Annotated in this window: 70 protein-coding genes and 1 rRNA gene (2 of these 71 cut by a window edge); 36 read left to right on the forward strand and 35 right to left on the reverse strand. The window is 33.8% G+C overall.

Annotated elements, in window-relative coordinates:
• Positions 1-2875 (forward strand): 23S ribosomal RNA (locus Nisw_RS08425); it begins 115 nt to the left of the window's first position.
• 198 nt (positions 2876-3073) lie between these two features.
• On the opposite strand, the gene Nisw_RS08430 is transcribed toward Nisw_RS08425, so the two are convergent.
• Positions 3074-4411: a glycosyltransferase family 39 protein gene (locus tag Nisw_RS08430; protein WP_141978212.1), complete on the reverse strand. Its 1338-nt coding sequence runs from the start codon at positions 4409-4411 to the stop codon at positions 3074-3076.
• 169 nt (positions 4412-4580) lie between these two features.
• Between Nisw_RS08430 and Nisw_RS09495 the strand changes: the two genes are divergently transcribed.
• Complete coding sequence (locus tag Nisw_RS09495) at positions 4581-5705, forward strand: nitrogen regulation protein NR(II) (protein ID WP_255430771.1); 1125 nt, start codon at positions 4581-4583, stop codon at positions 5703-5705.
• 168 nt (positions 5706-5873) lie between these two features.
• Here Nisw_RS09495 and Nisw_RS08445 read toward each other — a convergent pair whose 3' ends face one another.
• Positions 5874-6353, reverse strand: coding sequence for an RDD family protein (locus tag Nisw_RS08445; protein WP_141978213.1), 480 nt, complete (start codon positions 6351-6353; stop codon positions 5874-5876).
• 97 nt (positions 6354-6450) lie between these two features.
• Between Nisw_RS08445 and Nisw_RS09500 the strand changes: the two genes are divergently transcribed.
• Together Nisw_RS09500 and Nisw_RS08450 are read left to right on the forward strand one after the other, a co-directional pair.
• Positions 6451-6582 carry a hypothetical protein gene (locus tag Nisw_RS09500; protein ID WP_255430772.1) on the forward strand — a complete coding sequence of 44 codons (132 nt, stop codon included), beginning with the start codon at positions 6451-6453 and terminating at the stop codon, positions 6580-6582.
• Between the two features lie 133 nt (positions 6583-6715).
• Complete coding sequence (locus Nisw_RS08450) at positions 6716-7465, forward strand: class I SAM-dependent methyltransferase (protein ID WP_370510666.1); 750 nt, start codon at positions 6716-6718, stop codon at positions 7463-7465.
• Here Nisw_RS08450 and Nisw_RS08455 read toward each other — a convergent pair.
• A complete protein-coding gene (locus Nisw_RS08455) occupies positions 7455-8549 on the reverse strand; it encodes a hypothetical protein (protein WP_255430773.1) in 1095 nt (364 codons plus the stop codon). The genes Nisw_RS08450 and Nisw_RS08455 overlap by 11 nt on opposite strands.
• Positions 8550-8680: 131 nt before the next feature.
• Between Nisw_RS08455 and Nisw_RS08460 the strand changes: the two genes are divergently transcribed.
• The gene (locus Nisw_RS08460; RefSeq protein WP_141978217.1) at positions 8681-9082 is read left to right on the forward strand and encodes a DUF6659 family protein; all 402 of its coding nucleotides are present in this window, start codon (positions 8681-8683) and stop codon (positions 9080-9082) included.
• Between the two features lie 65 nt (positions 9083-9147).
• Positions 9148-9600, forward strand: a complete 453-nt coding sequence (gene msrA, locus Nisw_RS08465; protein WP_141978219.1) for a peptide-methionine (S)-S-oxide reductase MsrA — start codon at positions 9148-9150, stop codon at positions 9598-9600.
• A gap of 1 nt (position 9601) precedes the next feature.
• Here msrA and Nisw_RS08470 read toward each other — a convergent pair whose 3' ends face one another.
• On the reverse strand, positions 9602-10033 hold the full coding sequence (locus Nisw_RS08470; protein WP_141978221.1) for a universal stress protein: 432 nt from the start codon (positions 10031-10033) through the stop codon (positions 9602-9604).
• 77 nt (positions 10034-10110) lie between these two features.
• Between Nisw_RS08470 and Nisw_RS08475 the strand changes: the two genes are divergently transcribed.
• From Nisw_RS08475 to Nisw_RS08485, 3 genes are read left to right on the forward strand one after another with little or no spacing between them, the layout of a single operon-like run.
• A complete protein-coding gene (locus Nisw_RS08475; protein WP_141978223.1) occupies positions 10111-10956 on the forward strand; it encodes an alpha/beta fold hydrolase in 846 nt (281 codons plus the stop codon).
• Between the two features lie 36 nt (positions 10957-10992).
• Positions 10993-11418, forward strand: coding sequence for an AbrB/MazE/SpoVT family DNA-binding domain-containing protein (locus Nisw_RS08480; protein ID WP_141978224.1), 426 nt, complete (start codon positions 10993-10995; stop codon positions 11416-11418).
• Positions 11415-11843 carry a hypothetical protein gene (locus Nisw_RS08485; protein WP_141978226.1) on the forward strand — a complete coding sequence of 143 codons (429 nt, stop codon included), beginning with the start codon at positions 11415-11417 and terminating at the stop codon, positions 11841-11843. Before Nisw_RS08480 ends, Nisw_RS08485 begins: the two co-directional genes overlap by 4 nt.
• A gap of 37 nt (positions 11844-11880) precedes the next feature.
• Here Nisw_RS08485 and phaC read toward each other — a convergent pair whose 3' ends face one another.
• Positions 11881-12945 carry a class III poly(R)-hydroxyalkanoic acid synthase subunit PhaC gene (phaC, locus tag Nisw_RS08490; RefSeq protein WP_141978228.1) on the reverse strand — a complete coding sequence of 355 codons (1065 nt, stop codon included), beginning with the start codon at positions 12943-12945 and terminating at the stop codon, positions 11881-11883.
• Positions 12935-13513: a poly(R)-hydroxyalkanoic acid synthase subunit PhaE gene (locus tag Nisw_RS08495; protein WP_141978230.1), complete on the reverse strand. Its 579-nt coding sequence runs from the start codon at positions 13511-13513 to the stop codon at positions 12935-12937. The genes phaC and Nisw_RS08495 overlap by 11 nt, the downstream gene beginning before the upstream one ends.
• A 53-nt stretch (positions 13514-13566) precedes the next feature.
• Between Nisw_RS08495 and Nisw_RS08500 the strand changes: the two genes are divergently transcribed.
• Positions 13567-13959, forward strand: coding sequence for a DUF6659 family protein (locus tag Nisw_RS08500; protein WP_141978232.1), 393 nt, complete (start codon positions 13567-13569; stop codon positions 13957-13959).
• Positions 13960-13995: 36 nt separating this feature from the next.
• Positions 13996-14403 (forward strand): phosphoribosyltransferase, encoded by a 408-nt coding sequence (locus Nisw_RS08505; RefSeq protein WP_141978233.1) that lies wholly within the window; start codon positions 13996-13998, stop codon positions 14401-14403.
• Here the strand turns inward: Nisw_RS08505 and Nisw_RS08510 are convergent, their stop codons facing one another.
• Both Nisw_RS08510 and Nisw_RS08515 read right to left on the reverse strand, forming a co-directional pair.
• Complete coding sequence (locus Nisw_RS08510) at positions 14404-15318, reverse strand: transcription initiation factor IIB family protein (RefSeq protein ID WP_141978235.1); 915 nt, start codon at positions 15316-15318, stop codon at positions 14404-14406.
• Between the two features lie 104 nt (positions 15319-15422).
• Positions 15423-16862 (reverse strand): M57 family metalloprotease, encoded by a 1440-nt coding sequence (locus Nisw_RS08515; protein WP_141978237.1) that lies wholly within the window; start codon positions 16860-16862, stop codon positions 15423-15425.
• Between the two features lie 116 nt (positions 16863-16978).
• Between Nisw_RS08515 and Nisw_RS08520 the strand changes: the two genes are divergently transcribed.
• Complete coding sequence (locus Nisw_RS08520; protein WP_141978239.1) at positions 16979-17320, forward strand: hypothetical protein; 342 nt, start codon at positions 16979-16981, stop codon at positions 17318-17320.
• Here the strand turns inward: Nisw_RS08520 and Nisw_RS08525 are convergent, their stop codons facing one another.
• Genes Nisw_RS08525 through Nisw_RS08535 form a run of 3 tightly spaced genes read right to left on the reverse strand, consistent with a single transcriptional unit; the run spans position 17321 to position 19821 of the window.
• Positions 17321-18328: a biotin--[acetyl-CoA-carboxylase] ligase gene (locus tag Nisw_RS08525; RefSeq protein ID WP_141978241.1), complete on the reverse strand. Its 1008-nt coding sequence runs from the start codon at positions 18326-18328 to the stop codon at positions 17321-17323.
• A 36-nt stretch (positions 18329-18364) separates the two neighbouring features.
• Complete coding sequence (locus Nisw_RS08530; protein WP_141978243.1) at positions 18365-18877, reverse strand: hypothetical protein; 513 nt, start codon at positions 18875-18877, stop codon at positions 18365-18367.
• Between the two features lie 38 nt (positions 18878-18915).
• Positions 18916-19821, reverse strand: a complete 906-nt coding sequence (locus Nisw_RS08535; RefSeq protein ID WP_141978245.1) for an NAD(P)-dependent oxidoreductase — start codon at positions 19819-19821, stop codon at positions 18916-18918.
• A 96-nt stretch (positions 19822-19917) separates the two neighbouring features.
• On the opposite strand from Nisw_RS08535, the gene Nisw_RS08540 reads away from it, so the two are divergent.
• The 3 genes from Nisw_RS08540 to Nisw_RS08550 are packed head-to-tail and all read left to right on the forward strand — an operon-like array spanning position 19918 to position 21941.
• Entirely contained in the window at positions 19918-20328 is a 411-nt protein-coding gene (locus Nisw_RS08540) for a CoA-binding protein (RefSeq protein ID WP_141978247.1), read from the forward strand.
• Between the two features lies 1 nt (position 20329).
• Positions 20330-20695, forward strand: a complete 366-nt coding sequence (locus Nisw_RS08545) for a hypothetical protein (protein ID WP_141978249.1) — start codon at positions 20330-20332, stop codon at positions 20693-20695.
• A 34-nt stretch (positions 20696-20729) separates the two neighbouring features.
• Complete coding sequence (locus Nisw_RS08550; RefSeq protein ID WP_141978251.1) at positions 20730-21941, forward strand: redox-regulated ATPase YchF; 1212 nt, start codon at positions 20730-20732, stop codon at positions 21939-21941.
• On the opposite strand, the gene Nisw_RS08555 is transcribed toward Nisw_RS08550, so the two are convergent.
• Genes Nisw_RS08555 through Nisw_RS09295 form a run of 5 tightly spaced genes read right to left on the reverse strand, consistent with a single transcriptional unit; the run spans position 21942 to position 23615 of the window.
• Complete coding sequence (locus Nisw_RS08555; protein ID WP_141978253.1) at positions 21942-22124, reverse strand: hypothetical protein; 183 nt, start codon at positions 22122-22124, stop codon at positions 21942-21944.
• Positions 22117-23028, reverse strand: a complete 912-nt coding sequence (locus tag Nisw_RS08560; RefSeq protein ID WP_141978255.1) for a transcription initiation factor IIB family protein — start codon at positions 23026-23028, stop codon at positions 22117-22119. Before Nisw_RS08560 ends, Nisw_RS08555 begins: the two co-directional genes overlap by 8 nt.
• Positions 23028-23180: a hypothetical protein gene (locus tag Nisw_RS09290; protein WP_185736617.1), complete on the reverse strand. Its 153-nt coding sequence runs from the start codon at positions 23178-23180 to the stop codon at positions 23028-23030. The genes Nisw_RS08560 and Nisw_RS09290 overlap by 1 nt, the downstream gene beginning before the upstream one ends.
• Before the next feature lie 58 nt (positions 23181-23238).
• Entirely contained in the window at positions 23239-23469 is a 231-nt protein-coding gene (locus tag Nisw_RS08565) for a hypothetical protein (protein ID WP_141978256.1), read from the reverse strand.
• Between the two features lie 5 nt (positions 23470-23474).
• The gene (locus Nisw_RS09295) at positions 23475-23615 is read right to left on the reverse strand and encodes a hypothetical protein (protein ID WP_185736618.1); all 141 of its coding nucleotides are present in this window, start codon (positions 23613-23615) and stop codon (positions 23475-23477) included.
• A gap of 147 nt (positions 23616-23762) precedes the next feature.
• Here Nisw_RS09295 and Nisw_RS08570 point away from each other — a divergent pair, with 147 nt between their 5' ends.
• From Nisw_RS08570 to Nisw_RS08580, 3 genes are read left to right on the forward strand one after another with little or no spacing between them, the layout of a single operon-like run.
• Positions 23763-24125, forward strand: a complete 363-nt coding sequence (locus tag Nisw_RS08570) for a hypothetical protein (protein WP_141978258.1) — start codon at positions 23763-23765, stop codon at positions 24123-24125.
• Positions 24122-24571, forward strand: a complete 450-nt coding sequence (locus Nisw_RS08575; protein ID WP_141978259.1) for an SRPBCC family protein — start codon at positions 24122-24124, stop codon at positions 24569-24571. The genes Nisw_RS08570 and Nisw_RS08575 overlap by 4 nt, the downstream gene beginning before the upstream one ends.
• A gap of 53 nt (positions 24572-24624) precedes the next feature.
• Positions 24625-25965, forward strand: a complete 1341-nt coding sequence (locus Nisw_RS08580) for an NAD(P)/FAD-dependent oxidoreductase (RefSeq protein ID WP_141978261.1) — start codon at positions 24625-24627, stop codon at positions 25963-25965.
• Position 25966: 1 nt separating this feature from the next.
• Here the strand turns inward: Nisw_RS08580 and Nisw_RS08585 are convergent, their stop codons facing one another.
• The gene (locus Nisw_RS08585) at positions 25967-26809 is read right to left on the reverse strand and encodes a B12-binding domain-containing protein (protein WP_141978263.1); all 843 of its coding nucleotides are present in this window, start codon (positions 26807-26809) and stop codon (positions 25967-25969) included.
• A gap of 213 nt (positions 26810-27022) precedes the next feature.
• Here Nisw_RS08585 and Nisw_RS08590 point away from each other — a divergent pair, with 213 nt between their 5' ends.
• On the forward strand, positions 27023-27229 hold the full coding sequence (locus Nisw_RS08590; protein ID WP_141978265.1) for a hypothetical protein: 207 nt from the start codon (positions 27023-27025) through the stop codon (positions 27227-27229).
• The gene (locus tag Nisw_RS08595) at positions 27230-28609 is read left to right on the forward strand and encodes an NAD(P)H-binding protein (protein WP_141978267.1); all 1380 of its coding nucleotides are present in this window, start codon (positions 27230-27232) and stop codon (positions 28607-28609) included.
• 6 nt (positions 28610-28615) lie between these two features.
• Here the strand turns inward: Nisw_RS08595 and Nisw_RS08600 are convergent, their stop codons facing one another.
• Complete coding sequence (locus Nisw_RS08600; protein ID WP_141978269.1) at positions 28616-29542, reverse strand: cobalamin-binding protein; 927 nt, start codon at positions 29540-29542, stop codon at positions 28616-28618.
• 94 nt (positions 29543-29636) lie between these two features.
• On the opposite strand from Nisw_RS08600, the gene Nisw_RS08605 reads away from it, so the two are divergent.
• Positions 29637-30794 carry an Nre family DNA repair protein gene (locus tag Nisw_RS08605; RefSeq protein ID WP_141978271.1) on the forward strand — a complete coding sequence of 386 codons (1158 nt, stop codon included), beginning with the start codon at positions 29637-29639 and terminating at the stop codon, positions 30792-30794.
• Here the strand turns inward: Nisw_RS08605 and Nisw_RS08610 are convergent.
• The gene (locus Nisw_RS08610) at positions 30791-31321 is read right to left on the reverse strand and encodes a YbgA family protein (RefSeq protein WP_255430774.1); all 531 of its coding nucleotides are present in this window, start codon (positions 31319-31321) and stop codon (positions 30791-30793) included. The genes Nisw_RS08605 and Nisw_RS08610 overlap by 4 nt on opposite strands.
• Before the next feature lie 144 nt (positions 31322-31465).
• Here Nisw_RS08610 and Nisw_RS08615 point away from each other — a divergent pair, with 144 nt between their 5' ends.
• The 3 genes from Nisw_RS08615 to Nisw_RS08625 all read left to right on the forward strand — a co-directional run bounded on the left by Nisw_RS08615 (position 31466) and on the right by Nisw_RS08625 (position 34031).
• On the forward strand, positions 31466-32353 hold the full coding sequence (locus tag Nisw_RS08615; protein ID WP_141978275.1) for a peptidase: 888 nt from the start codon (positions 31466-31468) through the stop codon (positions 32351-32353).
• A gap of 98 nt (positions 32354-32451) precedes the next feature.
• Entirely contained in the window at positions 32452-33207 is a 756-nt protein-coding gene (locus Nisw_RS08620) for a DUF432 domain-containing protein (RefSeq protein WP_141978277.1), read from the forward strand.
• Positions 33207-34031 (forward strand): mechanosensitive ion channel family protein, encoded by an 825-nt coding sequence (locus Nisw_RS08625; protein ID WP_141978279.1) that lies wholly within the window; start codon positions 33207-33209, stop codon positions 34029-34031. Before Nisw_RS08620 ends, Nisw_RS08625 begins: the two co-directional genes overlap by 1 nt.
• On the opposite strand, the gene Nisw_RS08630 is transcribed toward Nisw_RS08625, so the two are convergent.
• From Nisw_RS08630 to Nisw_RS08660, 7 genes are all read right to left on the reverse strand, one after another.
• On the reverse strand, positions 34032-34310 hold the full coding sequence (locus tag Nisw_RS08630; protein ID WP_141978281.1) for a hypothetical protein: 279 nt from the start codon (positions 34308-34310) through the stop codon (positions 34032-34034).
• 95 nt (positions 34311-34405) lie between these two features.
• Complete coding sequence (locus Nisw_RS08635; RefSeq protein WP_141978283.1) at positions 34406-35065, reverse strand: hypothetical protein; 660 nt, start codon at positions 35063-35065, stop codon at positions 34406-34408.
• A gap of 31 nt (positions 35066-35096) precedes the next feature.
• Positions 35097-35408: a hypothetical protein gene (locus Nisw_RS08640; RefSeq protein WP_141978285.1), complete on the reverse strand. Its 312-nt coding sequence runs from the start codon at positions 35406-35408 to the stop codon at positions 35097-35099.
• A 65-nt stretch (positions 35409-35473) separates the two neighbouring features.
• Positions 35474-35659 carry a hypothetical protein gene (locus Nisw_RS08645; protein ID WP_141978286.1) on the reverse strand — a complete coding sequence of 62 codons (186 nt, stop codon included), beginning with the start codon at positions 35657-35659 and terminating at the stop codon, positions 35474-35476.
• 43 nt (positions 35660-35702) lie between these two features.
• Entirely contained in the window at positions 35703-37082 is a 1380-nt protein-coding gene (locus Nisw_RS08650; protein ID WP_141978288.1) for a deoxyribodipyrimidine photo-lyase, read from the reverse strand.
• Between the two features lie 78 nt (positions 37083-37160).
• A complete protein-coding gene (locus Nisw_RS08655; protein ID WP_255430775.1) occupies positions 37161-37568 on the reverse strand; it encodes a hypothetical protein in 408 nt (135 codons plus the stop codon).
• Between the two features lie 79 nt (positions 37569-37647).
• Positions 37648-38052 carry a hypothetical protein gene (locus Nisw_RS08660; RefSeq protein WP_141978290.1) on the reverse strand — a complete coding sequence of 135 codons (405 nt, stop codon included), beginning with the start codon at positions 38050-38052 and terminating at the stop codon, positions 37648-37650.
• Positions 38053-38160: 108 nt separating this feature from the next.
• Between Nisw_RS08660 and Nisw_RS08665 the strand changes: the two genes are divergently transcribed.
• Positions 38161-38706 (forward strand): hypothetical protein, encoded by a 546-nt coding sequence (locus Nisw_RS08665; protein ID WP_141978292.1) that lies wholly within the window; start codon positions 38161-38163, stop codon positions 38704-38706.
• Between the two features lie 51 nt (positions 38707-38757).
• Here the strand turns inward: Nisw_RS08665 and Nisw_RS08670 are convergent, their stop codons facing one another.
• The 3 genes from Nisw_RS08670 to Nisw_RS08680 are packed head-to-tail and all read right to left on the reverse strand — an operon-like array spanning position 38758 to position 40386.
• Positions 38758-39528, reverse strand: a complete 771-nt coding sequence (locus Nisw_RS08670) for a hypothetical protein (RefSeq protein ID WP_141978294.1) — start codon at positions 39526-39528, stop codon at positions 38758-38760.
• The gene (locus Nisw_RS08675; protein WP_141978296.1) at positions 39528-39815 is read right to left on the reverse strand and encodes a hypothetical protein; all 288 of its coding nucleotides are present in this window, start codon (positions 39813-39815) and stop codon (positions 39528-39530) included. The genes Nisw_RS08670 and Nisw_RS08675 overlap by 1 nt, the downstream gene beginning before the upstream one ends.
• Positions 39808-40386: a hypothetical protein gene (locus Nisw_RS08680; RefSeq protein ID WP_141978298.1), complete on the reverse strand. Its 579-nt coding sequence runs from the start codon at positions 40384-40386 to the stop codon at positions 39808-39810. The genes Nisw_RS08675 and Nisw_RS08680 overlap by 8 nt, the downstream gene beginning before the upstream one ends.
• A gap of 116 nt (positions 40387-40502) precedes the next feature.
• On the opposite strand from Nisw_RS08680, the gene Nisw_RS08685 reads away from it, so the two are divergent.
• From Nisw_RS08685 to Nisw_RS08695, 3 genes are all read left to right on the forward strand, one after another.
• On the forward strand, positions 40503-40886 hold the full coding sequence (locus Nisw_RS08685; protein ID WP_141978300.1) for a hypothetical protein: 384 nt from the start codon (positions 40503-40505) through the stop codon (positions 40884-40886).
• A gap of 186 nt (positions 40887-41072) precedes the next feature.
• A complete protein-coding gene (locus tag Nisw_RS08690; RefSeq protein ID WP_141978302.1) occupies positions 41073-41507 on the forward strand; it encodes a pyridoxamine 5'-phosphate oxidase family protein in 435 nt (144 codons plus the stop codon).
• 204 nt (positions 41508-41711) lie between these two features.
• Positions 41712-42026: a hypothetical protein gene (locus Nisw_RS08695; protein ID WP_185736619.1), complete on the forward strand. Its 315-nt coding sequence runs from the start codon at positions 41712-41714 to the stop codon at positions 42024-42026.
• A gap of 14 nt (positions 42027-42040) precedes the next feature.
• Here the strand turns inward: Nisw_RS08695 and cysS are convergent, their stop codons facing one another.
• The 3 genes from cysS to Nisw_RS08710 are packed head-to-tail and all read right to left on the reverse strand — an operon-like array spanning position 42041 to position 44570.
• The gene (cysS, locus tag Nisw_RS08700; RefSeq protein ID WP_141978304.1) at positions 42041-43429 is read right to left on the reverse strand and encodes a cysteine--tRNA ligase; all 1389 of its coding nucleotides are present in this window, start codon (positions 43427-43429) and stop codon (positions 42041-42043) included.
• Position 43430: 1 nt separating this feature from the next.
• On the reverse strand, positions 43431-44222 hold the full coding sequence (locus Nisw_RS08705; RefSeq protein WP_141978306.1) for an NAD+ synthase: 792 nt from the start codon (positions 44220-44222) through the stop codon (positions 43431-43433).
• 45 nt (positions 44223-44267) lie between these two features.
• Complete coding sequence (locus Nisw_RS08710) at positions 44268-44570, reverse strand: Rieske 2Fe-2S domain-containing protein (RefSeq protein ID WP_012215348.1); 303 nt, start codon at positions 44568-44570, stop codon at positions 44268-44270.
• Between the two features lie 73 nt (positions 44571-44643).
• Between Nisw_RS08710 and Nisw_RS08715 the strand changes: the two genes are divergently transcribed.
• From Nisw_RS08715 to Nisw_RS08740, 6 genes are all read left to right on the forward strand, one after another.
• On the forward strand, positions 44644-45885 hold the full coding sequence (locus Nisw_RS08715; RefSeq protein WP_141978308.1) for an adenosylhomocysteinase: 1242 nt from the start codon (positions 44644-44646) through the stop codon (positions 45883-45885).
• Between the two features lie 37 nt (positions 45886-45922).
• Positions 45923-47578, forward strand: a complete 1656-nt coding sequence (gene metG, locus Nisw_RS08720; protein WP_141978310.1) for a methionine--tRNA ligase — start codon at positions 45923-45925, stop codon at positions 47576-47578.
• Between the two features lies 1 nt (position 47579).
• The gene (locus Nisw_RS08725) at positions 47580-48332 is read left to right on the forward strand and encodes a DUF726 domain-containing protein (RefSeq protein ID WP_141978312.1); all 753 of its coding nucleotides are present in this window, start codon (positions 47580-47582) and stop codon (positions 48330-48332) included.
• Positions 48333-48378: 46 nt separating this feature from the next.
• Positions 48379-49299, forward strand: a complete 921-nt coding sequence (locus Nisw_RS08730) for an EF-Tu/IF-2/RF-3 family GTPase (RefSeq protein WP_141978314.1) — start codon at positions 48379-48381, stop codon at positions 49297-49299.
• Between the two features lie 35 nt (positions 49300-49334).
• On the forward strand, positions 49335-49865 hold the full coding sequence (locus Nisw_RS08735) for a nicotinamide-nucleotide adenylyltransferase (RefSeq protein WP_141978316.1): 531 nt from the start codon (positions 49335-49337) through the stop codon (positions 49863-49865).
• Between the two features lie 233 nt (positions 49866-50098).
• Positions 50099-50641 (forward strand): hypothetical protein, encoded by a 543-nt coding sequence (locus tag Nisw_RS08740; RefSeq protein ID WP_141978318.1) that lies wholly within the window; start codon positions 50099-50101, stop codon positions 50639-50641.
• Here the strand turns inward: Nisw_RS08740 and Nisw_RS08745 are convergent.
• Positions 50631-51230 (reverse strand): DUF2299 family protein, encoded by a 600-nt coding sequence (locus Nisw_RS08745; protein ID WP_141978320.1) that lies wholly within the window; start codon positions 51228-51230, stop codon positions 50631-50633. The two genes, Nisw_RS08740 and Nisw_RS08745, sit on opposite strands and share 11 nt — an antisense overlap.
• 60 nt (positions 51231-51290) lie before the next feature.
• Positions 51291-51566: a hypothetical protein gene (locus Nisw_RS08750; RefSeq protein ID WP_141978322.1), complete on the reverse strand. Its 276-nt coding sequence runs from the start codon at positions 51564-51566 to the stop codon at positions 51291-51293.
• Positions 51567-51688: 122 nt separating this feature from the next.
• Here Nisw_RS08750 and ilvC point away from each other — a divergent pair, with 122 nt between their 5' ends.
• The gene (gene ilvC / locus Nisw_RS08755; protein ID WP_012215342.1) at positions 51689-52687 is read left to right on the forward strand and encodes a ketol-acid reductoisomerase; all 999 of its coding nucleotides are present in this window, start codon (positions 51689-51691) and stop codon (positions 52685-52687) included.
• Between the two features lie 10 nt (positions 52688-52697).
• Here the strand turns inward: ilvC and Nisw_RS08760 are convergent, their stop codons facing one another.
• Positions 52698-53120: a cobalamin B12-binding domain-containing protein gene (locus Nisw_RS08760; protein WP_141978324.1), complete on the reverse strand. Its 423-nt coding sequence runs from the start codon at positions 53118-53120 to the stop codon at positions 52698-52700.
• Between the two features lie 101 nt (positions 53121-53221).
• Between Nisw_RS08760 and Nisw_RS08765 the strand changes: the two genes are divergently transcribed.
• Positions 53222-55465, forward strand: the 5' portion of a protein-coding gene (locus tag Nisw_RS08765; protein WP_141978326.1) for a M1 family metallopeptidase. The gene runs 249 nt beyond the window's last position; the window shows 2244 of its 2493 coding nt (coding positions 1-2244); the start codon lies at positions 53222-53224; the stop codon falls past the right edge of the window.

The following is a 55465-nucleotide window of genomic DNA, read 5'->3' on the forward strand; positions in this document are numbered from 1 at the left end:
CGAATGAGAATCTTGCACTTATGTGCATTCCAGTACACTAGTATTGGAAGTCGAACCGTGGGAATTGAAGCATCTTAGTACCACGTGGAAAAGAAATCAATTGAGATTTCCCAAGTAGAGGCGATCGAAAAGGAAAGAGCCCAAACTGAATCCTTCGGGAGATGTGGTGTTTTGGTATGATAATATGGAATCTTGAAACACAGCTGAAATGTTCTGAAAAGTACTGACATAGAGGGTGATATCCCCGTAAGCGAAATGGGAAGAGTCCTATTCATACCCGAGTAGTTGTCCTTGGTAGTGGGCAATGAATACAGGTGAAAGTAGCATCTGAGGCTAAATATCTCTCAAGACCGATAGTGGACTAGTACCGTGAGGGAAAGCTGAAAAGTACCCCGGAAGGGGGGCGAAAAGTGCATGAAACCTATTACTTACAGACGTGCATGGCATGGAAGGTGATTTTTTCATTTTGGAGATTCTAGCAATAGAGTTGAAGATTTGATGTTCAAGTCATCAGTGTCATGCGTTCCGTCTCGAAACACGGGCCAGGGAGCTAACTGTCATGGCAAGCTTAAATCTTTAAAGATGTAGGCGAAGGGAAACCGAGTTCTCGCAGCATTGTGAGGAGAAGCGTGTGAAAGTGCGTAGAGTCATGGCGGCTAGGCTAGAAGCCAGTCGATCTATTCCTGGGCTAGATGAAGGCGGGCGAAAGCCCGCTGGAGGTCTTAAGACGTTCTGACGTGCAAATCGTTGTTGTGACCTGGGAATAGGGGTCAAAAACCAATCTAGACTGGCGCTCGCTAGTTCCAACCGAAGCGTCTCGCAGGGCGTGCTTTGTGGAGATAGTGTTTCCGGTAGAGCACTGATAGAGCGGCGCGGGGGAGAAATCCCTCACCGCTCATTCAAACTCCGAACGGATATACATCGTAGAAGCAAGGACACGGGTTCATGTGGCGTAAGGCTCATGACCGAAAGGGGTTTAACCCAGACTGAAGTTAAGGTCCCCAAATTTTTGCTAAGTGTCAAGCTAAAGAGCGTGTTCTCGCCAAGACAGCAGGGAGGTAAGCTCAGAAGCAGCTATCCTTTAAAAAGTGTGTAACAACTTACCTGCCGAGGGGGGATGCCTCAAAAACGGACGGGGCTAAAGCAAAGTACCGATACTTTAGATAATCATCAATGGATGATTCGTGGTAGGTTGGCGTAGTGATTGGGTCGAAGCAGGGCGGTAACGTCCTGTGGACCGGTTTCTATTGCAGATCCTGGCGGCAGTAACAGCATAGTATGGTGAGAATCCATACCACCGTAAGCGCAAGGGTTTCCAGGCAATGCGTTATCAGCCTGGAGGTAGTCGATCCTAAGATGTACCTCAACAGAGTACACCGAATGGGAAACTAGTTAATATTCTAGTACCTTGCATCGAGCGTTTGAGCTATATGATTTGCTTCCGGATAGGGATTGTACAATCGTCGTTGTATCTAACTATTCGAGAATTGGGGAGTGTCGTAATGACGAGAACCAGTTCGAGGTAGGAATGGCTCCGCGTTAGCGGAGTTTTCTCGATTCCAGGAGACCATGAAAGATTGTGTAGTTAGCAGAGTGCAAGATCGTACCCAGAACCGACACAGGTGCGCTGGCTTAGTAAGCTAAGGTGCTACGGGTATACCGTATGGCGAGGGAATTCGGCAAATTAGTCCTGTAGCTTAGGTATAAGGGATGCCTGCGATCTTCATGAGGAATGGGGACCGCAGGTTGCAATGACAAGGGGGTTTCGACTGTTTAATAAAAACACAGGCGACTGCTAGTCCGAAAGGATTTGTATAGTCGCTGAATCCTGGCCGGTGCCGGTACCTAAAACTTGGGTTCAACCGAGCTAAGGGCCGGTTAACGCCGGGAGTAACTCTGACTCTCTTAAGGTAGCCAAATGCCTTGTCGGGTAAGTTCCGACGCGCATGAATGGAACAACGAGAGCCCCACTGTCCCCGCCTACAACCCGGTGAAGCCACATAAGGTGGACGAACAGTCCATCGCCTTCCATCGGGGAGAGAAGACCCCGTGGAGTTTTACTGCAGCTTGTGCTTGTGGTATAGTAAGAATTGCACAGGGTATCTGGGAGCCATGCTTAACACTCTCCGGGGTGTTAAGAAGCAACGATGTAACACCAGACTCTTTTTGCAGTACCACTTATCCAGTGAAGACCGGAGACACGTGCAGGTGGGCAGTTCGGCTGGGGCGGCACCCCTTTGAAAAGATATCAAAGGGGCCCAAAGTTGAGTTCAAACGGGGCAGAAATCCGTTGAAGAGGGCAAAGCCAAAAACTCGACTGAATGGATTTCCAAACGCACGGAATTCATAGACGAAAGTCTGGCTTAGCGATCCTTCGTGTGCCCACTATTGGGGCCCGGAGGTGACAGAAAAATTACCCCAGGGATAACAGGCTCGTCGCGGGCGAGAGCTCCTATCGACCCCGCGGTTTGGTACCTCGATGTCGGCTTTTCCTATCCTGGTCCTGCAGCAGGGGCCAAGGGTGAGGCTGCTCGCCTATTAAAAGGGAACATGAGCTGGGTTTAGACCGTCGTGAGACAGGTCGGTCTCTGCCTGATGGAAGCGTGAATAACTGAGGGGAAGTTGCTCCGAGTACGAGAGGAACAGAGCAGCGTGGCCACTGGTTTACCGGTTGTCTGACAAGGCAGGCCGGGCAGCTAAGCCGTTTAGGCTAAGTGCTGAAAGCATCTAAGCACGAATCCTATCCCGAGACAAGTTATTCTTTCGTAAGATGAAGGTCGGCAGCAGAAGACTGCGTTGATAGGAAGGTGGTGTAGATCACAAGCTTCGGCGAGTGGTGAGCCAGCCTTTACTAATAGACCAACACATCGGTTCAGCCACTTACATAGAGACTATGCGCGATGAATCATTTTCATTCATCAAAGTGGAATATACACGACTTGTACGATGATTTCATTTTTAATCATGCTTAGCGAAAGCTATGCAATTTTTATGATTTGAAGTTCCCTAGTGTAAACTAGGAAATATTTTTCATTCTAAAAAAACTAAAAATTATTTTTCTGTATTTTATTTCTCAAAGAATTTTGATTGGAAAATAAAATACAAACCAACCTACAACTGAAATGAAAAATAAAGTTTTAATTCCTATTCTTAATTTAGAATTTTTTATTTTGTCTATTGCAATGATTACTCCTAATGATATGAATGGGATTGTTAGAATGAAATAATATGGAAACATTATCCTCCCTGTAAACTGTAATAACAAATATGGTACATACATGGAAATCAAACCCGAACTTAGAAACAAAATTGTTTTCTCTCTATTTTTGATCACTCCATAAATAATTAATCCCAAAGTAGACCAAAAACCAACTATCCATAAAACTTGGTTTGGGTCTCCTCTCCATTCAATACCAAATATTTTTCCAACATGTAGTTTACCTCCATGTGTTTCTTCAAATGGTTTTTCTTTTACCCATCCTAATCCATTTGCATTTTCAGGAAGAGGTATGGGTAGAATCCAATTGTGAGGATAATTTGTTAGATTTGTGTCCCAATTTTTGACTTTGTATGCCTCTGATGTTACATACCCTTTACTTAGAAAAACACCTAGATGCTCTATTGGATTCGTAATCTTACCAATTTGAGTTTGTTGAATGTATCCTCTTGATTCCATAAGCTTTACTTTGGGATAAGAAAGTGCGCCTTCTCTACCATCTGGTAATTTCTGAGTGACAATCATAGGATCATAAATTATGGGTTGATAAATTATATCGTAAATCCATAATGGAATCAGAAATGTTAATGATGTTAAAACTAGAAAAACTATGATCTTTCTTAGGTCTGTGATTTTTGGATTCCATTTGTAATTCACAACAACGTGGTTTATGATAATTAAAAAGAAAAAGAAAACAGCTGTTTCTTTAATTAAAAATGCAAAACCTAATGTTATTGCTGCAAAATAATATTTTTTCTTAATGTAAAAATAATATGATAAAACTCCAAAGAACATTAAGGGCACATCTCTTAAGAACAAACTGGAATGAACAAAAAATATCGTATCAAATGATAAAATTGCTGTTGCCAACAATGCATTTTTTTCTGTTGTGTATTCTCTAAACACATTGTAAAAAACTAACAAAGACAACATTCCAAAAATTACTGACGGAACTCTCCATGAAAACCAATTATCCCCAAAAATTAATGTTGTAGGACCTTGGAAGAAATTAATGCCTGGCATTTGATACGGTACATGGTCTTCCCCTTTCAAAAAATCTCTGAGAATTTCAAGAAAAATTGATTCATCCCAAATTTGTAAAAACTGAGGTTGTGCAATCACAAATGCATGTAATACTAGTGATATGAGAATAATATGAGTAATTGTAATTTTGTTAAAATATTCTTGAATCACAAAAAAATCCTCAGATATTTGATTAAAAACCCTTTGAATTTCTTTTTAGAATTTCTTATGTTGAGCCTAATGTTGAAATTTTACCTTACATTATGCACGACTATTTACTTTGTTATCGAAAATAACACACAACCGTTTGTATTATATCAAATAAGATCGTAAACTGTACATGAAAACTTCAACAGCATTAAAGAAACTCAATCTCAACATTTCTGAATTCGAAGAACGTCTCTTTGATCATTCCATTGTTGGAATAACTGATGATGAAGGAACTATCATTTATGCCAATAAAAATTTCTGTAAAATTTCAAAATATTCTGCTGATGAATTAATTGGAAATAATCATAGAATACTAAAATCCGATGAACACTCTTCAGAATTCTTTGCAGATCTATGGGATACTATTACTAGTGGAAAAGTTTGGGAAGGTGAAATTAAAAACAAAGCAAAAGATGGTTCATTTTATTGGGTTAAAACCATAATCATCCCAATCGTTGATGAAAAGGGAATCAAAAATTATGTTGCCATCAGAAATAATATTACTAAAGAAAAAGAAATTCAAGAAAGACTGTTGAATATAGAAGATGAACTTCTTAAACAAAATGTAACATTACTTTCAGAAGTTGAAAAGAAAAGTGGAGAACTGGTAAAATCTGAAAGACTTGCAACTATTGGTACTATGGCAAGTAGAGTCGCACATGATTTGAAAAATCCTTTGACAATCATTCATACTTATGCTGATATGTTAACTCCTGAAATTCTTGCAAAACTAGATCCTCAAGATAAAGAAAAATGGTTTAGATTACAGACATCTGTTTTGGATATGAATAGAATCATTGAAGATGTTTTGGATTTTGCAAGAACTACAGAAATCAAAAAGAAAAAGACTTCTTTCTTGAGTGTCTTGAGATTAGCAATGAATCATGTGAAAACCCATTATGGTGTTGTCATTAATTTGCCTGAGAATGATGTATCTGTAAAATGTGATGCTAGAAAGATGGAGGGTGTAATGTCTAATTTACTCAATAACGCAGTTCATGCAGTTGATGGCACTGGAGAGGTTGATGTCAAAATATCTTCTGATTCTAAAGACATCACAATCGTTGTAAAGGACTCTGGACCTGGAATTCCTGAAAAAGATTTAGAGAGAATTTTTGAGCCTATGTATACTACAAAAACTACTGGTACTGGATTGGGATTGGTCATCTGTAAGAGTATTGTTGAACAACATGGTGGAACTATCTCTGTGAGTAACAAACCTACTACGTTTACAATTACTATGCCTCTATCCTAGATTTTGGTATTAGGGTTATTCTTCTAATTCAATGTCGTTTTGAAGTTCTTTTGGTAACCCAATCCACCACTCTTTTTGATTTTCAGACATCAAGAAAACAGATCGAAGGTTGCTAATAGATCTGTTGGTAAAATCTTCAAAGCAACAGTTCAAGAAAATATGACAATATCAGTCCTTCAAATATGTTACATCTGAGACATCTTGGACATCTTTGATTTTAACAACAATTGTATCTCCTAATTTGTTAAAGATTCTTTGTCTCTTTTGATTTGTTAAAATCCATCCCAACACAACATCAAATGGCAACAAAAATGATTTTCCAAAACTGCTAATCAAAACTCCTTTCAAACTTGGGGCTTTACCGTTCATGTTTACACTTTTCAAATTGAGAATTTTTTTACCAATTGTTTGCCCTGTTTTGTATTCTAAAACACTCCAATAAACAAAAAACATGAGACTAGTTGGAATGTATTCACTATTTTCCACCCAAAAAAAACTTTCTTCAAATTTATAATCTATTCCTCCAAACAATGTAAAAATCATTGCAGTGGATATCGATGAAATTATAATAAAATCAATTAACCATGCAATAAACCTGTCCGACCATTTTGCAAGAACAATTTTTGAAGGTGAATTTGAATCACTCACGAACTAACTAATTAATTCAAATTTATAAAACATGTTAATCATTAGTTAACACCAATCACAACACATTTGATTTATCATTCAATAACTATCAGAACATATGAAGGCAAAATTTGCAACATCTTGTGTTTCTTGTGGTGATAAAATTCAACCAGGAAAAGAGATATCCAAAAATAAAGATGAAAAATGGGTTCACAAACATTGTGCTGAAGACTCTGAAGGATTACCCTAGAAATTAATATGACTCTGTTCAATTAATTTTGAATTTCTTTTTGATATCGATTAACCCTCTTGATGTATTCTTTTGGACCTTTCGTAGAAGCGAAAAAGACACTGTAAATCTTTACAATGCCTTATCACCTGTCATGCAACTTGCAACAGGTGGATCTATGCTAAATTTTGGATATTGGTCTTCTGAACACTCTGATCCAATATCTGCTCAGGAAAACCTATGTATGATTTTTGCAAATCTTGCTGAATTGCCTTCTGCCAAACATGTAGTTGATGTTGGTAGTGGTTTGTCTGCACCCTCTCATCTCTGGCAACAAAAATTCCCAAACATTCTCTTGTATGATGTAAACATCAATTATTCACAATTGTCCTTAGGCAAAAAACAAAAAATTGAATTCCTGAATTCTTCGTCAACAAAACTTCCATTCGCAAATGATTCTGTAGATCGAGTTTTGGCCTTAGAATCTGCACAACATTTCAAACCTCTTTCTGATTTTATTTCTGAATCCAAAAGAGTACTAACAAATTCTGGATTACTCGTCATGGCCATTCCTATAACTCTTGGAACTTCATCTCTCAAAGATTTAGGGATGTTAAAATTTACTTGGTCTTCTGAGCACTATTCTTTGGATGATGTAAAAAACACAATAAAATCATCTGGGTTTGAAATTAATCAAGAGCAATTAATTGGAAATTTTGTATATGATCCTCTTGCAGATTATTATTTGACACATAGAGAACAACTCAAAAAATCTATTTTGGAAAAATATCCTGGCTATGTTGAAAATATACTATACAAATCAATCCTCAAAATGAAATCTGCATCTGAAAAAGGGATTATTGATTATGCTCTTCTAAAATGTGTTCCAAAAACTAGACAATGAGAATTCTTTTTTCAATCATATATTCTAGGGCTTGAATGTATTCATCTTCTGAAGTCAATCCATCAGTAAACCACATGGCACTTGTTTTCCACCATGCAGGAATTTTTAGACCGTGATATTGCACTCCTTCTGATTTTTCAAATACGTTAGTTTGAAGTACTGATGTTTTTTCCCAGTTTGTTGTGATTTCAGTTTTCTCAAATTTTTCAGATAGTAAAAGTCCAGTTTGCTTGTCAATTACGATGACCTTGGTCTTGTCTTGATTTTCTGCAACCATTCCTTCTCTTAAGAGATTACCAATTGGATAAGTTACAGTTCCATAGACTTGGTATTTTTCATTGATTACATCTCCTATTTCTATGGGTGCTTTATAGAGAAATTTTCCTGTTCTGCAACATTTTTCTTCAACTGGAATTCTTGAATCTTCATCAAGTAAAAACTGGTAATTTTTTATCCCTTCTTCTGAAACAATTCTTGAATTAATCATAATTCCATCAGCATTTATTTTTTCAACTTCAAATTTCTCTGTGATTGTATTTCCATACTTACTAGTGTGGGAATAAGTTACGTAATCTGTTTCTTTTACACACAACCCCTCAATGCATAATCTTTGACTGACATTATCTATTATCTTTGGAGAAATTATATTATTTTTTATCAGTGCCCTTACTCCATATGCATATAGACTATCCTTGTATTTTCCATCTGTCCATCTAACCGTATCTTGGATTACCCAAGCTGGCATTGTGGTGAATTCTTCGAGATGCCTTTCTTTAAGGAAACTAGAATCCCCTAGATACTTTTCAATTTCTGCAATCAACACAATGTCTCTTGCTTGATGCGTACTGCTCCATGCAATATGGTTATACAAAATAGCACACGCTCTCAGATTTGGATATTGGGGGTGCAGATCAATTAATCCATCTAGACCAAATATTTCGTATTCGTCATGAAAAAATTCACAGAACTTCAAAATATCTTGAGGGGTTTGTACTGGAAAATCAGGCTGATGTGCAAATGTGCTTTGGGCACTAAAACTCCCTACTATTATCCCTGATATTATTAGAATTACTACAATTTTCAATATTGTTACTTTTCAGTTTTTGCTTATTAATTTCATGTAAAAACTTGTTCAACTCTATGACCAATCTGGAATTTTTTTCAATTGATAATATTGACTAGGTTTTTATTTTTGATATCCTAACTTACTTTATCATGACTAGTTCTGAAGGTACTTTGAATCTGTATACTGAAAAATGCAAAAAATTACTTGAAGAACCGGAGATTCGTTTTGCTGGAATTGTTGATAAAGATGGTCAATTGATTTCTGGTGGCTTTAAAGAAGGACTTACTCCTTATGAGGGTGATGAAACTAGACTACAATCCTTTTTAGAATTTGTCTCAAAGGCATCTATAAGAAAGGAATATGATGAAAGTTTAGGCCCTATCAACTATTTGGCTGCTAGACGAGACAAGGCAGTTCTTGTTAGTTTTCCATTTCCTATAACTCAAATTCTCTTACTAATTTCTGCAGAACCTACTGCTAACATTGAAAATTTGGCAAAAAAGGTAGTTGAAATTTTTACTGATGTTACTAAAAGACTATCAAAACCTTGAAAATAACATGATTATATTTTTCTAACAAATGGTTTTAATTCTGTTTATGTTTTAGATTCTTTGAATTGAAAGCGACTTTTGGTGCAGGATGTTTTTGGCATGTTGAGGATTTACTTAGCAAAACAAAAGGAGTCAGATCTACTAAAGTAGGATACATTGGTGGCAACCTTCCAAATCCTACTTATGAAGAAGTGTGTACTGATAGAACTGGACATGCAGAAGCCGTAGAAGTAGAATATGATCCTGATGAAATTTCATATGAAGAACTCTTGGATGTTTTTTGGAATAATCATAATCCTACAACCCTGAATCGTCAAGGTCCTGATGTTGGAATACAATACCGCTCTGCAATTTTCTATCATGATGAAAAACAAAAAGAGATTGCAGAAAAATCAAAATCACAGCTTGATTCTTCTGGAAAATTTAATTCTCCTATTGTAACTGAGATAACTCCTGCTCCTACATTTTACAAAGCAGAAGAATACCATCAAAAATATTTCAAAAAGAATGGATTCTGAATTATTTTACAATTAGAACTGGAATCTTTGCAGTATGTATGACATAATTTGACACACTTCCAAAGAACAACTCTTTTGCAGAACTTCTTCCACGTGAACCCATTACTATCATATCGAATTTCTCTTTACTTTGTGCAAGCTTGACAATATTGTATCCAATATCTCCTCGCATTAATTTCTCCTTGAACACTATGCCATTTTTTGCAGCCAAGATTTTGGATTCCTCCATAATTTTCTTCACTTCTCTATTAAGGGATTTTTCAACAGATCCAACCCCTCTGAATTCTGAGTGTGGTGGGGCATGAATTGAGAATACTCCTGTAATTGTCGCTCCGCATTGTCTGGCTAGTGTAATTGCCATCTCTAAGCCTCTTTGAGAGTTTTTAGAACCATCTAATGGAACCAGTATTTTTGAGATTTTTTTCGTTATCACATATTCTCACTACTTTTGATCCTAAAAAAGATACTTTTTGATAGTCTAACAGATTTTTCCAAAAACTCAAAATTACTATGATCGCTAAATTAACTAAAACTTATCTACTGATGATAATTGAAGCTAAAATGGTGGATGAGAAATTTCTTCAAATCGATGGAAATAAGATTCGTTATTTAGAATCTGGAAACTCTGATAAAACGTTAGTTCTTATTCATGGATTGGGGGCATCTGCTGAAAGGTGGGACAAAGTCATGCCTATTTTTGCAGAAGAATTTCGTGTTGTTATTCCTGATCTAATTGGATTTGGATATAGTGACAAACCTCTTGCTGATTATACTATAGATTTTTTCTCAGATTTTCTTAAACAGTTTCTAAAAACTGCAAATATTTCTAATACTTTTCTGATTGGTTCTTCACTTGGGGGACAAATCTCTGCTGAATTTACTGCTGCAAACCCTGACACTGTCGAAAAACTTGTCTTGGTCTCACCCTCAGGAGTAATGAAACAATCTACTCCTGCCCTTGATGCATACATTATGGCTGCATTATACCCTAATGAACAAAATGCCACAAATGCATTTGAACTAATGGAAGGTTCTGGTGAAAGTGTTGATCAAAGAATTGTTTCTAGTTTTATTGAACGAATGCAATTGCCAAATGCAAAACTTGCATTCATGTCTACAATACTTGGTTTGAAAAATGCAGAAATTATCACAAAAAAATTACCATCCATTTTAACTCAAACAATGCTAATTTGGGGTAGCGATGATCCTGTAATTCCAATTCACCACGCTGATGATTTTGTTTCGTCAATCAAAGACTGCCGTTTTGTTCGTATGGATGGATGCGGGCATACTCCTTACGTTCAAGATCCTCATACATTTTCTGAAAAGGTATTGGACTTTCTGGATGTCAATTAGGTGCACTTAAATACTTGCTAATTCCATTAGTTACCAATGAATGGTAACGAAAACCAATATGATCCAACTACTATGTTTAAGGATTGGATCCAAAAAAGTGGACGTGCTCAAGCAGAATTTATGAAAAATTTTGGTGCTTTGATGACTAACCAAACTAGTAAAACATTCAACCCTCTTGACACTCTAAAAGAAGTTTCAGATAACACTAGACAAGCTCAATCAAACATGATGGAAAACATGTCTTCTATGCAAAACAAAAGCATGGATACAATGTTTAGCATTGGACAAATGCTTCCATCTTTTATGAATTGGGGTGCATACAAAACTACCATTAGTAGTAACGGTAGAATTTCAATTCCGGAGGCAGAACGTAATGCCCTCGGATTAGGTGAAGGTGACTTGGTTCAAGTCATTGTTCTTCCAATAGCAAAAAAATCAAAAGCTAGGGAGGTGAAAAATTGAGTAAGAACGAACAGATACAATCAAATCCAAAAGATCTATTTTCTGTATATCAACAAAACGTAGATAAATTCTTCAACGGTATTAGAACATCAGTACCACAGTATCATCAAGCAATTACAAACGTACAACAGGAATTCATACAAGCTTATGAAAACATTGCAGATTCAACCCTGACACTACAAAAAGAATTTGCAAAGAAAGCAGGTATTGCAGCAAACATTCCTGAGGCTACAATCAAAGTAATGCAAGATACAACAGAAGAAGTCGTAAAGGCTACATCAATTCAAAACCAAGTAACCCTTGCAACTATTGATGCAACACAACAAAATATCAAAACCTTTAACGACAACGCAAAATCATTTGCTGAGTTAAACAGAAACATTCTACAATCTTGGATTTCTGCATTCACCACAAAGAACAACTAGTGGAGAATCAAATTTTTTAATTTTTTTCTTTTTTATTTTATGATCTTTCAGCTAACCATTGTCCTAATTCAGGTAACACTTTCTTTTGGGATAATGAGCTGGCAATCATGCCTACATGTCCTGTAGGGTACATTCTCAATGTTTTATCTTCACTACCTACTGCATAGTGAAGAGGCATGCTGCATTCTGGTGAAACTAAATGGTCTCCAACTGCAACTTGTGTGAAAATTGGCATGTCTATCTTTTTCAAATCTACTAGTTGACCTTCTATGTGCATTTTATTTTGAATAAGTAAATTTTTCTGATAGATGTCCTTAATCCACTGTCTAAACAATTCTCCTGGAATTGGTGGTGTGTCTCCTAACCATTTTTCCACTCTGAGGAAACTATCTACAAATTTTTTATTTTCAATGTTTTTGAAGAAATTGACATATTTTTCAATGCCTTGCTCAAATGGTTTAAGAACTGAAAAACAATAGTACATGAATTCTGGAGGCATATTTCCAATAATTTCTACCATTTTATCTACGTCCATATGCTTTGCCAAGTTACTGATCACTGTGGTATCTCTCCAACCATCAATCACCGGCGCAGTTGCTATGTAGTTTTTAACACTTTCCGGATGCAATGATGCATATGCTGTAGCAATTGTTGCTCCTGTACAATATCCTTGTAATGAAATTTTTTCAGTAGATGATTCATTTTTTATATATTCTACATATGTGTCCAAATACCCATTTACATAATCATCAAAATCAAGATACTTGTCCATACTAGTTGGTGTTCCCCAATCAAGCATATACACATCAAATCCTTGTTGAAGTAGATTTCTCACCCAGCTTTTTTCAGGTTGTATATCTAAAATATGAAATCTGTTAATCAATGCGTATGAAATCAATAATGGTGTCTTGTGTTGTTTTTCCACAATTGGTTTGTAATGTAACAGACGTGTTTTATCCATTTGTTGTACTATATCGTGTGGAGTAACCTCTAAACTGATTTCATCTGGAGCAGATACTAACTTTGGGGCATCAATTACATTTTTACTAAATTTTAAAATCTCTTCAATGATTTTTGGATCTACTCTTGACTCACTTTGCATTTTTTTTCATCTCCCTTTTCTTTAATTCTAATTCTAGTTTTGCAACTCTTTTTTTCAATGAATGTATCTCTTTATACACTTCATCAATCTCTTCTTTACTTGGTAGGTTTACTGATTGTAATATTACATTTGTAATGTTATTCCAATGTTTTGTCAACTCTAATTCTTTTGAAACTAGTTTTCCATAATTATCTCCAAATTTCCCTGAATCAAATAACTCTGTAAAATCATTATCAAATATATCAATCCAAATTCTTTTGACTGCTTCTATTTGTTCTACATCTTGAGGAATTTCTGGTGCTTTTAGATTGACTTTTTTCTGTGCATCTGTCCATGTGTCTGCAAGTTGTTTATAGTATTCTGTTAGATGTTTGTTAAATTCCATCAAATCTTCATTAATCTCAATTAGTTCTGTTGAAATTTTCTTTGAGTTGGCTGCAAATGCTCTCATTGGACCAATTGATGCTAGCGCTTGTGGTTTACTTGACATTAAATGTACAATATCTGTCCAGAATAGCGAAAGGTGCTTGTAATAATCGGTAATGTCTTTAGTTGACTCTGACTGCATAGACACCTATTGAAACAGATCGCAATAAATAGTTCGCTTGTATAATTAGACAAATGGAAAACATCGAAGAACTTGAGAAACTTTGTCAAAAAATAACAAAATTGGATCCTAAGATGCGTTCTGCTAGGCTCATCAACAGCAGAGGCCATTTGATGGCTGGTGGGATGAAGGAAGGATTACTTTCACTTGAGGCTCAAAAACAAGACGAAATGATGTTTATGGAATTGGCATTACGTGTTCGAATGAGGCATGAATTTGATAAAGAATTTGGTGTTGTTCATTTTTCAATGTCCTATCGTGATAAAGTAATTGTCATGAGTTTTCCATTGTCTGGTGATGATGTGTTGTTGGTTTCCTGCGAAAAAGAAATTAATTTTGGAAAAATACCCTTTAAAATTCTCAAATTGATTGAGCCCCTAAAAAATTCGCCTACTAAGACATTCTAAACATAACAACTTAATTCTACTCTTTATGATTTTTCTATGTTGTCTCAAGACGTTGATTGGGTAGAAATTGAATCTCTTGTAAAAAAACTCTCAAAGAAAATCCTAAAACTACCTAGAACTTTTTCAAGTATTACTACACTTAGTAGGGGTGGATTAGTTCCTGCACGTTTAGTTGCAGATCAGCTGGGAATAAAGAGGATTTTTGTAGATAAAAAGAAAATATCTTCTGATTCTTTATTCGTTGATGATATTTTTGATAGCGGTGATACCTTTGATGAAATTATCAAACGAGTTGATGTCCCTTCAAAATTTGTTTATGCTACATTATTTGCAAGACGTGGAAAAAAATACCCTAGGCAATTACTCTATGGTAAAAAGACAAACAATAGTGCATATGTTGTATTTCCTTGGGATAAATTAGAGTTTGAACGTTCTCAGAAATGATTATTCATCATTAATCATTTTTCTTAATCCTGCACATCTGTTTCTAATGGTAACTTCTGTTACTCCAGATGCAATGGATATGTCTTTTTGAGATTTTACCTCTCCAGTACTGATGCATGCAAGATATAGTGCAGCAGCAGCTATTCCCATTGGATCTTTTCCTGCAACCACGCCCATTTTCTTTGCTTCATTAAGTATTGTAATTGCCTTACGTTTACTTTTTTCACTAAGTTCTGCAATACTTGCAATTCTTGATACTCCTTTTACTGGATCAACTACTGGCATTTTTAATTCCAATTCTCTAAAAATTAATCTGTAACATCTTGCAACATCTTTTCTTCTAATGTTGATTCCTTTGGCAACATCATCTAATGTTCTTGGTGTTTCTGTATTTCTACAAGATGCATAAAGACATGCTGCTACTAATCCTTGAATTGAACGACCTCTGACTAGTTTCTTTTCCATTGCTTTTCTGTAAATATAAGCTGCTTTTTCAATAACTGCATCAGTTAATGCTAGTTTGTCTTTTAGTTTGTCCATTTCATTAAGTGCTTGTCTTAGGTTTCTATCTGCTGAAGAATGTGCTTGACTTCTACTGTCCCAAGTTCTTAATCTCTCAATTGAACTCTTGACACTTGCAGATAGTGGTTTTCCTGTTGAATCTTTGTTAGCTGCACCAATTACTGTGGATAATCCCATGTCATGCATTGTAAGTGATGTTCCTGCACCTGTTCTTGCTTTGTTACCTTCATCATTTGAAAAAGAACGCCATTCTGCACCTGTATCTGCAATTTTATCTGATACTACAAATCCACATTTTCCACAAAATAACTCACCAGTATTCTCATCGGTAATCATTTTTTTATCACCGCAAGCAGGACATTTTGAACCTGTAATCATTTGATTTCTAAGCATAATGCATCAATTGCTACATTTGCCTTATTATCCATTTTACATAATTTCTACCGGTTATTTGTGTGTAGGTTGAGCTAACTAGTTTTTTCTTAAAATTTAGAACTTTAACTCAATAAACAATATGCGTATGACGGTGTGAATGATGGATACATTATACTAGTTTTATCTTCTACATGTTTCAAACCTATAGAATGACCTAACTCATGTGTCATGATCGTTTCAACACTGTCTACATCATACAATTGGAAACTTCCATCACAATTGTAATCTCCTAATGTAACTTCTACAACTCCTTTACCTAGATGCGCATGTCCTAAAACTCCGTCTCCTATGTTTCGAACTACCCATGTTATCCAAACATTTGCTTCATGTTTCAAATTTGTAATCTCAAACTTCATTTTTGCTTTTTGATTGTTTGTTGACAATTCTTGTTCTTCCCAAAATGCAAATGAATTACTTAGTGTACTTACATGATCTAATGGCAATCCTGAAGGCTGTTCATTGATGTAAACTTTGTAGTAGATGATGTATGTGTCATCAATAACCTCGTACGTAGGATCTGGGAAACTACTAGATGCTTTTTTTACCTCTTCTTCAAAATTCCATTTTACATAATCTCTAAGGAATTTTTTGATTACATCTTGACTAGGATTTGGATATTCAATGTATCTTTTTTCTTTTGTAATGTTATTTGAAATATCTCTGAGATATTTTGTAAATAAATAAAATTCGTGATCTAACTCTTCTTGTGTTTTTTCTACTGTGTCCTCTATTTTGATTGTGATTAATCCATTTTCTATCATGTATTGTATTCCTTGCACAAATGCTTCATCTTCAATTTGACCATCTGCCCACCATCCTGCATTATTTTTTATCCATTCTGGGATTTTTTCCTCAGTAGTATTTTGGGTCTCCACTGGTGGAATTTCAATAATTTTATTATTTATCATATATAGTAATGCTGAAACAAATTCTGAGTCATCAATGTTGTCTGTTGACCACCATTTTGCTATTGGTTTTACCCAATCTGGTATTGATGAAATTGCCTGTTTCTCTAATTCTTTGGGTTTTTCTGTTGGTGTGTATGGGTATTTTGAAACTACCTTGTCTACAAATTCCTTGTAATTCTGTATGACTGTACTGTTTGGTCTTTCTTTAAGGGCCTTTTCAAAATATGATGTTGCTTCTTGATATTCTCCCAAGTTTCCAAATCCCACTCCCATTCCAGCTAATGATATGACGTCATTTGGTCTGTGTTGTAAAACCGTGAAGAACTGCTCTAAAGATTTTCTGTGATCTCCCATATTGCTGTGTGCTATTCCTTTCATCTTTAACGTGGAGATGTTGTTTGGTGCGATTTCTAGTATGTCATCATAAATTGTTATGGCTTGATTATAATTCCCATTAGAAAAAAACTCCATTGCTTGATTAAACATTATCTCTGGTTCCTCACTTGTTTGAGCAAATGAAACTCCTGCAATACTTTGTGTACTGAGTATACTGATTACTAAAAGACAAGAAATTTTTTTAAAATAATTTGACATGATTAGTGACTGTTTTGTGGTTTATTTCTATTTTCTACTGATTTGTATGTGTATAATCTTCAATTTTTTCTATACCTTAGAAAATCTTTAATTTATTCGATGTCTGCATTTTGATATTGGAAAAGGTTGGAGCAGGTAACATTATCTATGATCTTCGCAGGAAAATACAACAGGCACAAGCAGACTTGGAGCAATTAGGTGAACCTGTATCTAATATTCCTGAATTAATTGAGACTGCAAACCTCATACGATCTAATGAATACCTTCAGAAAGTAAACATGAAACAAAACGAATTGCTTTCCGTTTATGAGCAATATTCTGAAGCCCTTGAAGAATTACTTTCTACGGTATTTGAAATTCAAAATGATCTCAAAGAAATCGTAAAAGAACAATCGTCATTACTTTCAAAACCAAAACGTACTTCTACAAAGCGAAAAACAAAAACTACAAAAAAATAGTTATTTTGATACGTGAATAATATCCCCTGCTATTACTCTGCTTACATTCTTGTTATTGGATACCACAAGGGCTCCATCATCATCAATCCTGATTGCTTTTCCTTCAATCTCACCATCAATTGTGTTTATTTTTACATCTTTTCCAATTGTTGATGATCTTTTAGTCCATTCTGAAATGATTTTTTTTGTTTGCTTTGAATCTAATAGTTTGTATATTTTCTCCAATTCTACCAAAAAGGATTGTACTAATTCAACGGGTCTAATTTTTGACTTGTGTTCATTTAATGAAGCCACTCCGTAAAAGTTTGGTGTTCCTTTGAGATTTTTTTCAATATGCTTTACATCCACATCAAAATTAATTCCAACACCCAATACTAAATTCTCAATTTTGTTTGATTCTAATGATACGTCTACTAGCATACCTGCCAGTTTTTTGCCTTTGATTGTAATGTCGTTTGGCCATTTTAACTCTGGAGTGATTTTGAATGTTTTTTCTAGTGCTATTGATAATGCTAATGCTGATGCAATTGGAAATAATGTTGTCATAGTAATGTCAAATTTTGGATGTAAGATAACAGAAAACCATATTCCTCCTTTTGGTGAAACCCATTTTCTTCCAGATCTTCCTCTTCCTCCAGTTTGTTTTTCTGCTACAATTATTGCGCCACTATTTTCAGAATTCTCTGCCATTTTTAGTGCCTGGGTTTGTGTGGAATCTGTTGAATCAAAGTAAAATGCCTTCTGTCCCATTATCTTTGTCTTCAACCCTGAAGTAATTTCCCAAGGGAGTAACACGTCAGAGTTTTTTGTTAGTTTGTATCCTAGTTTTTGTTTTGATTCCACCGTATATCCTAACTCTTGAATTTTTTTGATATGCTTCCATACTGCAACCCTGCTAATTCGTAATACATCACTCAAATCTTGTCCAGAAAGATATTCTGTATTGTGGGTTTGCAAAAATGTTAGAACTTTGGCTAACCCTGGATTGTCAAATGAATTATAAATCAATTATAGTCTGTTTTTGTTTCAAGTATAAAATTTACACTAGAAACCAATGTCGATGTCAAAACCGCCATCGTCCATACCACCATCGTCCATACCACCATCGTCCATACCACCATCTGGCATACTTTCGGCTGGAACATAATCACCCATACTGGCACCAATCATACTAAACATCATACTAAACATCATGATGTCCATGACTCCAAAAAACATCATCATTGGGAAAAATGATCTGTTATCGTCCATGAACCCTTGAAGCTTTTTCTTATCGCCACTTTGGTATAATGCTTGCATTTGATTCCATTTGTCTTTAATTTCATGTAATCTGTGGTCCAATTCGTTTGAACCTTTTTCAGTAACTTTTAACTCAATTTTTTTGCCTAGCCATCCTTTCTTTTCTTCTACTTTGATCAAGCATTTCTCTTCTAATTTCTCTAAAATTGAATTAAGTTCTTCAGGTTTAATTTGAGTTGATCTCTGAATTTTGTCAAATTTTTTCTCGCCTCGCCTGATTGCTCCTAAAACTATGACATCTTTTGCCTCTTCTTCCATGCTTCACCTAAAACATATTTCATTAAAATATTCTCTGTTTAAAGCAAATTCTTTGATTTTAATTCAGAAATCACAGCTGGAATTCCCTCTTTGTAAGAAGGATATTTGAATTGATAAATTTTAGAAATTTTTTGGTTAGACACCTTCATAGATGTAGTTAATAGTTTTATTAAATCTGAACCCAATACAGCTTTTGCCAAGAAATTGGGAACATTTCCTGGATGCTTTGCGCCTATTTGATCTGCTGTATAATTCACAAATTCTTTGAAAGTAACCGGCACTGAATCTGCTACAATATACGATTCTCCAAATCCTTTATTTTCATAAACTGCAATTGTACTCCCTACTGCATCATCTACATTCACAAAACCTTTGAAATATTTTCCTCCTCCTGGAAGTTTAAATGATTTTTTCAATAATCTTTTAATCAACATTTGATAAAACCATCCTTCTGCACCATATACATCACCAAAATGCACAACTGCAAAGTTAATTCCCTTCTTCTTACATTGTTCCTCAAGAAATTCTTGTGCCTGTAATCTAATTTTAACAAAATTTGTGTCTGGATTATAAGGATTGGATTCATTTATTGGATTATCTCCAGGATTTCCATATGCTCCCAAACCTGAAATGTAAATGATGGATTTTGTTTTATCTTGAATTGCCTTAAACAAGTTTTTGGTACCTTCTAGATTCACTTTTTCTAAAACCTTGACATTTTTTTCAAGAGGAGTATGTGATGCTAGATGAAAAACACAGTCAAAACTTCTCTCACCAAATTCTAAATTGGAATCAGTTAGATCCCCTGCTACTTCATCAGTTTCTGTCTTTGTATGTTTTCCAGGTCTAACCAATGCAGTTATGCTGTAATTTTTTTCTTTTAGACTATGTACAAGTCTTGAACCAATAAACCCAGTTGCACCCGTAACTAAAACTGATTCCATATATTGAAAATTGCCTCATATGATTTAAGATTTAGATGATTTTTCACTGGTACCAATTTTTTCAAAAATTATATTTGTGATGTTTGTAGATTAGTCATGGAACGAGACGATCATTCTGATAAACAAATTCAAGACATTTTGTCTATGAAAAAAGTTGCAGTTGTTGGAATGTCAAAAAACCCTTCAAAGGCCGCTCATTATGTTCCCCGATATCTATCTGAAAATGGATTTGACATCACACCTGTAAATCCTTCTGCTGATGAAATTTTAGGAAAGAAATGCTATGAATCTGTATCTGATATTGATGAAGACGTTGAGATTGTAGATATCTTTAGACCTTCTGATGAGGTCTTACCATTTGTTCAAGAAGCAATCAAGAAAAAACCCAAAGTTATCTGGCTACAAGAAGGAATTCACAATCCTGAAGCTGAAAAACTGGCTAGGGATGCAGGGATCACTGTTGTTTTTAACAGGTGTATGTTGGCAGAACATCAAAGATTGTGTTAGTATGGAAAACTTTGAGAATTTCTATCATGATTTGCTTGATCTAGCAAAAAAATATGAAACAAAAAACATTCCTTTGAAAATTGAAAAAGATCTTGAAAATGATATTGTAAAAATATTTGGTGAAAAAATTACTTCATTGGCAAGAGCAAAAAATGGTCTAAATGATGTAACTGAATTATCTTACACTACTGCAGAACACCATCCGTATTGGAATTTGTTGTATAATTGCTCAGAACTTGCTACTACTGTTTTAGAAAAATGGAAAGACTCACTCTCAGATGAGGATTTATCTGATATAGAGTGGACAATCAAAGAACTGGCCCATTCACTTGAAAAAATCAAAAACAAAAACAATGTTGATTCCTAGGCAGAGATAAATATTCTGAGATGAAAATTAGTTCATGCCAATCAAACTTGGACTAATTGGTAAAACCAATACTGGTAAAACTACTTTCTTTAACTCTGCAACCTTATCTTCTGAAGAAATTTCATCTTATCCATTCACTACAAAATCACCTGTGTCTGGAATTGCAAACGCAATTACTCTTTGTGTACATCCTGAATTCAAAATTCAAGATAACCCAAATAATTCAAAATGTGTTGATGGTTGGAGATACATTCCAATTGAGTTAATTGACCTTCCGGGATTGATCAAAGATGCATGGAAAGGAAAAGGATTGGGAAATCAATTTCTTTCAATTGCTGCACAGTCTGATGCATTACTTCATGTAGTTGATGCATCTGGTGGCATAGATTCAACTGGAAAAATCACTGAAGTTGGAACTGGTGATCCAATATCTGATTTTGCTGATATTGAAGAAGAATTGATTATGTGGTACCATAAAATTTTAGAAGGCAATCGTGAAAAAGTATCTAAATTAATTAATTCTGGTTCAGAATTTGTTGATGCTGTAACTGATCTTTATCGTGGAATTGGTGTTAACAAATCCCATGTAAAGGAATCTCTTGTCGCAACCGGACTTGAAGAAAAACAATTTGATGATTTTGATATGGTTGATAGCAAAAAATTTGCATCCTACTTGAGAAAAATCTCGAAACCCACGTTAATTGTTGCAAATAAAATTGATGTAGATGGGGCAGACAAGAATTTTGCTCGATTGCGAGAACGATACAATGATTCTATTGTAATACCTGTTAGTGGAGATAGTGAATTTAGTCTAAGACGTGCTGAACAAAAAGGACTGATAAAATACTCTCCCGGTTCTGAACAATTTGAAATACTAAAGTCTGATGAATTAAATGAAAAACAAACCAATGCTTTGGATTTCATTAAAAAAGGAATAATGGGAGAATACATGCGTACTGGAGTTCAATTTGCGATAAACGTTGCAGTATTCAAACTGCTTAAAATGAATTCCATATACCCTGTTGCTAATGAAACAAAACTCGCTGATAAAAAAGGAAGAATTCTTCCTGACTTGATTTTGCTTAAAGATGGTGCAACAATTAATGATCTTGCAAAAGAAATACACACTGACTTGACAAAAGGCCTTCTTTATGGAAAAGATTTGAGATATAATCTCAGATTACCTGTAGATTATCAACTAAGAGATAGAGATGTTGTGTCTCTTGTTAGTGCTGCAAAAAAATAACTACTTTTTCTTGCTTCTTGGTTTTGTTCTAAGTACTGCTTTGCAACATATACATCTAGGATCATCTATTGCTAAGAAAATCCCACAAAATGTACATCTTTTTTGTCCAATCTCATATCTTATTTTATTTGGTGCTGGTCCTGCTTTGTGCATTTCACAAATACCTCTACATGTTCTACCCATCAATTTCACCTCCTACTTTTTTCAGAATTTCTTTTGTCCTATCTCTGATTGTCACTGCACTAATTCCTGACACTTTTGAAATTTTTAACTGAGGTACCTTTTCCCCGTTTTTGATTGATGCCAGATATACTGCAGCAGATGCCATTGCCATGGGATTTTTACTAGCTGAAACCCCGTTTCTTGCAGAAAGATCTAGAATTCTGTATGCTAATCTTTCTGCCTTTTCTGAAATATTTACAGACTTTGCAATTCGAGTTACAAATTCTGTTGGATGATAAATTTCTGGTGTAATGTCTAGTTCTCTTGAAAGAAATCTGTAAATTCTCTGAATGCTTTTTTTATTGACATTTCCTGCACTTGCGACATCTTGCAGTGTTCTTGGAGTATTTGTCATTCTGCATGTAATGTATATTGCAGCACATAGCATCCCTGCAGTAGATCTTCCTGCAAGAATCTTTTTTGCAGCAATTTTTCTAAATAAATAAGCCGTTTGCTCTATGACTGGCTCTGGAAGTCCTAACTTTGCACCAATTCCATCAAGCATAGTGAATGCTTTTTGAAATGATTTGACAGAATTTGCTGAACGACTATTCCTATCCCACATTCTTAGGCGATAAAACATTCTTCTGTTTTCACTTGACAATCCTCTTCCTGTTGCATCCTTATCTTTAGATTCTATGATGGTTGACAAACCCATGTCTATCATTTTCAATGAAATTTTTCTTCCAACTCTACTATTGGTTTGATATTCTTCACTTGACATACCCAAACTTTCTGGACCACTATCTACAACTCTCTCAGATAAGACAGCACCACAGTTAGTACATGCAACTTCTCCTGTATTCAAATCCGTTATGACCTTGTTTTTTCTACAGGTCTTTTGATGGACAAGTTCTGTAATCATTAGGCTCTCCACAAAAGAATACCGCAGTCTTCACATGAAATACCAAATTCGTATGAATCAATTTTCACATTTCCACAATGAATACAAATTCTTATTTCATTATTCTTAATTTTCAAATTATCGTTGTTTTTTTGAATTAGTTCTTGTTTCATACTATAGTTATGTTTGTAAATTATTTAAGAGAAAGATGATATTTTTTCTAGTGCTAATTTATTGTAGATGTATTTGTTTTTTGTAACCAATTAAAATGAATGTAATTCCTAATAAGAATACTCCAATAGAAATTTTCTCTGCAGTAATAACGGTTGAAGTGTAAAAATGATATACAAAATCTGGTCCCCACACAATCAAATTCTGAATAGGAATTATTGTGGCTGAAATTAGAAAAATTACTCCAAATGCTGTCAGGATATTTGGTTTGTATGGTTTTAAGTGAAACATTCTTTCTATGAAACAGCAACTATGGTTGCCATTGGTTGCTCCATTTCCTTATCTTTAGAAAGTTTCTTTGAAATCATTTGAAATAACTCTTCTTCTGTCTTTGCAATTGCAGCAAATGTTGATTCTAACATACTTTCTTGTGTCATGACCTACTTTGGTCAAAATGATATTTTAGTGTGCAATAAATAAAATTCTAGTGCCAATTTATGACTATTATTTGACAATTATTTATGATGTTGGCACTATGATTATTTTTTAATTTTTATTAAATATGATGATGAACAATACAACTCATGCCTCATATTGTATTTGGTGATAGAATAGATCTAAATGATTTTTCAAAGAAATTCTCTCCTATTTTCAAAAAAGAACCTGTGCTAATAAAAATACAAACGATTTTTGTTGATAAAGATGGGCTGACAGCTCTACTCCCAACAGTTGTAATTTCTGATATTCACCAACAATTTTTAATTGAAATTTCCACCAGAAAAGACAAAACTACTATTCGACTTTATCCTAATACTGATCCTGAAAAGACTGATGGTGTAAAATTGTCTATGGCATTACTTGCTGCACAGATTATGCAAGTTTATCCTGATTTTAATATAACAAAGACAAATTTGTCTGATTATTTGGGGATGGTTAAAATATCATGAAGCAATTCACTATGAAAAGATTCTCAAAACTTCCTCAAGAATATATTTTTCAAATTAGCACTGATGTGGAAAATTTTCATAATATAATGCCAAATTATTTTAAATCATTAAATGTTTTGGATGAAACTAAATATGGCAAACTTGTTGATGAAAAAATTTCCTTTTTGGGCACTACGATTAAAATTAAAACAAAACATGTAATTATTTATCCTAACATACATGAAATTCATATTTTAACAGGTCCCCTGAAGGGAACTTCATTTGTTGAATATTATGATAAAACTGAAGATGGAACTATGGTTACTATTGATGTTAGTTTGAAATTCAACAATTTTTTTAGATTGTTTTCTTTTATGCAAAACATCCTTGCTAAAAAAATGAGTAAAACTATGGATGAGTTTATTTTATCTGTTGAAAAATATGCACTTGTAAACTCTCATGGTTAGCACTATGTTTATTCTTTATCACTAGATAAATATCAATAAGACCACAAAAAATTATGCCAAATGATGTTTTCATAATTGGTGCTGGTGTGGGTGGGTTAACCACTGGTGCATTGCTTGCAAAGAAAGGATATTCTGTAAAAATCCTTGAAAAATCTTCAAAATTGGGGGGCAGAACTGCTTCATTACTGTATAAAAACCACATTTTGGATAATGGATTTCATATTATGCCCTTTTACAAAAAATCTGCAATTTTTGAAGTGTTGAAAAGCATTGGAATTGAATCTAGATTAAAACTGGCAAAAGTGGATGACATTGCATTTCATTCTGATACTGGATTCCATAAATATCCTAAAGGAATGGGTGATTTACTTCAATTATCTTTAATTCCTATGAAGAGTAGAATACGCCTCCTTAAATTACTCCTTCCAATGGCATTTACTTCTATCAAAAAAACTGAAGAATGGGATGACAAATCTCTTACTGAAATAACTAAAAAATTAGATGATGACACAAAGGCCTTTTTTGAAGCCGTGTGCATGTTAGCTTTTGCTGATACTGCTGATCATATTTCATTAGGTGAATTTGCAAGAACCATTATACGTGCAAATCCGTTTAAGGGTGGGACCAGCGAATTTGCATATCCAGATAATGGTGGATATGATTCAATTTCCCATGTCTTGGCAGACTATATTATTGAAAAAAATGGAAAAATCGAGACAAATCAATCTGTAAAAAAAATTGTAATTACTGATTCTAAAGTTACTGGTATTATCACTAAAGATGATTCATTTTTTCCTACAGACTGTGTTGTAATTTCCTATCCGGCATATATGGCCTTAAATCAATTGTTTGATGAAGATATAATTGACAAAAAATTCATAGAAAAAATTAATCGTTTAGACAAAAAAACTGCTGTAGTCGAAGTTCATTTTGCATTGAATTCTAAAATCGATTCAAGACAAGTTGTTTTTCCTGTAGGGGAGCATTATGTTACAAAAGGAATATTTTTCATCTCAAACATTACCCCTTCTGTTTCTCCCTCTGGTGAACATTTGATAATTGCTGGTACTCCTGTAGACCCATCTGTCGCAGATGATTCTAAGAAAATTAAACAAATTGTACAATTGATGAAAACAGAAATTTCATCAATTTATCCAGACTTTAACTCATCTTTACTGTGGGAGAGGCCTATGGCTTGGAAATTAGTTGAATCTGTAGTAAAAGAGCCTGGGATGGTATGGAAATCAAAAATGCCTCACCAAATTCCAGGCATAGAAGGCTTGTTTTTTGTAGGTGATTCTACTGTTAGTTATGGAATTGGAACTGATTCTGCAGCACATAGTTCCATTTTGTGTAGACCAAAGATTGAATCTTTCCTTCAGGTCAAAAAATAGATTAAATCTTTCTTAAAATTTTTGGAAGTTCCTCTAAACCACAATCTGGAATTATTGCACCTTCAAATTTTGGAATTTTTTTTGCTTGAAGTGCATATCCTCCAATTAACACTGGAATATCTGTATGTTCTTTGATTTTTTTAACTAGTCTTTGCCCTGCCATAAGATTATCTTCTAATGTAATTGAAATGAAAACAACTTCCGGTTTATTATTGTCAATAAAACTAAGAATTGATTCAGTTGGCATTGAAACTCCCATATTGTAAACCTTGAATCCTTTAATCGAGAGATATGTTTCCATCACATCACATCCTAAACGATGTTCTTCTCCTATTGGCAAACAAATGAGGATCTTTTTCTTTTTTCCTGTACTTGACACCGTATCCATAATTATTTTGACAAGTGTTTGGGCAACGTTACTTGCAACATGTTCCGTAGCAATACTAATTTTTCCTGTGGCCCACTCGTCGCCAATTTTATACATTGTGGGTTTTAGAATTTTATCAAAAAAATCTGATGTATTAAATATTTTTATATATTCATCGTAAATTTTCATAGATTCTTGTATGTTACCTTCTGTTAATTTTTTGTATAATTGCTGTTTTGATTTTTTTGTAGCATCTTCTCTTTTCTTGATATCTTTTGGATTGTATAATGCTAAAACTGATAATACTTTAGGATCATTTCTGTAGTCTACTGGAATGTCATCTTTTACTACTTCGGATGCTTTTCCAAGATATTTGATAATTTCTTGTTTTGAAGTGCTCTTTTTTGAATCCCAGATGCTTTTAACTAAATACAGGTATTGATCTGATTTTACTTTCTTTGCTCTTATGTATACCATAATTTTCTTTAGTGGTATGTTATATAACTAATGCTAACTCCATTTTCTAGTGGTAAATTATCATTTAAGTGGATAATTTGTGATTCTTTATTCGTACATTGTTCAAAAATTATTATGATTTGGCACTAGTAACAATAATTATCACTAGTTTAAATAATTTTGAAACGCATAATCATCCATGTATAAAATTCATCAAAAAAGGAGACATGTCTAATGGATAAAACAATTCTTTTTACAGGCATTGCCTTGATTGGTCTTGGTGGTGGATTTTTAGCTGTACAAAACTTTGATGCATCACTACATTCAGCATTTGTCACTGGAGGATATCTCTGGTTAGGGATGGGTGGTCTAACAATTGCATTAGGTTTTAATGTCAAAAAAGAGAAACAAAACCCACAAATGATGGGAGCACTAAGATAAATGGAACAAATGGTTTATCAATCTCCTACCTCTCATTACAAACCTTTTTCAATTTTGGTTACTGGTGCCACTGGTTTTATTGGCTCAAGATTAATTTCATCATTAGTTTCTTCTGGTTATACAGTAAAAGGTCTTAGTAGAAAACAATTACCTGGTAATGATAAAGTAAAATACGTTAAAGCAGATGTTTTCAATTTTGATGAATTAAAAAATGCAATGGCTGGTATTGACACTGCATATTATTTACTTCACTCTATGGAAGGAGATAAAGGAGATTGGCAAGAATTTGCTAAAAGAGAAAAAATCCAAGCTCAAAATTTTCTTAGAGCTGCAACAGAGTCTGGTGTAAAACGAATTATCTATCTTGGCGGTTTAGTTAATGATGATCTTGATCTCTCCCCACATATGCGTAGTAGAAAAGAAGTTGGGGAAATTCTTGCATCAGGTGATATACCTGTAACTGAATTTAGGGCTTCTATAATTATCGGCGCAAAAGGTGGTTCTTATGCCATGCTTCGTTATCTTGTTGAAAGATTGAGGGTTATGGTTTGCCCATCTTGGGTAAAGTCCTTAGCTCAACCCATTGCAGTAGATGATGTAGTAGAATACCTTACTAAATCTCTCTCAAAACCTGAAACTATAGGTAAGATTTTCGAGATTGGTGGTCCTGATAAAATAACTTATGAGGAATTAATGCGTGTTTATTCTGCATATCTGAACAAGAATCTGTTTGTCATACAAATTCCATTTTTGACTACTAGACTATCGTCGTATTGGGTTGATCTTATCACTCCTGTTAAAGCATCACTTGCAAGACCTCTGATAGATAGTTTGGTTCATGATACTGTAGTTACTGATGATTCTATCACAAAAATTATTCCTATCCACCTAAAATCAGTTCGTGAAGCAATCGATATTGCAACAAAAGAAATGAAATCAGATCCTCCTCAAATGGAACAAAGAGAGGAAAAAACAGGTTTCAAAATTAACCAAAAACTAATTCAAATTTCTCTATTTGCATTAGCTGTAATCGGTTCAAGTTACTATTGGTTAGATGATAGAACTGATGTCTATGAACCACTATGGTTGATTGGTTCTGCAATTTGGTATGTTACAATTGTATTTGCAATAATATTCATTCACAACAAAACTCGTTTGGGATACTTGATTGCAGGTGTGTTGTCTTGGATTACCTTGGCCTTCTGGTTGTTTGATAACTACTATGTGTTGTTTGAAACATCACTGATTGCAAATCCTCCAAATGATTTGATGATCATAAGAAATTTTGTTGGCATCTTTGTAGTTATATTGACTGTTATTGCATCTCACAACTTATTCCACAAGGTAATTGATTATCAATACAAAGGCAAACCAATATGATTGAATTTATTGGTAAACTCTTACAAAAGAATTCTTTGAAACATTAATGTCTTCAAATTTTTCTGGATGAATTATTTTTGCCAGTATTTCTATTCCTTCAATTGTTCTGATGCTAGGTTTACTGAAAAATGAATTGGCATCTACTGCAAAAACAGCCTGATTTTGCACTGCTTTGAGGCTGTTCCACCGCTCATCTTTTTCTAATATGTTACTGTATTCTGAAATTGTTCGCTTTGTATCAAATCCACATGGCATGAGAATTATTATGTCTGCATCAGAGTTTGATATCTCTTCAAAACCCATGCGTCTTGAATGCTCTCCTGTTTTGCTTATTGTGTTCTTTCCTCCTGCAATTTCTATCATTTCTGGAACCCAATGACCCGCTGTAAAAAATGGTTTTATCCACTCAATTGCTAGAACTTTTGGAATATTGGCATGTCCTGCATTTCTTATTTTTTGAATTCTTTTTTTCAATAACTCTGAAATTTCTTTTGCCTTACCATCTTCTCCTAAAATTTCTCCTAACTTGATTACTGAGTGCAAAATTTCTGATATATTATGTGGATCCATTGAATGAATTATTGGTTTTTTATTGAGAACTCGCAATGCATTGTTAACCTGATTGGTGTATGCGGCACACACTTCGCACGTTTCTTGAGATATTATGAGATCTGGATTGGCATCCTTTAGATTTTTTTCATTTAAAATGAAAATATCTTTTCCCTCTTTAAGAAGTTGGCATGTTTGTGTATTGATTTCATTGCTTGATAACATGTCAGAATCTATTACTGAACTAATTACTTGGGGTTTTGAAATTGCTTCACTAGGGAATTTGCATTCGTGTGTTACACCGTATATCTTATCTTGAACTCCAAACTCGTATAGTAATTCTGTTGCACTAGGTAAGAATGAAACAATTCTGTTTATTGTCATGACCATTCTTGACATTTGGGAATAACAAGTGTTTACTTCTCGTCAATTTCAATAATTAGTCAAGTTATTAGGTACAAATCAGGCATGAATTTCAATGTCTTTGAATTCTCAAGATATCCGTCGTTCAATTTTAACAAAATGGCATGATACATTATCAAAATATGGAAATTTGTTTTCTTCTGATTCAATCAGTGGAACCAGCCCTCCGTCAATATTTGTTGGATCGTACAATTATCCTCAAGTCTTTGTTGGTCCAATGGTTCCTCCAATTCATGGTGATACTAGTTTACTTGACAGTCCTGAAAAATGGACAGGAAAATCTTTAGAAGAAATTGTAAACTTTAGATTGAATTTAGTTCGTGGTACACAAAAAATGTCCGTTGATAAAACTGATGGACGATACATTGAAAATTTACAGGAAGTTGCAATGTCTTCAAAACCAACTGATTCTGATTTGATTTTTCAAAAATCTGTATCTTCTAGTATTTCTCTTGACGGGGAAAGCGCCCCATTTGGTCCTGTTGGAGAAATAAAATCTGCCAAATTTTCTGGAACCTCTTCTGTAAAGTCCATTGAAAAAACATACTATGACAAAGATTTGAAAGCACAGGATGCCGTTATGAATTTGTACAATTCTGGAATTGATATTTCAAAAATTCAAAAATGTTTTAGCATTGGAATGCTTGGTCAAAAAAGAAAACTTGTTCCAACCAAATGGAGTATAACTGCAACTGATGATATTATTTCAAAATCTCTTGCAGATGAAGTATTGGATTATGGATTAATTGATTCTTGTAGGGTTTTTTCATACGCTCATCTTGGAAATAATTTCTCTGTGGTTTTGTTCCCTCATCGATGGATATACGAGATGGTTGAGGCTTGGTATTCTAACGGTATTCTTGGATTTGGTTCTGATTATGAGGATGCTCGTGGCATTGGTCATCCTCCTGCAATAGCAGGTGCATATTTTGCTGCCAAATTAGCAGTACTGGAGTATCTAAATGAGGAAAAGATTCAATCAGGAGTTGTAATTTTACGAGAAATTCGTCCTGAATATGCAATTCCTGTGGGTGTATGGCAAGTTCGTGAAGGAATTCGTGAAGCAATGAAACAAACGCCTGTCATCACAAATGATTTTGATCATGCACTGAATTTGGCATCTGAGAAAATGAGTATTAGCAAGTCTGAATGGCTTTCTCATGGAAATATTTCAAAATTAATGAGACAAAAAACCCTTTCAGACTTTTTCTAGCTTTTCTGAGATAACATTTGAAACAAATTTCCTGGTTGTGGATCTGAATATAATAGAAAATATGTTTGACTTGCAAGATATGTGTTATTGAATCGATAAATAATTGGATTTATCTCAGATAATATTTTGCCGATAGTTATCTCCTCTCTTTTGAACTCATTTAATAATTCAAAAAATTGTTCTTTTTCTGACTGACTGAAATTTTTTGAGAAATATCCAAAAATATGCATTATTACATTTGAATGTGATTTTATGGTAGGAGATCTTTCTAGTGCAATCTTTAGATGTTTTTCATATTCTGACATTATGTCTAGTAGTGAGATTTTTTTGTAACTTGCAACAATACTCCCTAAAATTTTTAGTTGATCTTGATTATGTGCCATGATCATGTATTTATTCATGGCTTGAAACGAAACAAGATTTTTGATTTTACCTTGTTTCACATCTTCAAATCTTTCTAAGACATATTCCTTGATGTCTTTCTCTGATAGTTTTGGTGTGTCTATAATCTCTTGTTTTTCACTCACTCTAGAAGATCGACTCTGTTTGCATATAAACAAGGACAGTCTGTAATTCATTTACCACTAGTTTTGTTGGCCAGAATGATATTATTTAGCACTAGAAATATCAGTTACCACTAGCTTATATAGGATAAGTGTAAAAATGCATTAATGAAAACCGCAATAACTGCAATTGCCGCAATACTTCTAATTACTACCACTGTTTCTTCTGCACATGCAGAAGTTCCATCCTGGGTAAAGAACAATGCAGGTTGGTGGGCCGATGGCTCCATTTCTGAATCTGATTTCCTAAAAGGAATTGAGTTTCTAATTAACGATGGAATAATTCAAGTTCCTCCAACAACTGTATCTTCACAATCCTCTGAAGGTGTTCCATCCTGGGTAAAGAACAATGCAGGTTGGTGGGCCGATGGAACCATTTCTGATGGTGAATTTGTAAATGGAATTCAGCATTTGATGTCTATGGGACTAATCACAGTTGCTTCAGCAGAACAAACTGGTGACCTCAAAAACACTGATTCAAAGTTAGCAGAATTAGAGGCCGAACTTGAGAAATGTTCTGAAATTACTAAAGCCTACAAACGACTTGATTGTGAAAAACCTATCAAACAAGCAATCAAAATACACGAATACAAATCTAATGCTCAAAAATTTGACTTGGGACCAATTACCTATTATTGGACCGGACTTGGCTCTGAAGGAAATGAGTTTAAGATTACTGCTACAGGCCAACCTCTATTGTCAATTAGAATGCTTGCTGAGAACACCAGTTCTGAAATTGCTGCACTAAACTGTACTAGTCCACAAATATGTGCGTATGATGTATGGGATGGCTCAAAGGCCTTCAAATACTCTGGCATGGACTTTACTAGTGGACAAATTGTGTTAAATCCAGGAGATGCTAGAGAGTTTAACATTCTCTTTGGTCCAAACATTGGATATGGTGGAACCGAGTTTGAATATGATTCCTCAAAAGACTATGTCTTTAGAATCGCAGAAGACTTTGGCAGCGCAAATATTCCTCTAAACATAGAGTAATATCCACATTTTCTTATTTTTTACCTTTTTGAAGTAATTTTTTATTGTGTTAAAATACAATAGCATAAATTCTGGATTTTATCATGTATGATACTAACATGAGTAATGTTTCCGTTGAGAAGTCTTTTTCAAATTATGGGGTTTATGAAATTGACGACTCTTTAACCTTGAATCTCCCAAATACTGAGATTAGGATCAAAAAAATTAGCCATAATGTTTTTTCATATGTTCGAAAAAACACTGAAGATGATTTAACTGAAAAAATCATTCCTGTAAAATCACCTACATTACAAATCGAACTATGTCCGATCAGACCTTTGAATTTCCCTGCAAGGCGAACTGATTATGTTTATTTGGATTTTGAAACTCCTGTTTTTTTATCTGAAAATTCATCCGCAACAATTTTTGCATTATGTCCAATCGAAATAGGAGTGTTTTTTGTACATGATAATCACAAAGATTCTTTGGATTGTTTTACATGTGATCCAACTAATTCTCGTTTTTGTCTTTATGGTTCGCCTGAATCTGGAACTCTATGTAAATATGCAAAAACTCAGATTGTTGAATCTTATGATGATTCTACACCTTTTGTGAATGCTGTATTGAAAATAAACCTTCGAAATGAACTCACTAAAGGCTTTAGTATCGGTAAAGTTGTTTTTCCTATATCTGACAATTCTGTTTATTATCAAAATTCAAAAGCAATAACTGATTCTGTAAATGCAATATTGAAGAAAAAACTAACTCTTGAAATAATAGATGTAGATCCTGAAAAAATACAAACCGATTTTATTTTGTCTCCAACATATGAAAGAGTTGAATCTACAAAACGTATGGACATGGGTGTTGATTAATGGTTTTTGAGTCTTTAGGTTCTTTATCTGAAATTGAAATTGTTGGTGGTTTGACTTTGCTTACATTATTGATTGGTGGAATTATCATGGCCATTGGAGTAATTATTGCAAGAACTGTGCGATTATTATTTACAAAATACTATGCTCCAAAATTACCTCAAGATTCTGCAAAAAATTTAGGTAAACTGATTTACTTTGGAATAATCATTTTATCTTTTTTGGTTTTCACATCTACCACCGGAGTTGATTTTTCTGGTTTGCTTGTTGCAGGAGGTATTTTTGGTATTGTGATTGGTTTTGCTACTCAATCTGTTGTTTCTAATTTGATATCTGGTATTTTCTTGATGATTGAAAAACCTGTAAAACAAGGTGATAAAATTGAGATTCCTGGTTCTGATGTTGTCGGAACTCTTTTAGATATTAGTACATTTTCTGTTCGCGTTAGGAAGTTTGATGGGACAATTATTAGAATTCCCAATGAATCTTTTTTTACATCAAACATACGTTCTCTTTCGTCTACCCCTGTAAGACGTTCTGAGGCTATAATCGGAATTGCATATAAAGAAGACATTGAAGGTGCGATATCTGTTATTGAAAAAGAAATCCGTAAGTCTATGAGCTTTGTTTTAATTTTACCTAAACCTGAATTTCGAATTAATGAACTAGCTGATTCTAGTGTGAATATTGAAATTTTGGTTTGGCACCCAAGAGATGATTGGGACCAAGTGGGCCCTATTTTACTTAAAGTTGCTAAAAAGGCATTAGATGATAATGGTATAGAAATCCCATTTCCTCAACGTGTTATTTGGAATGCAAAAGAATAGTTATGCTGTTTTCACAGACATCTTTTGTGATTGTCTTTTCTTAATTAGACTGTACATGATCATTCCAACATTAACAATTGAAACAATCTCAATCAAGTCTACTCCATACAAGAACCAATCAATTACCGGATGAACTCTTGAAACAAGTCCTGCTTCTAACATGATGTCTGCATTCCAAATCATGTGTGGAACTTGAATGAATTGAATGATTGCAATCACGATTATACTTCCAAGTATTTTGTTTTCATACCATTTCCAAAATTTATTCCATGCATTCATGGATTGATTTAGTTTTTAATTCTATTAAACAACACGAAAATTAGACCAAACTAATTAGACTGAACTAATTTTTTTGTGCGTAAGTTTTTGTGAAATTAGCTAAAGCTTTTCGTTTTTCTTTTTCTTTTTTTAATGATAACGATTACTGGTATGCTGCATATTGCAATAAAAATTCCAAAAACAATCAGAATTGAGAAATAATCATTAACAAATAATTTTGTGTCTAGCCATGCTTTAGGTAACAATGTAAACATATTCTCTCCTGAAAAATCCTCTATTTCTCCAACCGCCAAACTATATTTTCCACTTTGATTTTTTTCATCGGTAACAATAATGAAATATTTACCATCACTGGGTATTTCTGTTCTCAACTCCTGTCTTTCCCAATATGTCACTTGACCAAATGGTTCATAGAATTCATTTCCTGGAAACCCTTTTTCATAAATTATTTTTTGTATGTTTGAGTTATCCTCTTTCATTAACACAAGACTGGGTGAATAATCTTCTAGTCCCTCAATTTTTGGAATTACAATACTTGCATAAAATGAATCTCCTTTTTTGGCATCAAATGTGTAAAATTTTGCCTCATTTGTGCCTAGATTTTCATAAATTGCCCATGAAATTTTATGATCCGGAATCAACAACGCAGACTCGAAGTCTCTATGCGAATCATCATGGCTAATTAGTTTGTGACCAAACGCTTGATTCGTAGAAACTAGAATTAGAACAAATATCAAGAAATGGGTTTTTTTCATATCATATACTTCCTTTACCTTAAAACGATTCTCAGATTACCTCGCTAAGTTTTTTTAATTTTTTTAAATTTGTAATTTCTATATCGTTACTTAATGTAACAATTTTTGCAAGTTTGGGATTTGCATCTTTGCCTAATTTCAATATGGTATCTCCTTGAAATCTAATTTCTAGTGTAACATTTTCATTTTTGAGTTTTTTTGCCAGATTTTTTGCTTCAGATAATTGCTTTATGATTCCAGGTTTCTCTGACACTTTAATTGGAATATCTATTATGTCTAAAACTCTTAGGTTCTCTTTTGCTGAAAAATTTATTGAGGGCTCATTATTGCACTTGACACTCAAATTCCCATTTGATAAAGATAATAAAAAATTGGCTGAGAGATTGATTTTTTTCATTCTCACTAACCTCACTTTGCTGTAATTGTCAGCTTACCTGTTAGGGCAACTGTTCCTGTGGGGACAACTTTACCATTTTTTTCAACCTTGCCTTTCATCTCAAGATTGTCAAAATCATAAGTGATTGAGGCGTGTTTTTCTGTCAGTTTGTCAAATACTTCTGCAAGTAAATTTGCCCATTCTTGCTCTTCTGCCATGGAAGATGTACTGTTTTATCATATTTAACATAGTGATAAATTTTCAACTAGTGCTAAATTTTTTAAAAATATCTTTTGCTTTTTTTGATTCGACACTGTGTTCTACTATGGGGCTTGGATATTCTAATTTTTCAGGGAATTTTTTCCATAATTCATGAATAGTTTTACTAGGGACATCACTTAATTCTGGAATCCATTTTTTAATATATTTGCAATCAGGATCAAATCGTTTTTGTTGAATCCATGGATTAAAAATTCTAAACCATGGTTGGGCATCACAACCTGTTGATGCAGACCACTGCCAATTCCCAACATTTACACATGTATCATAATCAATCAGTTTTGTACTGAAATATCTCTCCCCCCACCTCCAATCAATATGCAAGTCTTTTGTTAGAAATGATGCCACAATCATTCTGACTCTATTGTGCATCAGTCCTGTTTGATTTAACTCCCTCATACCTGCATCCACTATTGGAAATCCTGTTTCTCCGTTGGCCCATTTTGAAAATACTGATTTATCTTTTTTCCAGGGAATTTTTTGAAAATTTTTGATAAATTCTTTTGAATAACTTTGTGGAAAGTGATACATCAAATATGTAAAAAAATCTCTCCAAAAAAGCTCTGAAATGATGGTGTGATTTGCGCCTAGTTCTTTTTTACATTCTAGAAAAATTTCTCGAATGGAACAAGTCCCAAATTTGTTATGTGCAGATAATAATGACGTTCCATTTTTTGCCGGAAAATCCCTTTCTGAATCATAATTTCTCAAATTTTTCAAATTCTTTAGTAATTTTAAACATGAACTTCTACCTCCTGGCAGAAGAAATGTATTTTTTCTCTCTTCTTTTAAGAAATTTTTTGATGTACTTTCAAATTTAATTTTTTGACGTGCAAAGTTTCCAAATTTGTATTTTTGTGGATTTCTGACTGGTAATTCTTTTGCCTTTCTAAAAAATGCTGAAAATACTTTGTAGGGTTCTCCCTTTATTGTCTTAATTGTATCTGGATCTTGTAATAATGAATCCTGAGTTAAAATAAAATCCATTTTGTTTTTGTGACATTTATTTCTGATTTTATTTTCTCTCTTTATGCTAAACGGTGTATAGTCTTTGTTCATAAAAATTGCATCAATTCTGATTTCTTTGATAATTTTTTGAATAACTTTTTCATAGTTTCCTGAAAAGAAATATAATTTTGATTTATTTTCTTTTAGTTGCGCATCTAAATCTGAGAGAGATTCTTTTAAAAATTGTAATCTGAATTCACTGAATTTTGGATTTGATTTTGAAATAATCTTTTCATCCCAAATGAAACATGGAAAAACTTTTGAAGAGAATTTTGATGCATTTATCAAACCTGTGTTGTCTTCAAGACGTAAATCTCTTCTAAACAAAAACAGAGAATTTTGATATTTTCTCATTTAATCTGTCACCATTTCTCAAATTTTCTATTCAAATTAACCACTTTTTGGAAATTCAGAAAAATAGTTTTCTGATCCTTATTTTTGTGATTTTATAAAATCTACTATGGATAGAATTTTCCCCATATCTGCAAGGTGTCCATAACTTTTTTTATTTCCGAATGGTGACTTTTTTTGTGGCTCATTAGTCATTGTACAGTATAACATATTTCCGCTTTCAAGGGGAACGGTAATCCTCTTAATTTTTTCATATGATGCTATCGTATACATTCCATTTCCAATGTAATTTTTTACACGTGCATTTTCATCCCATCCATGTAATGCTCTTGTCAATGTTTGTTTTGTTTCTTCAAATGGAACCAAATTTTTTAGACCTTCTCTTTGACTCCACCATAATATCTCGCCTTTGTTATTTGATACGGCTGCAAATCTAATATCCTTGTTAAAATCCATCAACATGTTGAGGAGTTTTTCTAATTTTTCCATAAGAATCATCTATCTTTTTTGTTAATAAATTTTTTAAATTACTCTGCTAGTGCTAAAATCATTAAAAATTAACTTGTTACTACTCAAATGTGTTGACAAAGTCTACAATTGACAAAATCTTTCCCATTTCAACTAATTTTCCATAACTATGTTTTTTTGTATTTTTCATAGGGGTGTTGTCTACGCTCAAAAACAACATGTGAAATGCATCTATAGGGAGAGTTACTCTTTTAGTTTTTTCAAATGATGTAATATGGTATAATGGCTGTCCTAATGGGACTCTGTCTGCTGCCTTGGATCTGTCAATCCAATCATCTGATTCCCGCTTTAAAGCTCTCTTAGTTTCAGACAATGGGACTTGTAATTTGTTAGATGATCTTTTGGAACTCCACAAAATCTCCCCTTTGGTATTACTAATTATTGCAAGCCTGATATTCTCATCAAAATCCATCAACATATTGAGAACTTTCTCATAACGGCTCATAGGAAATCTTAAACTTTAGATAATAAAAAGAATTTGTTATTTATAAACAAGTGCTAACGATTTTGCTGAACGGATTAACTTATATCTTATTTTTAAAAATCTCTTTGTATGGGAAAACACTATGAAGGTTTTGTCGGTAGTATATGGGATGAATTTCCTCAACTAGCCGAATGGCACGATGATGATCCTAAGTTACTTCAGAAGTGGAGTTTAGATAAATTCATTGAAGCAGGATATCATAACTTTCATGCAGAAAGAAAGCAATTATACCATATCAGTAAACTAATCGAAAACTATGCAAGAGATAATGAGCAACCACTACTTGCAACTTTTGAAACAATAGCTCGCTACAAATTTGTTGAAAATAGATACCAAAAATTAATTGAGAAAATACCAAAAATTTGGGTTGTTGCAGACTATGGAAAAACAAGTCTTACAACTCCGCCAAAAATTGAAGTGATTAATTGTAAGGATACTGAACTTGTAGATGTTTGGAGTGTTATTACAAGAGGACCTTATGGTACATTTGGATTAATTGCAGAAGAATATGAAGATGGAAAATTTCGAGGATTTTTCACTCTAAATCAAAATGTTTGTAGATTGGCAGTAAATTCCATGGGTAAAATTTTGGGGAAAAAATTCAGTCTTCAATAATTTTACAAGTTTTAAAATGCGTTTAAAATAATTTTTACTTTAGAAATTTGATTATGCCCATGCAAAAATTTGTTTATCATGATAACGTATTCCTAAAAACATCCCAAGAGTAATTCTAGACCTATCTCCCAAAATCTTTGTGACTTCGTGATAATAATTTGGATTAATAATTACAAGATCTCCATTGTTTATGTTTGACAACCTGCAAAATTCTGTTGATACTACATTTTGAGAATAACCAAAATCTATGTTTCTATATCTTTCATCCTTTTTCTTCCATTGATTTTTGTAGATTATTACATCTCCTCCTAATTCTGATTCTTGTAAATGTATGACACATGATAGTTGATGATCAATATTTGAAACAAAATATTCTTTTCCTTCATATTGGACATTGTCTTTGTGGATAGGAATTGATTTACCTTTTCTATGAATTCTAATAACAAATGGTGAAAAATGACCTTCAGATTGTTTTGCTAAAGACATCGAAAAGGATGGCAATGAATTATTAATCATTGCATCAACCCTGAGTAAAGGATTTTGAACTTTTTTGAAAATACAATCCCATGTTTTTTGAAATTCTTTTGATTTGTAAAAATATTCTTTCTTTTTTGTTGTATGTGCCATTAAAAATGGCCCAATGTGTTCAAGTTGTGTTTTATCAAATTTTGTCTTTGATTTTTCTATTTTTTTGACTAAACTGATACATTGATTTTTTGAATAAAAATTTTTGATTACTAATGCAGGAATTTGGCCCGATAGAAGTTTTTTAAAATTCTCACCTGAAATATTTTGATTTTTAATTATTATGGGCTTCCACATTAGTACCCTCCAACTCCTGAATGAGAAACTTTGGCAACTACCATACCGGATTCATCTCTATCTTGAATCTCACATTTTAGAAATGCATCTTGAGTACATTGCTTTAAAATTTCCATGTTCCACTCTGACTCGTTGTGTGGTAATCCTGGAATATCTGCCTGAATTATTTTTATTTTTTCAACATCTGAATAATTTTCTTTATTGCCATTTTTCCTATGTGTGACATTTAAAATAAAAGAATTGGATGACAAAATGTCAGAGCCGTTTCCCCATATGATGTCAGTCATTTTCCATACCGTAAGATTTGTCGAAATCTATTCGTATTTTTAGAGATTTTTCTGTACTTTTTATTGCCTTTCCAATTATGGATGGACTAATCGAAAAGAATCCTCTATAGATTCCATCTCCTATGTCTTCTGCGATAAGCCCAAATGGTCCATTTTCACCCTTTGTGAGTACCATCCAGATCTCTGATAGATTTGTTCCGTCACAACTTATTACTTCTGTATTCTTTGGGGGCTGAGGGGCCAATGAGGGATTATTGAAATTTCCTATAATCCAAACTTTTGGAATATCTTCTACTAATTCCATGTACCTGTCCTCAACATACTTGTATCTCTTAGAAGTCTCAAATGTAGCTAAAAGTGGAACCTTGTGTTTAGCTGCATAATTTTCAAGAAGAATACTTAGTCTGTAGAGTTCTTTTCTACCTGTTTCAAATCTAACGTATCCTGCTTTTATGTACTCACTAAGGTGCCATAACAGATTATGATCAGTGATATCTGTTATTTCGACATCTGCAAGTTTTGGAAATTCTTTTAGAATTTCATCCATCATACTTTTGTATTGTAATTCCATGACATCTCTATGTCAAAATCATATATAACTAGTGTCCATAAATTTTACTAGTGCCAATATTACCACTAGAACAATAATTTATCACTAGTTAAATATTATTAACGATAAATAACCTCATGACCGCCCTAGTTCAAGAATCTAGAGAACAACATACTAGTGTAGAACCTTATTTTCATCAGTTCTTCCAGCAAGTTGTACAATCATTGCCACATGTAGATCCACAATTGTTGATCAAAGTCATGATGTTGGAGATGAATCTTAAGGATTACATGGGAGCCAAAATTCCTCATGTCAACCTGTATGTCCAGTACAGGGAAGGAACTGACTTACAACAAAAACAAGAAGAAGGCAGAAACAAGTATCCTATAGAGGTGACTGCATCAAAATGGGAAGATGGTGTAATCTTTTCAGGTTTGATGAGTATTAAAAATGTCGAGACTGTGTGTTCTGATCCTGACATAGTAAAAGTTACTGGAAAAGCATCTCCTAGACACAACTAACCCCCCATTTTTCATTTTTTACCACTAGGAACAATTTTTCCCACTAGTTAAATATCATAAAACACATAGATACAATATGAGTTTGATCTCTGTATTTAAATGCAAAAATTGTGGAAAAGAATTTGAAGATTGGTCTTGTGATTTTTGTTACACAAAATCTGTATTAGTGAAAATTAAGGTGTGACTATGCAAAAACTTGATAAACTGACTTTAGAATCCATTTTGTCTGACATCAAAATTCCCATTAGGATTGCTTTTTTAAAATCTGATGGAGTTCCCAATATTATCTCACTTTGGTATGAGCAAATTGGGGATAAAATTTACTGTGCAACACAAAAATCTGCAAAGGTTGTTTCATATTTAGAAAAAAACCCTACATGTGGTTTTGAAATTGCATCTGATAAACCTCCGTACAAAGGAATCCGTGGAAGTGGCTCTGCAAAAATAATTGATGAAATGGGTGAAGAAATTCTAAAGATTTTGATGAAGAAATATCTTGGAGATAAAGAGTCTACATTATCAAAAATACTGAAAAAAAATGTTAAAAATGAGGTTGCCATCGAGATTACTCCTCAACAAATATTTCATTATGATTATTCAAAGAGGATGAAAGATATCTGATATGGCTTTAGACAATGCATGCCCTACATGTGGCTCTAAAAATTTTGATGCTCAAAAATCTGAAGTTTCAAATCAGTATGAACTTTTTTTTAAATGCAATAATTGTAAAAAGTTCTGGTATTCATAAATATCAAATAGTTAGCACTAGAATCAAAAGTTTCCTCTAGGTTATATTCTGTAAAATGTAAATCATATTGAGGAGAAATGCAACAAACCACACAAACAAAAACACCACGGCTAAAATTCATGTTGATTTTGGCCGCAGCAACTTCAGTAATACTAGTTTTCACATTAACTCCTTGGAATATAGTTCCAACACTAGTTACTGAAGATGTATCGGTCATTGCTGTTACTGATTATGGCTGTGTTGGTGAGTCTGTTTTAGGTCATTCTGTCGTTGTGGCAGATTGTAGTGCAGGTGTTGGAGATGTAGTTTCTGCAACATTTTATGTTCCTGCTATGGACCAAAACGGATACTATGACAGAATTGAGGCAAAATTAACAATGGTTAATCCTTAATTCTTCTCTCTTTTTTATTTTTCAGCTTTGATGTTTTCTTTTTTCATCCAGATTGTTTTACCTTTATGATCTATCAGCTCTACATTCATTTCGTTAAGTTTGTCACGAATTTTATCTGCTTCTTGGAATTGTTTTTCTTGTCGGAACTTTTCTCTATTCTCAATCATAGTGTCAATCTCTTTTTTCATATCTGCTGTCATCTCTGGAATGACCAATCCTAAAATTTTGAGCATTCTTTGAAATTCATGTTTGATGATTTTAGCGTCTTCTTTTCCTAACTTTTCCTCAGCTGCTAATCTGTTGGCTTCTTTGACTAGTTGAAAAAATGCAGATAATGCAAGATGAGTGTTAAAATCATCCTCAAGTGCTTTATCGAATTCTGAGCCCAATTTTTCTACTGTGGGGCTGACATTTTCATTATTTTCACTATTTGCATGAATTAACTCATAGTAGCAAGTTTCAACCTGTCGCCATTTTGTTAAATTCTCTTTCAATAATTCTTCAGAATAATCAATTGGCTTTGAATAATGTCCTGACAAGCAGAACAATCTGATAATGTTTGGTCCCCAATTTTCTAATACATGTTTGATTGACTTTATGTTTCCAATAGATTTTGACATTTTCTCTCCATCAATGGTGACCATTCCTACATGCATCCAGATTTTTGCAAACTGATTACCTGTAAATGATTCAGATTGTGCAATTTCGTTTTCATGATGAGGAAATATCAGGTCTCTTCCTCCTCCATGAATATCAAAATTTTCTCCTAGATACTTTGTACTCATTGCTGAACACTCTATGTGCCACCCTGGTCTTCCTTTTCCCCATGGACTGTCCCACACAGGTTCAACGTCTGAAAACTTCCATACTGCAAAATCTAGAGGATTGTTCTTTGCCTCATCGACTTCAATTCTTGCACCTGATTCTAATTCATCAATCTTCTTTTTTGATAATTTACCATATTCTGGAAATTTTGATACTGCAAAATATACTCCATTCTTTGATACATATGCAATTTGTTTTTCAATTAATTTTTCAATAAACTTGATGATGTCTTCAATGTGTTCTGTTGCCTTTGGATAGTTTGTTGCACGTTTTACATTTAAACCATCAAAGTCATGAAAATAATTTTCAATGTATTTTGTACTGATTGCGTCCGCACTAGTATTTTCTGATTGAGCTCGGTTGATTATTTTATCATCAACATCTGTGAAATTTTGAATAAACTCAATCTCTATTCCCTTATTTTCTAGGTATTTTCGAAGCACATCAAAGACTATGATTGTTCGTGCATGACCAATATGGGATTCATCATAAACTGTAACTCCGCAAAGATAAATTTTCACTTTTTTTGATATGTCTAATTCCTGTTCAGCGTTTGATAATGTATTTTGTAGTTTCATTTCACTCTCTATCTGGTTTTTGTGCTGGCAATCTTTTATGTTCACTGTTTTTGTTTAGTTCTTTGATTTTCTCTATTGTAGAAATTTCTATTCCTGTTATCTTTTGAGTTTCTTCTACTGAGAGGTTCTTTTCAAATAAACAATAAAGAATAGAATCTATTTCCTCATATGAAATTCCAAGCTCATCTTCTGCTTCATGGTCTTTCCACAAATGAGGACTGCTCTTTTTTAAAATTACATTTTCTGGAACGCCTAAATATTTTGCAATCTCTCTTACTTGGAGTTTATACAATGAAATGATGGGTGTAACATCTGATGCACCGTCCCCAAATTTTGTAAAATACCCAATCAGATATTCACTTTTATCACTTGATCCTAACACTAGATAGTTTTTGGCATTTGCATAATAATACAAAATATTTGTTCTAACTCTTGCTCGAAGATTTCCTTTTGCCCTTTCATTTGGTTCTAAATACATAGAGTATTCATTTACTATTGGGTTGATGTCAATTAGCTTGTATTGAATTCCTGTTAATGATATCATCTTTAGTGCATCTTCAGTTTCTGTTTTTGGTGTGATTCCAGTATCTGGCATGACTATTGCTATTGTTTTATCTGCAAATTTTCTTTTGCAAATGTATGCTAAAACTGCTGAGTCAATTCCCCCGCTTAATCCTAAAATGAGTCCTTTTGCATGATTTTTTTCCATTTGCTCTTCTAGAAAATTTTCGATTGTACTTGTGATGGAAGAATAATCTTGATTTTTTATCTCATCAATGATTTCTTGATTCAATAAATGATTTGCAAAAACTGAGAATAAAAATTGTGCCTAAATTTTCTAAACATCTACATAGATGCCGTCATCTCTTGCTTCGACAGGGTATGTCTCTAACTTTACATCTTTGAGATAATCTGTCAATTCTCCTGTTTTGATGTTGTAATGCCAAAAATGCAGTGGACATTCCACAATGTCTCCGTCAAGTTTTCCTGGTGCAATTGATCCGTCCTGATGAACACAGAGATCATCTATTGCATGATATCCGTCTTGATTAAAAATTGCAATCTGTTTTCCATCAATCTCAAATGCTTTGCCTTTACCTGCATCAATGTCTCCTTTTTCAGCAATTTTCTTCCAAGCCATGATTTTTTGTTAATTTTGTCATTTATTTACATTCGCATGATAGGGTTTTATATCTCCGAATGAGATTTTGTTTATGAGTAAAGTTAAGTCTAGCCCAAAACTGATCAAAGAAGGAAAACTATCCTATGAATGGGCAAGATCACACATGCAAATTCTAGATAATACAATTAATCGATTAAAAAAATCAAAACCTCTCAAAGGAATCACCCTTGGATTTTGTCTCCATATCACAAAAGAGACTTCGGTATTATTAATGGGGGCAAAAGAACTTGGTGCAACTGTTGCATGTTGTGGCGGAAATCCACTAACTACACAAGACAATATTGCGGCATTTTTAGCATCTCAAGGAATTCATGTTTATGCATGGCATGGTCAATCTGTAAAAGAATATGATTGGTGTATTGACCAAGTCCTAAAACACAAACCAACAATTCTTACTGATGATGGAGCAGACATGAATGTCAAAGCTCATTTTGATAAGCGATTTAAGGACATGGAAATTTTAGGTGCAACTGAAGAGACAACTGCAGGTGTAACTAGAATTAGGGCTGTTGAGAATCAAGGAAAATTAAGATATCCTGTAATCCTGGTAAATGAAGCATACACAAAACATATGTTTGATAATAGATATGGTACTGGTCAAAGTACAATAGATGGATACCTTCGTGCTATGAACTTACTTCTAGCATCAAAGCGTGTTGTAGTTGTAGGTTATGGTTGGGTTGGTCGTGGTGTTGCATCAAGATGTAGTGGAATGGGTTCTAAAGTAATTGTAACTGAGATTGATCCTGTAAAAGCTCTTGAGGCTCACATGGATGGTTTTGAGGTAATGCCAATGGCGCAAGCTGCAAAGTTAGGTGACATCTTTATCACTTGTACTGGAATGACTAGTGTAATTAGAAAAGAACACATTCTAAAAATGAAAGATGGTGCAATCATGGGAAATGTTGGCCATTTTGATGTAGAAATTGATAGTAAATTTTTGCTAAAGGAATCAAAATCTGTTAAAGAAGTAAGACCTGCACTTGATGAATGTGTGCTAAAAAATGGAAAGAAAGTTTATCTCATTGGACAAGGTCGTCTTGCAAACTTGGTTGCTGCAGAAGGACATCCTCCCGAAGTAATGGCACAATCATTCTCAAATCAGATTCTATCTGTAATGTACATCCTAAAAAACCACAAAAAGATGGAAAACAAAATCATCAATGTACCTGAAGAGATTGATACACAAGTTGCAGTTGATGCACTAAAGGCAATGGATGTAAAAATTGACAAACTTACTCCTGAACAAGTAAAGTATGCAAACAGCTGGTAAAACTTCTTAACCCCAACACTGCTTTTGATAATATCTAATGAACAAAAAAGCTATCATTACTAGTGCATTACCTTATGCAAACGGTGAGATTCACCTAGGGCATGTCGCATCTACCTATTTGCCTGCAGATGTCACAACTAGGTTTCTAAAACAAAATGGTGTTGAGGCATACTATGTTTGTGCATCTGATGATTTTGGAACTCCAATTTTGATTCAATCTGAAAAAGAAGGAAAAACCCCTGCAGAATATGTTGCTCATTGGAATAAACGTGACTATGAGGACTTTACCGCCTTTGACATTGATTTTGATTATTTTTACAAGACTAGTTCTCCTGAAAATATTCAATTTGTTCAAGATGTGTTCAAAAAACTCAATGATGCAGGTCACATATACGAGCAAGAAATAATTCAATTTTATTGTAATAACGACAAAAAATTCCTACCTGACAGATATGTTAAGGGTACCTGCCCATATTGTAAAGCAGAAGACCAATACTCTGATCTATGCGAAAGTTGTGGTCGTGTCCCTGAAGAGATTACAGATCCTAAATGTTCATTATGTAATCAGCCTCCTACAAAAGAGAAGACAACACATTACTTTTTCAAACTCAAAAATTTTGGAGAGCCTCTCTCAAAATGGCTAGATGAAAATGAACATCTTCAAAAAGATGTAAAAAAATATGTACAGAACTGGATAAAATCTGGTTTAATTGATTGGGATATTACCCGAGACATTACTTGGGGCGTTCCTGTTCCACTTGATGGTACAACAGACAAGGTCTTCTATGGTTGGTTTGATAATCACTTGGCATACATCTCTACTGCACTGAAATTCCTAAATGACAAAGGCATTGACGGAAAAGAATTTTGGAATTCATCTGATATCTACCACTTTATCGGAAAAGACATTGTTTATCATCACTATCTGTTTTTACCTGCCATGCGATTGGGAATTGAAAATGAATACAAACTACCTGATTACATTCCTACAAGAGGGCACCTTACACTTCAAGGAAAAAAAATCTCAAAGAGCAGAAATTGGTATATTGGATTAAAACAATTCTTAGAGTATTACCCTGCAGACTATTTGCGATTCTATCTTGTATCTATCAATCCTTATTCTCAAGATGACTTGAATTTTGACTGGGATGATTTTACAACAAGAATAAATTCTGAATTAATTGGAAATCTTGGAAACTTTGTTAATCGTGCATTAGGATTCACCAAAAAAGCATTTGATGGAAAAATTCCAGATCCTGAAAACTTTGACGAAAAAGATTCTGAGGCAGAACAAAAAATTAAATCTCTTGCAACTGATGTTGGTACTTTGATGGAGCAAAATCATCTTGATAGAGCACTAAAGAAGATTATGGAGTTTTCATCCTACTTTAATCAGTACTTTCAACATAAGGAACCTTGGAAGAAAGGTCCTGGTACTGCATCTTGTGTTTATCTTTCTGTCAATGCAGTTAGAAGCTTGGCAATAGCAGTATTCCCATTCATTCCTAAATCTGCTCAAAACATTTGGGTTCAACTTGCACTAGATGGTAAGGTAAATGAACAAAATTGGAGTGATATGTCTGCTTTGGGAATACCTTCTGGGCATACACTTGGTGATTCCTCACCATTATTTGCCCGAGTTGAAGAATCTGATATTGAAAAATACAAAAAACAACTAGGACCTTCAGAATAAAATGAAACCCATTCCAAGAATTTCAACAAGAGGTTACTATGATCTTAAAACTGGAAAAACCCTAAAGAAAAATAACTATTATCTTTACCCAAAAAAAGATTTTCAGAAATTAGATGGTTCAAAGGAATTAACCATAATGATTCATGGTTTGAGAAATGACAATGCGGGTGCCATTGCAAAGGTTGTATTGGCACGTAATAGATTACGTAAATTGGGTTATTCTCATCCTGTAATTGGATTTAGTTATGATTCTAACACAACTGGGGCTCATTTGATCAAACATGCAAAACATGCTCTTGCTGTAGGCCAAAGTATTGCAAAAAAGAATGGACGCAATCTAGGTAAATTCATTGAGGATTTCAAAAAATCTAACCCAAAAACAAAGATACGGTTAATGGGACATTCGCTAGGCTCTCAAGTGATACTAAGTACAATTGAATATCTTGCAAAAAAGGAACAAAATTCTGGAATTTTAGAGAGTGTTTACTTTTTTGGGGCTTCTATTACTGAAGATGTACCGTCTTCAAAAAAATATGGAAAAGCACTTCGAACCATTGTCAATAAAAAAATCTTAAACCATTATGCACCTTCTGATGAAGTTTTGCGTTGGGCTGATGACAAAAATTACGTTTTGGGACCTCTTGGCCTGAATGGTGCAACTGGAAAAACTATCAGTAAATATCACCAGAAACTCGTTAAACCAAAAAATCATAGGTTTGCAAGTTATGCTGCTGTACTGAACACCTTTCCATAACATTTCTTTTCGTATGGTTTTTAGTGCCTAATTCTAAAATTTTCTTGTGGTAAAATCAATTAACTTCGTAGTTTTAGGTAAGCAAGATATTGCATCAGAATTTGGGAAGAAAGGAACTGAAACTGATCTGACCCTTTATGATCGAAAGGAATCTGACATAATCAAAACATGGGTTGCTCCAAGTGGGTTCCCAGATAAAATTCAGCCATTGTTTCAAGCAATTAATCTTGCAGAATATGTGATATTACATGTTGATAAATTAGATAAATTCACTGGGGAGCAAATCATTGCACTTGATTCTCTAAAAAAAGAAAAAGGAATTCTGTCTCATACCTTTGAAGTTGATGAATCTAAGTTGGATGCAATGATCAAAGGTACTGTAGTTGAAAATTACGCTAAGGTTGATCAAGACAAAATTAAAGAAGAAATGGATAAACTTGAACCAATTACTTCTGACGGAGTTTCAGAAATGGTGATAGACCATTGTTTTGATGTAAAGGGTGTAGGAACTGTGATTTTAGGTAAAGTCACCAATGGTAAAGTAAAACAATATGATAATTTGAAATTATATCCTGCTGGAATTGATGTCCTTATAAAATCAATTCAAATGCATGATGATCCTGTTGATGAATCGATATGTCCTGCAAGAGTGGGTTTGGCAGTAAAAGGCGCCAAACCTGATGAAGTTGGACGTGGCGATGTTATTTGTGAAGAAGGTGCAGTGGATGTTAAAACTGAAATTGAAATTGATTTTCAAAAAAGTCCTTTTTACAAAAGTGAGATTGCAGAAAATCAAGGTTGTCTAGTCAACATAGGATTGCAAATAAAGGCTGCAAAATTCTCTTCAATATCTCCACTCAAACTCACTTTTGAAAAACCAATTGTATGTAAATCTGGACAAGTTGCAATAATCTTGAAACCTGAATCGCCTACAATTAGAATACTTGGCAGTGGCAAAATAAAATAGACTAAATTTAATACAATCAAATTTGATGACTCATTATGCGTGGATTGATGATGGGAAGGTTTCAGCCTTTTCATTTGGGTCATCTGGAATTAGTTAAACAAATTCTTGATCAATGTGATGAAGTAATTATTGCAATAACTAGTGCACAGTTCAATTATTTGGAAAAAGATCCATTTACTGCTGGCGAAAGAATTGAAATGATTCATAATTCTCTCAAAGAAGCAAACCTTGATTTGAGAAAATGTTTTGTAATGTCCATAGAGAATCAGTTTAACGTTGCAACATGGGCATCCTATTTGCAATCTGCATTACCTCATTTTGATAAAGTATACAGTGGGAATGACTATGTCTCTATGCTTTTAGCTGATTCTGGAATAATTGTTGTAAAACCTGACTTCTTAGATCGAAAACAATACAATGCAACTAAAATCCGCTCAATGATAATATCTGATGAAAATTGGAAAGACTATGTTCCAAATGCTGTTTATGAATTTCTGACAAAAATTAATGCAAAAAATAGGTTATCCGTAATTTCTAAATCTGATACCAATCCTACAAAACACTGATGGAACCTGTACGTGCTTGTCCAATTTGCCCTGAATGTGGCTCAAAAAAATTCATTCGTATTCCTGATGAATCTGTTAAAGTAAAATGCCGTAATTGCAATCATATTATTCGCATATAATAGTATAATATTAAAATAATCATAAATATTATGGCGATCATATAGTTATGGTGAGTTGAATGACAAATATCACTTCCAATGTAATTTATCGAAACCCTCTTTCTGGAGGAAAATTTGACATCTAATGGAAAAAAAAATTCTGCAAATGTTTCTTGTCGAATTGATAAAACAATTTACGATGAATTACTTTTAGATGCTGAGAAAAAAGGAATCAGTCTTAACTCTTTGATATCTAGTATTGCCAAACATCATGTAACCTGGAAAAGATATGCTGATGAAATGGGATTTGTTCCTATTACCAAACGGTTGATAGGAAAAATATTCAAAAATTTAGATCAAAAAACAATTGAATCAATAGCTCATGATCTGGGAGGAACTGTTCCTCGAGAATTATTATTCATGACTTTTGATAAAATGGATTTTGAAAATTTCATGCAGATACTTGAAATTAATGCAATGCGATTTGGTTCTGTAAAACATACTCATGATGATGGGGTTCATGTATTGAATATCCACCATGGAATTAGTGATGAATTCTCTCATTTTCTTGCATGTGCACATCAAAAGATGGCAGACGACTTGTCTCTCAAAATCAACATTACAAATTCTGATAAGAATATGCTGTGTTTGAATATTGAAAAACCAACTATTGATTAGTTAGTGTTTGACTCAAAAATTCATCTGATTTCAAACCTGTCTCTTTTGTCATGTTTAAAATTTTCAAAAATTTTTCCTTGTCTAAATCCTCTTGTTTTGTTCTTATGAAATATTTTGCACCATAATGCCCTCTTTCTGAAATGATTTCGTAGCCTACTCTGATCCCTGTTCTATAGTCTACTCTTAATGTTGAGAGAAAATCATCTACCTTTTTCTTGAATTCCTCTTTTTGTTCTTCTGAAAATCTATACAAATTAAATGTCAATTCCTTACTTAGAAACGTCATAAACCCTGTTATGACATCTAAATTATTTTTGTCTTGAAATACTTCAATTCTCATTTTTAATGGACCGATATCTTGAAGTAAAAAATGAAATACATTTTTTGGTTCATTAACTTCATTAAATGAAATATTTTCTTCACTAAGCCATTTTTCAATTCTATTTCTTATTTCGATATCTTTACCATCTAAATCATGAATCTTTTTGAGACATTTATTACAAATTGGTTTTGTATCTTCTTCTTGTCCCCAAAAACCATTCATCTTCTCATTTTCAATAAATTCCTCACAACGACAACATTTGACCATGTATCTATTACAACAATAAACCGCTTATTCTTTTTGGTAATAAAAAACAAAAAATGAGAATTAGATCTTAATCCTCTTTGTTCCCTTCCCAGCACTGATATAATGACCCTTAAAGTCTGCTGGAAGAGTTGGTTTTTCCAATTCAGAGAGATTGATCTTTTTTGTACCCTTGTTTGCCATGATCATAAGATTTCCTGCAAGCTTTAGTCTATCTTCATTTACTTTGTTTGTATTTTTCCCCATATACTCAGCTGGCAAAACTGGTTTTTCTTCAGTTGCTGTTCCTCTCTCTTTGGTGTGGCGTACCACGATTGTGTCAATGAAATTTATGCCCATCTCATTATGTTAAGTAAGTATGAAGATAATAAGATAACAGCATTTTTTTGTAGTTATTTGTAGCCATTTCATTCGTCAAATGTTTTTCATAGTTAATATTTGCAATAAAATCTGCCAAAATCATGGCACAAACATGGAAAGATACCGATATCAGTCTTGATCCGATAAAAGATCAAACAATTGCTGTAATTGGTTATGGAATTCAAGGTGATGCTCAAGCAAACAACATGAAAGACTCTGGTCTTAATGTTATAATCGGTCTTAAAGAAGGCGGTAATAGCTGGAAAAAAGCCGAAGCTGATGGTCACAAAGTAATGTCAGTAGCAGATGCCACAAAACAGGCAGACATTATTCATATACTGATTCCAGATATGATTCAAGGTCAAGTATACAAAGATGAAATCGGACCAAATCTTTCTGAAGGAAAAGCATTGTCATTTTCTCATGCAGCTGCAATCTATTGGAAATGGATTGAAGCACCAAACAATGTTGATTTAATCATGATTGCACCAAAAGGACCTGGTTCCAAAGTAAGAGAAACATATCTTGATAATTTTGGAACTCCAGCTATTGTTGCAGTTGAACAAGACTTTACAGGAAAAGCTTGGGATAGAACATTGGGAATTGCAAAAGCAATTGGAAGTGCAAGAGCCGGATTAATCAAAACTGCTTTCAAAGAAGAAGTAGAAACTGATTGGTTTGGTGAACAAGCAGACCTTTGTGGTGGTGCAGCTTCTATGGTGACAAACGCATTTGAAACTCTAGTTGAAGCAGGATATCAACCAGAAATTGCATACTTTGAAGTCCTACATGAACTCAAACTCATTGTAGATATGATTCAAAGATATGGTATCAATGGAATGTGGAGACGTGTAAGTGAAACTGCAAGATATGGCGGTTTAACACGTGGACCAATGGTGATGGATTCTGCAAACAAAGAGAACATGAAAAAAGTTCTAACCATGATTCAAGATGGTACATTCAACAACGAGTGGATTTCTGAATACCAGAAAAATGGTAAAGATGCATTTGACAAATACATGAAACAATATGACGAACACCAAATTGAAAAAGTTGGTAAAGAAATGCGTAAAATGATGTGGCCTGATTCCACAGAATAATTCTTTTTTCTTATATTTTTCTTAATTTACCTACACCTGTATTGATATGATCAATAATTGTAGGTAATGGGGTACCAGGTCCAAATACGTGGTCAATACCAGCTTTAATCAAATCTTTATGATCAATTTCTGGAATTACTCCTCCGCCAACTACTAGAACATCGTTAATCTTTTTCTTTTTGAGGGCTTTGACTACTCTTGGGAATAATGTTCCATGTGCTCCATTAAGTAAACTCATTGCAATTGCATCTACATCTTCATCTTCTGCAATTTGTGCAACTCTCTCTGGAGTCGCAAATAATCCTGAATAGATAACTTCCATTCCTGCATCTCTGAATGCTCTACACAACACAAGTGCTCCTCTATCGTGTCCATCTAGACCCAATTTTGCAACTAAAATCTTGATGTTTCTTGTTTGCGTCTTCTGTTTCATGATATTATTCGATATTTTGTATATTTTAAAGGCTTTATTTGATTTTCTGATTTGCTTTTTAATAGAAAATCTACTTAAAGAGTATCATAGTCACCCCAAACGTGGACGTTAATCCCATAAATTATGAATTAACATTTGAGCCCGATCTTAAAAAATTCACATTCTTGGGAACTGAAACTATTATTGTTTCCTGTAAAAAGACAACAAATCTAATTTCTATGGATTGTGCAGAAATTAAAATCAAATCCTGTACTGTGACATCTGGCTCTAAAATAATAAAATCAATTCCAAAAACTGATGAGAAAAAAGAGAGACTATCAATAAAATTGGGAGAAAAAATCAAAGGCAAGGCAACAATCCATCTTGAGTTTCAAGGAATTCTAAATGATCGATTGTTGGGATTTTATCGCAGTCAGTATAAACAAGGTGGAAAAACAAAATATCTTGCAACCACTCAATTCGAGGCTGCTGATGCTAGAAGGGCATTTCCATGTTGGGATGAGCCTGAAGCAAAGGCAACATTTGAAATTTCAATTATTGCTGACAACAAATTTACTGCTATATCAAATATGCCTGTTCAATCCAAGAAAAAACTCAAAAACAAAACTCTTTACAAATTTGACAAAACACCTATCGTTTCAACTTATTTGATTTATCTGGGTGTTGGTGAATTTGAATATCTAACTGGAAAAACTGGTAAAGTGCAGATTAGAGTTGTAACAACTAAAGGAAACAAATCAAAAGGAAAATACTCTCTAGACCTTGGAAAGAAACTATTAACATCTTATGAAAAATATTTTGGAATAAAATATCCTCTACCTAAATTAGATTTGATTGCAATCCCCGACTTTGCTGCAGGTGCAATGGAAAACTGGGGTGCTATAACATTTAGAGAAACAATTTTGTTATATGATCCTAAAACATCTTCAACTAGAACAAAACAATTCATTGCTGAAGTAATTTCACATGAAATTGCACACCAGTGGTTTGGTAATCTTGTAACAATGAAATGGTGGAATGATTTGTGGTTAAACGAAAGTTTTGCAACATTTATGGCAACAAAGTTTGTTGACAAATTTTACCCTGAATGGAATCTTTGGGACCAATTCATTGAAGATGCAATGAACACTGCGATGGGATTAGATGCTCTTAAGACAACTCATCCAATCGATGTTACTGTAAACTCTCCTGCTGAAATTCGAGAAATTTTTGATGCTATATCTTATGATAAAGGTGGATGTGTTTTGAGGATGCTTGAAAACTATGTTGGCGAGAAAAATTTTAGAGCGGGCCTCAAACAATATCTTTCTGAATTCAAGTATGGTAATGCCAAAGGACAAGATTTGTGGGATGCAATTGGAAAAGCCTCCAAAATGCCAGTAAGTGCAATGGTTAATTCGTGGCTAAAACAGCCTGGATTTCCTCAAATTGATATCTCTCAAAAGAACAAAGATTTGATTATCAAACAAAATCGCTTTTTGATGGAGCCTACCAAAAAAACCCAAAAGGGATTGTGGCATGTTCCAATTACTTATGGTTTGGGAAACGAGACAAAGACAAAACTTTTGACAAAAAAATCCACCACTGTTAAAGCCCCAAATGGACCTGGATTCGTTGCAAACATTGGACGTACTGGATTTTATCGTGTAAAATATGATGATGGAATATTACTTGATCTCAAAATGTTAGTTGATCAAAAACAAATTACTCCTGTAGATAGATGGGCAATACAAAACGATTTGTTTGCATTGTGCGTTGCAGGAAAAGAAGATGTTGAAAATTATTTGGATTTTTCTGATGCATATTTTGATGAGGATTCTTACCTTCCACAAACAAATGTTGCCACAAATCTAAACTCTTTAGCATCTTTGACTTTCTTTGAAGATTATACCGAACAAATTAGGAGTTATGCCATCAATTACTTTAGAAAGATTTTATCTAATCTTGGTTGGACTCCCCAAAAAACAGACAAACATACGGATGCATTTTTGAGAGGATTTACAATATTTGCATTAGGCAAATTTGGAGATGAGCATGTACTTGAACAAGCACAAACTAAATTCAAAGAGTTTTTGAAAAACCCCTCATCACTTCACCCTGATATTAGAGAAACTGTTTTTTCACTTGTTGCATGGACTGGTAATGCAAAGACCCACTCACAATTAGTAACATTATACAAAAAAGCAAAAACCACTGAAGAAAAATTAAGATTCTTAGGTGCAATGTGTAGTTTCCAAAATGAAAAACTACTAATCAAAACATTACAATTTTCCCAAACATCTGAAGTTCGTTCTCAAAACATGCAGTTACCTATTATGAGAATTGCTGCAAATCCTTATGGAAAG

The sequence above is a fragment of the Candidatus Nitrosopumilus sp. SW genome, from assembly GCF_006740685.1.
In the GTDB taxonomy this organism is placed as follows: Archaea; Thermoproteota; Nitrososphaeria; order Nitrososphaerales; family Nitrosopumilaceae; genus Nitrosopumilus.

Excerpts from the sequence above, each read along its gene's own strand:
- Nisw_RS09495 (WP_255430771.1), top strand. The coding sequence starts at position 4,581 with ATGAAAACTTCAACAGCATTAAAGAAACTCAATCTCAACATTTCTGAA.
- Nisw_RS09500 (WP_255430772.1), top strand. The coding sequence starts at position 6,451 with ATGAAGGCAAAATTTGCAACATCTTGTGTTTCTTGTGGTGATAAAATT.
- Nisw_RS08450 (WP_370510666.1), top strand. The coding sequence starts at position 6,716 with ATGCAACTTGCAACAGGTGGATCTATGCTAAATTTTGGATATTGGTCT.
- Nisw_RS08460 (WP_141978217.1), top strand. The coding sequence starts at position 8,681 with ATGACTAGTTCTGAAGGTACTTTGAATCTGTATACTGAAAAATGCAAA.
- Nisw_RS08475 (WP_141978223.1), top strand. The coding sequence starts at position 10,111 with ATGATCGCTAAATTAACTAAAACTTATCTACTGATGATAATTGAAGCT.
- Nisw_RS08480 (WP_141978224.1), top strand. The coding sequence starts at position 10,993 with ATGAATGGTAACGAAAACCAATATGATCCAACTACTATGTTTAAGGAT.
- phaC (WP_141978228.1), bottom strand. The coding sequence starts at position 12,945 with ATGCAAAGTGAGTCAAGAGTAGATCCAAAAATCATTGAAGAGATTTTA.
- Nisw_RS08495 (WP_141978230.1), bottom strand. The coding sequence starts at position 13,513 with ATGCAGTCAGAGTCAACTAAAGACATTACCGATTATTACAAGCACCTT.
- Nisw_RS08500 (WP_141978232.1), top strand. The coding sequence starts at position 13,567 with ATGGAAAACATCGAAGAACTTGAGAAACTTTGTCAAAAAATAACAAAA.
- Nisw_RS08505 (WP_141978233.1), top strand. The coding sequence starts at position 13,996 with ATGTTGTCTCAAGACGTTGATTGGGTAGAAATTGAATCTCTTGTAAAA.
- Nisw_RS08510 (WP_141978235.1), bottom strand. The coding sequence starts at position 15,318 with ATGCTTAGAAATCAAATGATTACAGGTTCAAAATGTCCTGCTTGCGGT.
- Nisw_RS08515 (WP_141978237.1), bottom strand. The coding sequence starts at position 16,862 with ATGTCAAATTATTTTAAAAAAATTTCTTGTCTTTTAGTAATCAGTATA.
- Nisw_RS08530 (WP_141978243.1), bottom strand. The coding sequence starts at position 18,877 with ATGGAAGAAGAGGCAAAAGATGTCATAGTTTTAGGAGCAATCAGGCGA.
- Nisw_RS08535 (WP_141978245.1), bottom strand. The coding sequence starts at position 19,821 with ATGGAATCAGTTTTAGTTACGGGTGCAACTGGGTTTATTGGTTCAAGA.
- Nisw_RS08540 (WP_141978247.1), top strand. The coding sequence starts at position 19,918 with ATGGAACGAGACGATCATTCTGATAAACAAATTCAAGACATTTTGTCT.
- Nisw_RS08545 (WP_141978249.1), top strand. The coding sequence starts at position 20,330 with ATGGAAAACTTTGAGAATTTCTATCATGATTTGCTTGATCTAGCAAAA.
- Nisw_RS08550 (WP_141978251.1), top strand. The coding sequence starts at position 20,730 with ATGCCAATCAAACTTGGACTAATTGGTAAAACCAATACTGGTAAAACT.
- Nisw_RS08555 (WP_141978253.1), bottom strand. The coding sequence starts at position 22,124 with ATGGGTAGAACATGTAGAGGTATTTGTGAAATGCACAAAGCAGGACCA.
- Nisw_RS08560 (WP_141978255.1), bottom strand. The coding sequence starts at position 23,028 with ATGATTACAGAACTTGTCCATCAAAAGACCTGTAGAAAAAACAAGGTC.
- Nisw_RS09290 (WP_185736617.1), bottom strand. The coding sequence starts at position 23,180 with ATGAAACAAGAACTAATTCAAAAAAACAACGATAATTTGAAAATTAAG.
- Nisw_RS08565 (WP_141978256.1), bottom strand. The coding sequence starts at position 23,469 with ATGTTTCACTTAAAACCATACAAACCAAATATCCTGACAGCATTTGGA.
- Nisw_RS09295 (WP_185736618.1), bottom strand. The coding sequence starts at position 23,615 with ATGACACAAGAAAGTATGTTAGAATCAACATTTGCTGCAATTGCAAAG.
- Nisw_RS08570 (WP_141978258.1), top strand. The coding sequence starts at position 23,763 with ATGCCTCATATTGTATTTGGTGATAGAATAGATCTAAATGATTTTTCA.
- Nisw_RS08575 (WP_141978259.1), top strand. The coding sequence starts at position 24,122 with ATGAAGCAATTCACTATGAAAAGATTCTCAAAACTTCCTCAAGAATAT.
- Nisw_RS08580 (WP_141978261.1), top strand. The coding sequence starts at position 24,625 with ATGCCAAATGATGTTTTCATAATTGGTGCTGGTGTGGGTGGGTTAACC.
- Nisw_RS08585 (WP_141978263.1), bottom strand. The coding sequence starts at position 26,809 with ATGGTATACATAAGAGCAAAGAAAGTAAAATCAGATCAATACCTGTAT.
- Nisw_RS08590 (WP_141978265.1), top strand. The coding sequence starts at position 27,023 with ATGGATAAAACAATTCTTTTTACAGGCATTGCCTTGATTGGTCTTGGT.
- Nisw_RS08595 (WP_141978267.1), top strand. The coding sequence starts at position 27,230 with ATGGAACAAATGGTTTATCAATCTCCTACCTCTCATTACAAACCTTTT.
- Nisw_RS08600 (WP_141978269.1), bottom strand. The coding sequence starts at position 29,542 with ATGACAATAAACAGAATTGTTTCATTCTTACCTAGTGCAACAGAATTA.
- Nisw_RS08605 (WP_141978271.1), top strand. The coding sequence starts at position 29,637 with ATGTCTTTGAATTCTCAAGATATCCGTCGTTCAATTTTAACAAAATGG.
- Nisw_RS08615 (WP_141978275.1), top strand. The coding sequence starts at position 31,466 with ATGAAAACCGCAATAACTGCAATTGCCGCAATACTTCTAATTACTACC.
- Nisw_RS08620 (WP_141978277.1), top strand. The coding sequence starts at position 32,452 with ATGAGTAATGTTTCCGTTGAGAAGTCTTTTTCAAATTATGGGGTTTAT.
- Nisw_RS08625 (WP_141978279.1), top strand. The coding sequence starts at position 33,207 with ATGGTTTTTGAGTCTTTAGGTTCTTTATCTGAAATTGAAATTGTTGGT.
- Nisw_RS08630 (WP_141978281.1), bottom strand. The coding sequence starts at position 34,310 with ATGAATGCATGGAATAAATTTTGGAAATGGTATGAAAACAAAATACTT.
- Nisw_RS08635 (WP_141978283.1), bottom strand. The coding sequence starts at position 35,065 with ATGAAAAAAACCCATTTCTTGATATTTGTTCTAATTCTAGTTTCTACG.
- Nisw_RS08645 (WP_141978286.1), bottom strand. The coding sequence starts at position 35,659 with ATGGCAGAAGAGCAAGAATGGGCAAATTTACTTGCAGAAGTATTTGAC.
- Nisw_RS08650 (WP_141978288.1), bottom strand. The coding sequence starts at position 37,082 with ATGAGAAAATATCAAAATTCTCTGTTTTTGTTTAGAAGAGATTTACGT.
- Nisw_RS08655 (WP_255430775.1), bottom strand. The coding sequence starts at position 37,568 with ATGGAAAAATTAGAAAAACTCCTCAACATGTTGATGGATTTTAACAAG.
- Nisw_RS08660 (WP_141978290.1), bottom strand. The coding sequence starts at position 38,052 with ATGAGCCGTTATGAGAAAGTTCTCAATATGTTGATGGATTTTGATGAG.
- Nisw_RS08665 (WP_141978292.1), top strand. The coding sequence starts at position 38,161 with ATGGGAAAACACTATGAAGGTTTTGTCGGTAGTATATGGGATGAATTT.
- Nisw_RS08670 (WP_141978294.1), bottom strand. The coding sequence starts at position 39,528 with ATGTGGAAGCCCATAATAATTAAAAATCAAAATATTTCAGGTGAGAAT.
- Nisw_RS08675 (WP_141978296.1), bottom strand. The coding sequence starts at position 39,815 with ATGACTGACATCATATGGGGAAACGGCTCTGACATTTTGTCATCCAAT.
- Nisw_RS08680 (WP_141978298.1), bottom strand. The coding sequence starts at position 40,386 with ATGGAATTACAATACAAAAGTATGATGGATGAAATTCTAAAAGAATTT.
- Nisw_RS08685 (WP_141978300.1), top strand. The coding sequence starts at position 40,503 with ATGACCGCCCTAGTTCAAGAATCTAGAGAACAACATACTAGTGTAGAA.
- Nisw_RS08690 (WP_141978302.1), top strand. The coding sequence starts at position 41,073 with ATGCAAAAACTTGATAAACTGACTTTAGAATCCATTTTGTCTGACATC.
- Nisw_RS08695 (WP_185736619.1), top strand. The coding sequence starts at position 41,712 with ATGCAACAAACCACACAAACAAAAACACCACGGCTAAAATTCATGTTG.
- cysS (WP_141978304.1), bottom strand. The coding sequence starts at position 43,429 with ATGAAACTACAAAATACATTATCAAACGCTGAACAGGAATTAGACATA.
- Nisw_RS08710 (WP_012215348.1), bottom strand. The coding sequence starts at position 44,570 with ATGGCTTGGAAGAAAATTGCTGAAAAAGGAGACATTGATGCAGGTAAA.
- Nisw_RS08715 (WP_141978308.1), top strand. The coding sequence starts at position 44,644 with ATGAGTAAAGTTAAGTCTAGCCCAAAACTGATCAAAGAAGGAAAACTA.
- metG (WP_141978310.1), top strand. The coding sequence starts at position 45,923 with ATGAACAAAAAAGCTATCATTACTAGTGCATTACCTTATGCAAACGGT.
- Nisw_RS08725 (WP_141978312.1), top strand. The coding sequence starts at position 47,580 with ATGAAACCCATTCCAAGAATTTCAACAAGAGGTTACTATGATCTTAAA.
- Nisw_RS08735 (WP_141978316.1), top strand. The coding sequence starts at position 49,335 with ATGCGTGGATTGATGATGGGAAGGTTTCAGCCTTTTCATTTGGGTCAT.
- Nisw_RS08745 (WP_141978320.1), bottom strand. The coding sequence starts at position 51,230 with ATGGTCAAATGTTGTCGTTGTGAGGAATTTATTGAAAATGAGAAGATG.
- Nisw_RS08750 (WP_141978322.1), bottom strand. The coding sequence starts at position 51,566 with ATGGGCATAAATTTCATTGACACAATCGTGGTACGCCACACCAAAGAG.
- ilvC (WP_012215342.1), top strand. The coding sequence starts at position 51,689 with ATGGCACAAACATGGAAAGATACCGATATCAGTCTTGATCCGATAAAA.
- Nisw_RS08760 (WP_141978324.1), bottom strand. The coding sequence starts at position 53,120 with ATGAAACAGAAGACGCAAACAAGAAACATCAAGATTTTAGTTGCAAAA.